The following is a 57671-nucleotide window of genomic DNA, read 5'->3' on the forward strand; positions in this document are numbered from 1 at the left end:
ATGACACTATAATCAAACCACGCACTTGGAAAATTCGGCTTCATTAAAATTACGGTCTTGGCTGAGGCATAAATTTTCCCCAGTAACAACACCCGTAAATGAGTATGACTACCCACACCCAAAATAAAATCAGGTGCAGTCTGTAATTGTGGAATCGATCCACGAAAGAGACCTGCAATGAGCGGCAATATTGCTAAATCATTGATGGAGATTTCTTCAAAACTGACGGTTTCTGTAGATTGTCTTTGCATGGCCTTAAATAAGCCGAGGGCTTGAGAGCGATGCCCTGCTTTTCCATCACTGACATAGACAATATGCATAAACGACAACCATATTAAAAACTCAAAGAAAAAAGGCGAAACCGAAGTCTCGCCTTTTGATCTTAACCGATCAACTTAGTTTACGTAAGTCAACCAGTGTGCATATTTGTCGTTACGACCTTGAACAGCATCAAAATAAGTCTTTTGAATTTCAGTAGTGATTGGACCACGTGAACCGCAACCAATTTGACGATCATCATACTCACGAATCGGTGTCACTTCAGCAGCCGTACCTGTGAAGAACGCTTCATCGGCAATGTAGAATTCATCACGCGTAATACGGCGTTCTACTACGTCATAACCCAAGTCTTTGGCAATGGTAATCACGGTTTGACGGGTAATGCCGTCTAATGCCCCACCTGCAATATCAGGGGTATGTAAAACGCCATCTTTGACTAAGAATACGTTTTCACCAGAACCTTGACATACATAGCCTTGTGGATCCATAAGCATCGCTTCATCGTAACCTGAATGCGCCACTTCTTGGTGAGCAAGAATCGACAAAGTGTAGTTACCTGATGCTTTTGCTTTACACATGGTCACGTTTGGATGGTGATGGGTAAACGATGAAGTTTTTACGCGGATGCCTTTCGCCATCGCTTCTTCACCTAAATATGCACCCCAACCCCAAGCAGCTACAGCAGCATGAATGGTGTTATTGGTTGCTGCAATACCGAGTCTTTCCGAACCAATCCAGATTAAAGGACGTAAATAGCATGATGCTAATTTATTTTCACGAACCACATCAATTTGAGCTTGTTCTAGCGTTGCTTGATCAAATGGAACTTTCATTTGATAAATTTTTGCAGAATTAAGCAAACGCTTTGTGTGGTCTTGTAAACGGAAAATCGCTGTACCTTTTGGTGTTTCGTAAGCACGTACACCTTCAAAGACACCCATACTGTAGTGCAAAGTATGCGTTAAAACGTGAACTTTCGCTTCGCGCCAGTCAACCAATTGTCCATCTTGCCAAATAAAACCATCACGATCAGCCAAATTCATGGCACACACTCCAAATTTTTTTATACACAGTCATTTTTATCCAACACTGCCGTGGCGGTTGGATCTATTAATCTTTGCCATAACTTGCAAACGATCACGCGGGTATCGTGCCAGTCCGCAGCATTTACTTGCATGGATTGGTTCGCAAGCGCTAAACGGTGGCTCTCGGCTCGTTCACTGAGATAAGCTTGAATCAATGCTGTTGCATCGTCACTGGATAAGCAACCTGCTTTTGCAGCGTCTTCAAGGATTCGTACATTGTCGGAGTAATGGGCGAGATCCGGATTCGACCCACTCCAGGCTAACACAGCATACTGTGCCATAAATTCAATATCAACGATACCACCTGCATCCTGTTTTAAATGAAAAATTCCATCTTTTTGCTGTTCCTTGGATGAGCCCAAATGGTCTTTCATTTTCTGACGCATTTTAAGCACTTCTTCGCGGACATTTTCTTCAGCTCTAGGCAAAGTTAAAATGCGGCAACGTAATTGCTCAAACTTATCTCTTAAGCTTTGTTCTCCCGCGATGGAACGCGCACGCACCAGCGCTTGATGCTCCCATAACCAAGCATTTTTCAGTTGATACTGTTCAAAAGCCTTCAAGCTGGTCACCAGCACACCCGCCTCACCAGAAGGACGCAATCGAGTATCAATTTCATAGACACGACCATCTAAAGTCTGCGTGGTCATGAGTGAAATAAATTTTTGGGCCACGCGCATGGCAAATTCAAAGCCACTGATGGATTTTGGGCCATCGGTATCGGCTTGCTCATCCATATAATGAATAAACACCAGATCCAAATCTGAACCATATCCCAGCTCAATCCCACCGACTTTGCCATACCCCACCACAGCAAAAGCGGTATGGTCAATGGCGCAGCGCTGCCCTTCAATGTCAAGCGGGAAACCATGTCGTTTAGCCACCATCTGATAGGCCATATTCAGGGTGGCATTCACCGACACTTCCGCAATATCCGTCAAGGCATCCGACACTTTCATCAATGGGCTTTCCGCCAAGACATCGCTGGCAGCCACTGCCAACACATTCGATTTTTTAAATAGGCGTAAGACCCGCATTAAATCTTCAACGTCATCCAGCTCAATGCGCAGCAATTGCTGACGTAATGAATCCTGTAAATCCTGACGGCGTGGCAGTTCAAAATCCATGGACAAGAACTCATCCAACAAGACTGGATAATGCGTCAATTCTTCACAAATCCATGGGCTGACAGTGGCCATTTTGACTAACCGCTGCAAAGCGCCTTTACTTTCAATCAGCATCACCAGATAGACCGTACGACGCATGACCGATTCAACCAAGGGCATCAAACGCAATAGCGCGGTTTGCGGCTTATCGGACTCTAAAATGGCTTCAATCAAATGCGGCCAGAACATTTTTAAACGCTGTACCGCTTTGGCTGGCAGTTTTTTTAAAGCATTGCCATGCCAAAACTCATGCACCAGATTTTTGGCATCCTCATCCAGTACCGCTTGTAAGCGCTGTTCTAATTGACCAAAACTTTCGAGCAATGGGTCTGGTTCTTTTTCTTTAATCAGATGTTCAAACTGATAAATGACTTTGGCACGCTTTTGATTCAGCACCTCAAGAAATGCCACCCAACTCGGATAACCCAAGGTATCAATCATCCGTTGGCGCAATTCGGGTTCACTCGGTAGTGATTGAGTTTGCTGATCATTTAAGGCCTGAATGGCATGTTCAATCCGGCGAAGAAATAAATAGGCATCTTCCAGCTCTAGCACCACTTGCGGATCCAATAATCCCACTTCTCCCAAATGATGCAAACTGACTAAGCATTGACGATCTTGCAACTCGAGTTTGGACCCCCCGTAAATGAGCTGAAACACCTGCACAATAAATTCGACTTCGCGAATCCCGCCAGCACCCAACTTAATATCATCTTCAATATTACGTCGCGCCACCTCGCGTTCAATCATGGCTTTCATTTCACGCATGGCTTCAAAGGCGGTGTAGTCCACATAACGGCGGAATACAAATGGACGGGTCATGGCCAGCAGCTCATCCCCTTCCTTACCGCCCGTGACAATGCGTGCCTTAATCCAAGCGTAACGCTCCCACTCTCGTCCATGCTGGCTCAAATATTTTTCTAATGCCACATGGCTGATCGCCAAGGCTGAGCCATCCCCCCATGGACGCAAGCGCATGTCGACGCGAAACACAAAACCATCCGCGGTGATGTGATCCAGCAGGTAAATCAGTTTTTGTCCCCAAAGCACGCAAAACTGCTGCACATCGATACATTTACGCCCATTGGTTTCTCCTTGCTCGTCAAAGGCAAAGATCAGGTCAATATCACTCGACAGATTTAACTCTTGCGCACCATGTTTCCCCATCGCGATGACGATCAGGTCTTGCACTTTCCCGTTATAACCGATGGGCTCACCATGTTTGGCCACCAAAGGCACGCGAGCAAAGGCTTTAGCCGCGCAAACCATAGCATCAGCAAAATCAGACAGCTCCCGGGTCAAGGTCACCACATCGGTGAGTTGATTGGCATCTTGCCAAATCCAGCGAAACATTAAGCGTGCACGTAAAATACGGCTAAGACGCAACCATGTACTTTCATCAGTAACGCTTTGCAATTCGTGTTCAACTTGTGCATAGATTTGCGCGGTACTTAAGGAGGAGTGAAACTGATCAACAGCATAATCTTGTTCTAATAATATGGGATGAATGGCTAAGATTTGTTCTGCATATTGGCTGGCACACAAGGTTTTTTGCAATTGTTCAGCGTTCATCAAAAGCTGCGCTCCTTATTCTGGTAAATGCCTGATCAGCTGATCTGTATTTTTCGAAGTTCATGCTTTTGCTATTTTCATGACAATAATCAGAGCATTGTTCAATTTTATTTAATCTGTTCAGCACAATCTCATGGCGATTTTGATCTTGCATCGATGCGATATGCTTTTCTAGCGTGACAGCATATTCCAGATAACTTTTTTATGAAAATACGGCATTGGTATGAAGTCGAGTTAAACCTGAGTGTACTCAATCAAGCGACTGGATACTACAGATTCTCTCGCGATTTCACTGAATTTTCTGAGCGAAAAGCAACTGGCCAAGCTTGAATAAACCTAACCTTAAGGAGAGACTTCTTTTTTCTTTTGTACAAAGTCTAAGGCTAAATGTGACTCTGCTTGTGGCAAACTTACTTTGAACAAAGTACCTTCACCTTCTTTCGAATAGACCTCAATTGCGCCCTGATTAATCTCGACGAAACGTTTACATAACACCAAACCGAGCCCCATGCCTTTTTCGCCATCTGTGCCTTTTAAACTCACGGTCATGCGTGGCTGGAACAATTGCTCGATTTGTTGTTGGGTCATGCCTAGCCCCGTATCTTGTATCGAAATTTCAATGTCTGTATCATGGGCGATGGCGGAGATTCTCACAACACCGGTGCCATCCATATGGGTAAATTTCAGCGCATTCGAAACCAAATTCTGAATCACGGAAGTCACCATATTAATATCGGCAAAGACCTTAATCTCTTCAGGCACCGCATCAATCAATTGAATTCTTTTCTTAATCGCTAAACCATTCAAAACATCAACTACAATTTTAGTGGCTTGTTTCAATTGAAAATTAATAGGATGGAAGACAAAGCGTCCACCCTCTGCCATCGCCCAATTGAGTAAGCTTTCCAGCAAACTATAGGTAGACTGCGTGGTGTCATGTAAATAATCAGCAATATTCTGCACACTGGTTTCATCTAAAGTTTCACGCTCTTGCGCCAACACTTCGGAAAATCCGAGCAAACCATGAAAAGGCGCTCTTAAATCATGCGCAATAATCTGGAAAAATTTAGTTTTACTGAAATTTAAAGCGGACTGCTGCTCATACATTTCTTTTAATTCAGCATAATCAATCTTGAGTTCAATATGGCTGATCAAACTGTTAAACAGTTCCCGTAACATCGGCAACTGGGCTTGGTTAAATGCTGCTGTGTGTTGATCAAACAGAATCACTTGCCCAATCATCTGTTCATCCGAGTTTTGCAAATGCAGTACGATCAGACGCGGATTCACCATAAAACCTAAAGCAGAGAGGTCTGCGACAAAGCTGGGATACAAGGGATGCTGGTCATCAATCACCTGATCTACGGCAGCGTGTATCGGCATGACCATGTTGCGTTCACAGGCTTTGAGCCCCTGTTCGGTCGCAACCCATGCATAGGGCTCATTATAAAATTGCAATAAGGCGAAATCGACGACAAGCAATTGCCGCGCAAGCTGAAGAAAGGTAGCAATTTGATTGGGAGTTGTCGAAATACCCAACAACAAAGATAATCGACATGCACTCAATTGCTCTGTTTCCGAGCCAATCTCAAGGAGTTGTCTATTCATAAGTGCCTCGGGAAAACACGACGATCAAACCCTGTGATCTATCATTTTGATTATTTATTCAGAGACTCAACAGCAGATCAAGCTTTTCAATGAGGATACAAAAAATAAAAATATGGTTACAAAAACAATATAGTCCTTAATTACAGAATTGACCAGTTTTACAGGTGATGAATAGATGGATAAATTTCATCAAAACTAGATTTTTATCTCATTTCTCTATACATTGAACGACATTGCGCAAGTTTTATCGCAAGTATATTGATTCGCCCTTCGCTACGCTTTGCGTCAATTGAACTGAAACCTGATTTTGCAGAATATTTCCCATAATGTGATGACCATGCTGAAAAGGCTACTTTCAACTCTGAATCTAGATTTGAGAAAACTCATTCTTTTTCTCGCTATGTTTAGTGTGTTTAGTCTATTTGTGGTTTCTCTCGCGGTCAGCTACTACATTCAACGTCAACAGCTGATTGAAAACTCGCTTTCTGTCAATTTTGACTATGCTTCGAAAATTGCGCATGGCACAGATTTGCAAATTAAAAGTCTCGTCAAGGAACTGGCCTATAGTGCTGAAATTCTCGGGCATTCCTTTGATGATGCTCGCGTCTTGCAAAGTGAAGTCAATCGCCTACGTTATCAATCCGATTTCTTCGACAGTGTGGTGGTGATTAATAAGGATGGACGCTTTGTATCCTTTGCACCTGAACAACTGGCTTTTAATAAACAACAAGTCAACAAAACCTATGGCATTCAGCTTTCCTTAGAGAAAAAAGCCCCTGTCATTACCCCACCATATTATTCAGTCAGAAAAAATCTGATTGTTTTTATTTCACAACCCGTATTTGACCGCAACCATCAATATCTCGGCTTTATTGGCGGTGCTGTTTACTTAAAAAACAATAATATTATTCGTGAATTGTTGAGCATTAAATATAACTATCAAAACAGCTATATGTATGTACTTGACCAGTACAACCGGATTATTTTCCATCCTGATGCTAAACGTATTGGAGAAACGGTTTCGAATAACACGGGACTGGCCTATATACAGGCCACCAAATTTGGTAAGACTCAATTGGTCAATAGCGAAGGCAAGGACAATCTGGCTGGTTTTGCTTATGTTCCATCCACCCAATGGATCGTGATTTCACAACAACCGACCGCTATATTGCTTGAACAAGCCACCAATATTGTCTATAAAATTTTGTTTGGCATGTCGATCTTTTATTTAATCATTTTCTTTATTGTTTGGCGTATTGCGTATTTAATTTCTAACCCTCTAGAACAGCTGGCGAAAATGGCGAGTATTCTGAATACTCCTGATATTGATCAAAAAATTAAGAGTATTGAACCGTGGTATTTCGAAGTATTGAAATTCCGACTTTCGTTATTACTGAGTGCCCAAAACTTTAAAAAGCGGATCAATGAACTGAATTACCACGTAAATACAGACCCACTGACTGGTTTTTATAATCGCCGTGGCATGGAAGTTTTTACCCAAGAGCTAATCAATGCGCGCACCCAGTTTTGTGTGATCGCAATTGATATTGACCACTTCAAACAGGTCAATGACACCTATGGTCACGATAAAGGCGATCTGGTATTACAAAAAGTCGCCGAGTTAATTCAGGCCAATTTCCGGGACAATGATGTATGTTGCCGTTTTGGTGGGGAAGAATTTATCGTGCTCACCCCAACGACCGACCTGACGATTGGTTATAAATTAGCAGAACGGCTCAGACTAAAACTGGAAACCACACTGATTGAAGGCATCGGTCCAGTGACCATTTCGATCGGTCTGGCGCATTGGCCTGATTCTTCCGTACACATTAAAGCGGTCATGAAGCTGGCTGATGAGAACCTTTACCAAGCCAAAGCTGAAGGACGTAATCGTATTTGTATGTAATGAGGGCTGTTCTCAGGCTCTACAGGCAGCGGTGTGACCGCATAAACACTATCTACCGACAAGGTTTATAGACTGAAGCAGAAGCCTAAACTACACAGCCGTTCAGAGTGAGCGGTGGCTGTCATCGATAACTCAGCTTAGAAACGTTCCAGTTGTTCAACTTCCATCGGCATCGCCAACAAATAGCCCTGTAATTGCTGGCAGCCTAAACGAGATAAAATCTCAGCTTGAGAGGCACATTCCACCCCTTCTGCGGTCACCACCAAGCCGAGTTTAATCGCCAGCTGGATAATACTCTCCAGAATCATTTCTTCTTTAGAGTCGACTTCTAGGTCATAAATAAACTCGCGATCAATCTTCAGTTCATCCACCGGCAAATTCTTGAGATACAGGAAGCTGGAATGACCTGTACCAAAATCATCAATCGCCAACTTGATGCCCATTTGACGTAAACGCTCAAAACTCAGAATGCTCGACTCAATGTGATGCATGGCTGTAGTTTCAGTAATTTCAATCATCAAATGACTCGGATCAATTTGATATTTTTCAAATAGGTTTTCTAGATTTGTAAATAAATGCTTATGCTCAAACTGTACGGCCGAAAGATTCACCGCCACAGGAAAAAATGGCGCATTGTTCTTTTCCCAAATTTGAATTTGGCGACAGGCCTGTTCCAGCACCCAGTAGCCCAGTTCAATAATCAGTCCGGTTTTTTCAGCACCCCGAATAAACATGTTTGGGGTGAGCAAGCCTAAGGTTGGATGTTGCCAACGAATTAAAGCTTCGACTCCACAAATTTGATGATCTTGTGTGGTGAATTTCGGCTGATAAAACAGCACAAACTGCTGCTCTTCAACGGCTTTATACAGATCATTTATCAGCTTGGTTAAGCTTTTGGTTTCTTGTTGATCCACGGAATAGTTGAAGACCGAATAGGTGTTTCGACCTTGATACTTGGAAGACAGCATCGCGGCATCCGCATTGATCAATAAATCCTGCAAATTATTACCATGCTCAGGAAACATGGCGATGCCGACACTGGCAGAAATATTAATTTCTTTGCCTGCAATCAAAAAACTATTTTGGATTTGTTCGAGTGCAACCCCTGCCATCTGTTCCGCTTGTTCAAGGCTCGCATCTTCTATCACCAATAAAAACTCATCACCACCGATGCGAAGCAGTTTTTGACGATCATTTAACTGTGCATGAATTCTGCTCGATAACTGCACCAACAATTGGTCACCGACATGGTGACCAAAGACATCATTCACCCCTTTAAAACTATCTAAATCAATAAATAGAAAGGCAATTTTCTGATCGTTATAACGATGATTGGTAAATAGAAAGTGCGCGTATTCGGCCAAATATAACCGATTCGGTAACTTGGTCAGGTTATCTCGAACAGCCTGTTTGGCCAATTCTTGATTGGCCGTATAGAGCTGTAAATTACGCTCTTCTAAGCGCTGCTCGAGAACCGCCACAAAAAATGCCGCAATAAAAATTAAAGCGGTGACCAGAAAAACGGTAAATAAAATCAAACCATAACCCGACTGATTCAGCCCAATTAAGTAACTGGGGTCTTTCACAAATTGTGTTGCCGCCATACCACTAAAATGCATACCGACAATAGAAATCGACATCATTAAAGCAATACCCAGCTTTAACCAGAACTTGTATTTAATCGCGGCTTTATATTTAAAGGTTAACCAGAACGTCAGCCCAGAGCCACAAACAGCGAAAATGATAGAAAATACCACCATCATGGCATCATACTGAATCTGATAAGATGGGAATTCTAGGGCAAACATACCTGTATAGTGCATGCCTGAAATCCCTACGCCCATCAAGACCGCCCCCATCATCAGGCGAGCAAAAGAGAGGGTTGGGCGTGTCACCAACCAAATGGCAAAAGTTGAAGCCACAAATGCAATAAAATAAGAACTTAACGTCAGACCCACATCGATATTAAAAGCTTCTGGAAATTGACCTGCAAATATCGCAATAAAGTGCATACACCAAATTGCAACAGCCATGACCAAGCCACTCACCAGTAAAATGACTTTGCGAAGCTTGTGCTGTGATTCACGGAATAATAGTTGTTCGAGTGACACGACCATTAAACATGCCAACAAAGCAAATAAAATAGAACCTACAACGAGGCTTAAATCATAATGAATATGAACCATATAAAGCTTCCGTTTAGGTCATCTTTTTTTTATCAGTACATTCAAAGTCGAGCTCTCAAACGATAAAAACGTAAAGTTTTTTCAAATCTTATAATCCCGTTAAGAATCTAATACTCTATCGTTTTGGTCAAGTGCTTATTCGTGAATTTTTCTATAAACCAATGACTAACTTGACTGATATCCATTTATTTTTTAGGAATTTTTTATAATCCAAGCATTAAAAAAGCCAGTCTCAATAAGACTGGCTTTGATCGGTTCAGGATCAGGCTAATGTTAAGACTTGGCTTTTTGCAACTTCGCGTAGTCCAACAATACATTGGCCGCTTCAACAACAAAAGTTTCCTCTTCAGGCAATGCTGGTCGCTGGGTGGCTTTCATTTTGGCACGCGACTCGGCTAAAGCATCTAAAGAGGCTTGATAACTTTCCCAGTTAGCATAAGGCTTTTGACCTGTTGCTTGTCGACGCTGATTTTCCGCCTGCAAGGTTTCCTGTTCTAAAGCGATGAGCTCTGCTTTACGTTGGTTCAAATCTAGAACAATACGTTTTTGCTCATCCGACTTTTTCGCAATCGCCTTGCGCTGCTCTAGATACTTAAATTGCGGATCAAATTTAACCCGTTGTTGTGAATATTGCTCAAGTTGCTGAACATAAGGTTGGACAGAACCTTCGCGTTTAAACGGTGCCGTTGGAATCGTGTCCCATTTCAATGCATTCTTGGCTTTGCGTTCACCAAACTCTTCATTGTAAATATCGACCAAATTAATGTCAGGAATTACACCTTTATTTTGGGTACTGCCACCCGTCACGCGGTAAAACTTACGCTGCGTTAAGGTTGCTTGCCCGTAGGCTAAACTATCCAATTGAACTTGAGCGGTACCCTTACCTGTGGTGGTACTCCCAATCACAATACCGCGCTGGTAATCTTGAATCGCTGCCGAGTAAATTTCACTGGCTGAAGCCGAGGCTAAATTGACCAAAACAGCCATTGGACCTGCATAGGTTTGTGCACCGCCATCATCATCTTCAAACACACTGACATTACCGTTACCATCACGGATCTGTACCACAGGACCCGACTTGATCACCTGCCCGAGCATTCGCGCAACCTCTTCTAAAGAACCGCCAGGGTTATTGCGCAAATCGACAATCACACCTTCAACATTTTGGCTTTGCAGTGCTTTAAATGCATTATTGGTGTCTTCTGAAACAGAACGATATTCATTGCCGGCACGGCGCGCACGGTAATTCAAATAGAAAGATGGAATTTCTATCACGCCCATGCGGTGAACTTTACCATCACGTTTGACTTCAACCACACGTGAGCGTACCCCTGCATCTTCTTCCTGAATCACATCACGCACAATCGTGACATTTCGTGCCTGACTCATAGCAGCGCCTGTCGCCAATAAGCGAACGGTAACCTTGGTTCCACGTTTACCACGAATCAAACCGACAATTTCATTACTTGGCCAACCAATGACATCAATCATTTTCTCGCCGTCTTGTGCCACACCAATAATGCGGTCACCTGATTTGACTTGTCCTGTTTTGCTGGCTGGTCCACCATCCACAATCGTTTCAATCTTGGTATAGTCTTCATTGCCACGTTCCGGACGAATCGAAACCCCAATCCCTTCTAATTGCAATGTGGTTTGTCGATTCAGCTCCATCGCATCCACAGGCGGGAAATAGTTACTATGTGGATCATAGGTCAGCATCATTGCATTCAGGGTTTTATCCAGCACATCATCACTCTTGGTACGGCTAATGCGTTCCAATTGACGTGTATAACGCTTGGTTAAGGTCTGAACAGGTGTCAGATCTTCTGGACTGGTTAAGTCCTGACCATTCGCAAGCTCTGGATTATCTTTCAGTACTTTTTGCTTGGCCTGCTCTTCTTGTTTGCTGATGGTCAAATTAATCAGCTGCGACACCAGCATTTTCTGCCAATAGCTACGTTGTTCTTGCGAATTTTTGAAATAGGCGGCTTTTTCGCGATCAACATCAATATACACATTAGGCTGATTCAAATTTTGCGGCTTTTTCAGCTCTGCCAACATAAATTCATAAAACTGCGCCAAACGCTCACGATATTGTGCATGAATCGCATAAGGGCCCGTTAGGTCGCCTGCTTTTAATGCCGCACCAAAAGTCGCCCCATATTGTTTTTTATACTGTTCAACTTCTGAGTTTAGAAAAATGGTGTGATCAGGGTCTAGACTATCCAAGTAAAAATCAAGAATACGGTTCGAGGTTTCCGCATCCAAACGCATATTCAAATAATGTTGACGATCGACTAAAGTGGCCAATTGTCGCGAAACCAACGCCTGCTCTTTGGTTGGCACGATTGCTTGAGAGACAGCAGCCGTATCATTTGCAGCAATTGCTTCATTAATTGCGTGAGTAAAGAACAATCCACCAGTCGCAATCGCAACTGCACAAGCTATTGTTTGAAGTTTCATAAATAATTTGTACTTCCTTGGTTTTCGACCAAAATTACTGCGTCGTTATTCAACTTGAATGGTGCAGATTCAACATCTTAAACAACTGAATATGTTTATGTCGTGTAGTTTTATCATAATCTGTGCTGACAAAATGTAGCAAATCATTGCAGAATTCGGGTATTGTTTTGCGGATGCTGACTCCCTCAGCCTCTTTATTTAAATAATTCAAACACGGACACCGATATGATTGGCGCATTGATGCTTGACATCGCTGGCACAGAACTTACCCAAGAAGATATTGAACTATTGCAAGCTCCGCAAGTCGGTGGTGTGATTTTATTCGCACGCAACATTCAATCCCCTCAGCAAGTCCGCGCACTGACCGACCATATGCGTCAAATTCGCCCTGAAATTTTGATTGCTGTCGATCAAGAAGGGGGGCGAGTGCAACGCCTAAAACAAGGCTTTACCCTCTTGCCAGCGATGGGACGTTTTGGCGAGCTGTATCAACAAGACCCTGCCCAAGCACTGCAACTGGCGGAACAATGTGGTTGGCTCATGGCCACTGAAGTGCTTGCAGTGGGCATCGACTTTAGCTTTGCACCCGTGCTCGACTTAAATGATATCAGTGATGTCATCGGTGACCGTAGTTTTGCAACCAATATGCAGGACATTGTGCCTTTAGCCAGCGCATTCCTCAAAGGGATGAAACGTGCAGGCATGGCTTCAACAGGGAAACATTTTCCTGGACATGGTTCAGTCAAAGCGGACTCACATGTAGCTGCTGCCATTGACTCTCGTACCTTTGATGAAATTTATGCCAAAGATATGCAAAGCTTCATCCAACTGATGCCGCAGCTCGATGCCTTAATGCCAGCACATGTCATTTATGATCAAGTTGACCCGAACCCAGCAGGCTTCTCGGAGTTCTGGATTCAAAAAGTGCTGCGTGAGCAACTGCAGTTTGATGGTGTATTATTCTCGGATGACTTGAGCATGCAAGCGGCTTGTGTCGCTGGCGGGGCCGATGCACGTATTCAAGCGGCACTCAAAGCTGGTTGTGATATGGGCTTAGTCTGTAATGACCGGGCTGCGCAATGTGTGGCACTAAGTGGAATCACAACCTTACCCCTGCCAAATCAGCAACGCTTAGAGCGTATGCGCGGCAAAATTCCAAAGCTTGCAATTGGTGAAACGCTAGACCTCGGCCCTGAATGGCAAACTGTACGAGATACGCTCGTCGCCTTTAGAAACGCCAGCTAACTATTCGACGGAAGGAGCACGACAAGGTGCTCCTTTTTCTTTATGATGTGAACACTTTCAGCGAATCTTGCTGTACTCAAAGCAAAACAAAAAAAACAGGTCAGGAAGACATGACACAGCCCCTTTCACGACATCGTCATATTTCATTTACGGCGCACTATACTGGCTACATTTGGTATCAGATGGGCATTTCAAATCCAATTTTTGCCACAAGCAAAGGTAAATTTCTGGCAAAACTCGTGCATCCTTTAGAAGCATGGGCCGAGCGCCATGTCGGTGGCAGTATGCGCAGCACCCTCAAACAACGCCATCGCATGATTGATGAACATCTTTACCAATTACTGGCGCAACACCCCAAGCTTCAGGTTCTAGAAATAGCCTGTGGACTTTCTCCACGCGGCTGGAATTTTCGGCAAAAATTCCGCAATTTGGTTTATCGAGAATTGGACTTACCTGAAATGGCACGCGTCAAAACACAGGCTTTGCAGCAACTTGATCCAAACAGCCCCGCAGTATTGAGTGCTGATATTTTTAGTGCTGAGTTTGCCCAAGTTTTTCAACAATTTGATCCAAACTCCCCGTTGATGGTCATTAGTGAAGGACTCATTAATTATTTTGATCAACCCTTATTGTCTCAGCTCTTCAAAGCCATTCATCAATATGGGCAAAGTTTTCCCGAAATTCATTATCTCAGCGATCTTTACCCCGAGCCTGTCAAAAACAAATTGGCACATATTATTTGGAGCAGTAGCAAGCTATTAAAGTTCATGTCTCGCAGTGCCTTTAGTTTTCATTTCACTCGTCCCAGTGAAGCCCAGCAGTTTTTACGACATGCAGGTTTTGAAAATGTCCACGTGCTTCAACCGCAACTTTATTTTCAAGTCGAGAATAGCCAGACCTCTTCCGAAGAACATCTCGGGGATTTGGTTTGGATGCTACATGCTTACAGTAAATCTCAGTCTTCCAGTTAAATCCTGCAAATAAAAAAAGGGAGAAATCCAGACATTTCTCCCTTTATATTATGCTGGCTGAATTTCAAAACCCTCGATCAAGCAACCTCAATTAAGCAGTCGCAGACATTAAAACGGACTGCTGACGCTGTATATAACGTAATAAGCGTTCTGCCACCTCAAAACTGCCATGTTTAAATAACGCTCGGACATAATCTTGCCCTGTTTCAAAAATCAGGCATTCAATGGCAAACGCCCCTTCCTCATCCTCAAGATGTAAAGCCAAATCACGGGGATACTGTGCAGCGACAGTAACTTGTGTAGGCATAAAATTCAGTTTGAGCCCAAAGAAGTTTAAATCTGCGATTTCGGTAGCCAAGCGTAAATCTGAGTGTCGATGGCTTAAATGCGTATGCGCATAACGCACCTGAATACGTGCTTCTCCGCGGCGCTCCATGGTTAACAGTTGTGCACGTGAAAGTGAAATAATTCCGTCAAGCTGCTGAATGGATTCTCCACGCAAATACGTAGCGAACAAGTGCATAGTTTCTTTACGACGTTGTAACTGCGGCACATGATCCGCATTGGCAATCATGGCAAATTCCATATCAGGACATTGCAAGGCAAAATTGGCATTTTCATGGGGTAAGGTAAAACTGTCATATTGTCCACAAGCGACTAAAACCTTACAGCGTGGAATCGGGACGTCGGTTAAACGCAACAGCCGATGACAGTTAATTTCATAACGCTCCTGCTCGGTTGCAGTGAAGTCCGCCATCTGCCGAAAGAACAGGCGCTTGGCTGTCGGTGACATACGCGTGACATCCAGTTTGGCATGATTGACCAAATACAAAATGACGGCTTGACCAAACTCCTCCATACGCTGTTCCTGCATCAAGAACAGAGACTCTTCCAAGAGCATGCGCCAGCTTTTCCGAGTTTTCTGCATCACCCCCATCAAAATCATGCGATCAATCAATTCAGGACGTGAGTCTGCCAAACTAGACGCCACCACAGATCCCAACGACATCCCCATCACCGAAACCCGTTTTTGGCCGACAATATCGAGCCACTGCCCCAGCATGGCAGCGAGGTCACTCAGTTCTAATGTCCCTGCTGAACGCCCTGTATCTACATTGGTAATTTGCTGATTAGCCCCCATAGAGGGTAAATCAATTAAAATCACGGGTCCCGCAGCAAACAGTTGTTCTACACAATATTTATAAGAGTTAAAATTTTGAAAAGCGCCCCCAATAATCACAATGGGCGTACAGTGCAGCGTTTCAGGTTGAGCAATCGCCATATACTCAATTTTCCAGCCATCTATCCACGTGGTTCGGGCTGCTTGTTTAAAACTGTGTTTATTGTATAAATCGAAAAAACCATGACGATTTATAGATGACGGTAATTCCGCGTCCATTTGGATAATGGAATTCATATCCCTTACCTCCAATCCTTGTTTTATTTTTATTGTGCAAGACACTTGCTTATGCAACGAATACACCGATGATTTTGGTGCAAATCCATTCTCATTTTTTGTTAAAGACATCAATGTCATTATCGCTAGCCATCATATACAAATGATGTTTTTGGGCGCAACTCATTCCATGACCGCTTATCTTTTTTTTGCCACAAAAGCGATGTGAGGCACCATGCATACGAAAGTTTCAGCAATTTTCACTGAAGATGCTTCATTGTAGGAACTCAGGCTGTTACTATCGGAACTGAAATTTCTAAGTGATCAAACCGCCATGCAAGAGTCGATTGAACAATATATGCAAACGGTAGGACAACAAGCACGCCAAGCATCGCGCGTGTTAGCCAGCGCTTCTACCCAAATGAAAAACAATGCTTTGTCAGCTATTTACACAGCATTACAAAACAATGAGTCTGCGATTTTAGCGGCCAACCAAATAGACATGGATAAAGGTCGTAACAATCAATTAGACAGTGCCTTGCTTGATCGCTTAGAACTGAACCCCACACGCTTTAAAGCCATGTTACAAGGCTTAAAAGATGTGATTAGCCTGGTCGACCCGATTGGTGAAATCACAGATTTAGCTTATCGCCCGTCTGGTATCCAAATCGGTAAAATGCGCGTGCCACTCGGTGTGGTCGGCATGATTTATGAGTCACGCCCAAATGTTACCTTAGAGGCGGCATCGCTGGCGCTCAAATCAGGCAATGCCATTATTTTACGTGGTGGCTCAGAAGCCTTAGAGTCAAACAAAGCCATTGCCGAAGCCATTCAGCATGGACTCAAGACCTCTGGACTGCCTGAAACTGCGGTACAAGTCATTAATACTGCAGACCGTGCTGCTGTCGGCCAACTGATTACCATGTCGGAATATGTGGATGTGATTGTTCCACGTGGAGGCAAAGGTTTAATTGAGCGCATTAGCAATGAAGCACGTATTCCAGTAATTAAACATCTCGATGGCAACTGTCACGTTTTTGTTGAAGCTCATGCTGACTTACACAAGGCATTACCGATTGCCTTGAATGCCAAAACCCATCGTTATGGCGTGTGTAATGCCATGGAAACCTTATTGGTTGATGAAAAGGTTGCTGAAGAGTTTTTACCGCGCATTGCTGAACTCTATGCAGAGAAAAATGTGGAATTACGCGGTTGCCGAGAAACTCAGCGGATCCTCGGCAGTGGCGTCAAGCCTGCAAGTGAAGAAGATTGGTACACCGAATATTTAGGTCCAATTTTAGCGATTAAAGTCGTGACTGGCATGGATGAGGCGATTGAACATATCAACAAATATGGTTCGCACCATACTGATGCCATCATTACTGAAAACTTCAGCTTAGCGCGCCAGTTCCTTGCGCGTGTTGATTCAAGCTCAGTCATGGTCAATGCTTCAACTCGTTTTGCTGATGGCTTCGAATATGGTCTTGGTGCCGAAATCGGTATCTCGACAGACAAGATTCATGCCCGTGGACCCGTCGGTTTAGAAGGTTTGACTTCGCAAAAATGGATCGTGTTAGGCGACGGCCAAATTCGCCAATAATTCCTCTTTATCTAAAGTATCTTTAAGTGTTCAGTTTCAACCATGAAGCTGAACACAGCGACTACACCATCCCTGCGCTAAATTTTGTAACATGATAAAAAAATTGAAAAAGATAAAAGGGAAATCGCATGTTTTACTATTTGATCATTTGTACCTTTTTACTGGCATTACTGGTTTCTTTTACAGTAATGAAAATTTTTTCCAATTCGATTAATACTATTCTGGCACGCATTATTCACGACCCGATTCATGAAGCTTGGGCAAAATACACCAAATTTGCTGGCATGGTGGTCGGAACATCTTCAGGCATTCGTATTTACGATATGGAAAAATACATCACGCCGCTCACTTATACTGATAATGACAAGAAAATTGTGATTGAACTGACTCAAGAGCGCTGGGTACTGGAAATTTACCGGACGATCATTGAAACCTTACAAGGTCTGGCTTGGATGATGCTGGTGTTTTTTATGGTGGCATTAATTGCCTATGTCATTGTACGCTGGTCAGAAATCAAGTATCAAAACTAAGCATAAAAATAACATTTAGCTCCTGCCCAAAATTCATTTCTCATGCTAGGGTTAAAGGTATACAGGAAAGAGAATTGATGCTTGAGTACTATTTCATTAATAAATGAAAACCATCAACCAATAAATTCTATTTATTATTATTTCACTGGTCGATAGTGCTTAAGTCTAATCTCCTAAAGTCTATCTAGGACAGAAAATCAACACATGATAAAACATTGCTACTGATCTGGATTGCATTGATAAGTACTGCATAAAGATCACTTTAGGGACGACTTATTTCAATTAAAATTCGGGTATATAAACGTGTCTACATCAGTATTAGTTATTAACTGCGGCTCATCTTCAATTAAATATGCACTTGTTTCAGAACGTCGTGAAGATCGAATTTTTGGTTTAGCAGAGAACTTAGGTTCTGCTGAAGCGCGCATTAAAGGCGTCACTGTCGGTGGCGCACCACTAGAACTGTCTATTCCACATGCGGATCACGAAAAAGCATTAGAAACCATCTTAGAACGTCTTTCTCACTACAATCCTCAAGCGATTGGTCACCGCGTTGTCCATGGTGGGACATTGACCAAAGCTGAATTACTTACACCAGAAATTATTGAACGTATTCGTGAAGCAACGCCACTGGCACCGCTTCACAACCCTGCACACCTTGTGGGCATTGACGCAACCATGCGCTTATTCCCAGAATTGCCACAAGTTGCAGTATTCGATACAGCATTCCATCAAACTATGCCTGCACACGCTTACCGCTATGCAGTGCCAAAATTCTTATATACAGAACACAACGTGCGTCGCTACGGTTTCCACGGCACCAGCCACGCCTATGTTTCGGAGCGAGGTTCAGAGTTAGCGGGTAGCCTAAAACAAGGCGGCTGGCTCACAGCGCACTTGGGTAATGGTAGCTCAACCTGTGCCATCTGGAATGGTCAAAGTGTCGACACCTCAATGGGCTTAACCCCACTCGAAGGGATTGTGATGGGCACGCGGAGTGGTGATGTAGACCCGAGTTTACATAGCTTCCTTGCTGCAAATCTCGGTTGGGATGTCTACAAAATTGACAAAATGCTGAACAAAGAAAGCGGCTTGCTCGGCTTGTCGGACAACCTTTCTAATGACATGCGCACCTTGATTGAAGCATCTGAACAAGGCAATGAAGATGCAACACTGGCGATTGAAGTATTCTGCTATCGTCTAGCGAAATCATTAGCAGCGCTCAGCTGTGGCTTACCACGCTTAGATGGCTTGTTCTTCACTGGTGGTATTGGTGAGAACTCGGCTTACATTCGTGAAAAAACCATGGCGTACTTACCGCACTTTGGTTTTAACCTAAACAAAGAACAAAATAACACCCTCAAACGTGGTACTGAAGGCCGCATTGATACTGGTACAGGTCCACAAATTTGGGTGATTCCGACTGACGAAGAAGGCCGCATTGCCAAAGAAACGGCAAGTGTGGTTGAAAATGAGGTTAATCAGACAACCTCAAAAAAGCCTGAATCTAATGCCGTGATTGCTTAAGCAATCACGCATTTTCGGCGTTCCCCTTTTTTCCAAATTAAAAAATTAACGACTATGAAAACGATTCTTTTAGTCCCTACCGGAGAAGGCGTTGGTCTGACTTCGGCATGTTTAGGTTTAATTTATGCGCTCGAATGCCAAGGTGTGAAAGCGGGTTTTCTTAAGCCTTTTTCGCAAGAATGCAAAGTTGAAGCTGACCGTACCAGTGCGCTATTTCACCACCTTACCAAAAGTGACACAGTTGAACCCATTCCTTATGCCAAGCTTACCCAGCAATTAAACAATGGTGAAAGTGACGAATTACTTGAAGAAGCGGTTCGTTTACATCGTCAAATTGCGAAAAAACACGACATCATCATTGTAGAAGGCTTATTACCGAATGCCCGTGATGCATTTGCTTCTGAACTCAATTCAGCTCTCGCCAAAGCTTTAGATGCCAAAGTCATTATTGTCAGCAATGCTGACATTAACAATGCTCAAGCAACCGCGGACAAAGTGGAAGCCCAGTTACGTCATTTTGGCGGTGCCACCTGTGAACGTACTGCTGGCGTATTATTAATGCGTACCAAAGGCTTACCTGAAGGTTCGGCACAAATTCCACTGACGTTTGATCCTAGCCTACGCCTGATTAGCGATAGCAACAATTTTGTGGCAAATATCCAAAAAACCCATGCGCATATTGGCTCTGCTCAGTTACCTGTGATTGGATTAGTCCCATTTAGCAATACGCTCAGCGTACCGCGCATGACCGATTTAGCAGCCAATTTACAAGCCGAATGGATTAACCAAGGCGAAGCTTCACAGCGTCGTGTTCTGCACAGTAGCCTGATTGCCGCGAATATTGAACATGAACTGGACAAATTTGTGGCGGGCGAGCTGATTATCAGTGCTTCAGACCGTATTGATGTATTACTGGCAAGTAGTTTGGCCAGCAGCAATGGCACACCTTTAGCGGGTCTTCTCTTGACTGAGCATCATGCCCCAAACAGCCAGATTCTAGATTTCTGTCAAGCCGCGATTAAGCAAGGTTTGCCAATTTTACATACACCACTCAGTACCTTTGAAACAGCACAAAGCTTAATGAATTTAAGCAATGAAATTCCTGTAGATGATACTGAGCGTGCAGAGCAAGTCACGCGTTTTGTATCCAGCCACATCAATGAAGAATGGTTGGCACAATTGATCAAAGGCACGCATAAACCGCGCCTTTCTCCTTCTGCTTTCCGTCATGAGCTGGTACAAAAGTCGATCCATGCCAAGAAACGGATTGTCTTACCGGAAGGTGATGAACCACGTACCATTCAAGCCGCTGCCATTTGCCAATCTCGTGGTATTGCAAATTGTATTCTGTTAGCAAAACCAGAAGCTGTGGTCGAAGTTGCTAAAGCACGCAATATCGAGTTGCCATTTGACCTTGAAGTTATTGATCCTGATCTGATTCGTGAAAACTATGTCGCGCAGATGGTTGAATTACGCAAAGGTAAAATTAACGAACTACAAGCACGCGAACAGCTACAAGATACTGTAGTGTTAGGCACGATGATGCTAGCACTGGATCAAGTAGATGGCTTGGTGTCTGGTGCAGTACATACCACTGCCAATACCGTTCGTCCTGCATTCCAGCTGATTAAAACTGCGCCAGAATATTCACTGGTATCTTCAGTGTTCTTTATGCTGTTGCCAGATGAAGTTTATGTGTACGGTGACTGTGCAATTAACCCAGATCCAGATGCGGAACAATTGGCTGAAATTGCGATTCAGTCGGCAGACTCAGCTAAAGCCTTCGGCATTGACCCGCGTATTGCCATGATTTCCTACTCAACAGGAACTTCTGGTGCAGGTGCAGATGTGGAAAAAGTAGCGCAAGCAACTGCGATTGCGAAACAACGTCGCCCTGACCTGTTGATTGATGGTCCGTTACAGTACGATGCAGCATCGGTTGAAAGTGTGGGGCGCTCAAAAGCGCCAGACTCGCAAGTTGCAGGTCGTGCGAATGTCTTTATTTTCCCAGATTTAAATACAGGCAACACCACCTATAAAGCCGTACAGCGTTCTGCCAATGTCGTCAGCGTTGGACCTATGCTGCAAGGTTTAAACAAACCTGTGAATGACTTGTCTCGTGGTGCCTTGGTGGATGATATTGTATTCACGATCGCATTAACTGCTATTCAAGCCGAACAGCAAGTTGAAGCTAAAGCCAGCAAAGCATCCTAAAAACTCGCGTTTTCCAAGCCACTCTCTCGAGAGTGGTTTTTTTTTGCTTGCTGAATCTAATTGTTATGCTCATGGCTATATATTATTCAGCTCTATCCTGCTTCACAGTCATGGCATTTAGATGTGAGATCTATGCCATCTTCTAGCTACTTGCATAAAGAAAATTGCATTACCCGCCAGAATTAAATCACCCCAATCACCGCATTAATATGCCATTGATAGTCTTCTCGTCCAGTAGAGACCAGTAAGGCAATCAATGGAAAAAGTAAGGTGCTATACGCGGCCTTGCCAGAACCCATTCGACCAATCAAATAAAAATATGCGCTAAACCCCTTCGCAAATGCAGAAAGGTGTAAAAAATTGATCACGCTGAGATTCTTGAAGATTTGAAGATTTGAAGATTTGAAGATTTGAAGATTTGAAGATTTGAAGATTTGAAGATTTGAAGATTTGAAGATTTGAAGATTTGAAGATTTGAAGATTTGAAGATAGATTAAAACAAAAAAAAGAAGATAAAGCTTAAGCTTGATCTTCTTTTTGACCATACATCCAAGTCGCAGCAATAAAGAAACTAAAACCAACAACCATAAGAACTGCAGATGCCATAACGATGCTCTCTCTGTTTGGGATGCGGTTATTATGTGAAAGTTTTATTACAACTTTATGACAGCCCTGTAATTTTCTAAAACAGCCCACACCTAATCAACATAAAATCATATAATTCATGTATTTATTCCAGTTTTATCTGGTGAAAAATACCCCAATCAAGCAGTATAGCTTGGATCAGTTCAGTTTAAGGGTGAAATATTTCTCACTGAATAACCGATTTTATCCATTAAACTTTAGCCCAAAAATGCAGCAAAACACCCACAACAGCAACGTTATACCTTATAATTTAGCCCGCTAGCTAACAGCCCGCTCAAGAGATATTTGATATGACAACTATTATCAAGCAAGATGACTTGATCACTTCGGTCAAGGACGCGCTTCAATTCATTTCGTACTATCACCCACAAGACTTTATCCAAGCGATGAGCCGTGCGTACGACCGTGAAGAAAACAAAGCTGCGAAAGACGCCATTGCACAAATCTTGATTAACTCTCGTATGTGTGCAGAAGGTCATCGTCCAATCTGCCAAGATACTGGTATTGTTAACGTATTTGTTGAAGTGGGCATGGATGTTAAATTCGATTTAACCATGAGCCTAGACGATGCTATTAACGAAGGTGTACGCCAAGGTTACCTCGAAAACTCAAACGTACTTCGTGCATCAGTTCTAGCTGACCCTGCATTTGGCCGTAAAAATACCAAAGACAACACTCCTGCAGTGATTTACCACAAACTGGTTCCAGGTAACAAAGTAGACATTACTGTTGCTGCAAAAGGTGGTGGTTCAGAAAACAAATCTAAATTGGCGATGTTAAACCCATCTGATTCTATCGTGGATTGGGTACTCAAAACTGTTCCTACGATGGGTGCAGGCTGGTGTCCGCCTGGTATGCTCGGTATTGGTATTGGTGGTACTGCTGAAAAAGCCATGATGCTTGCAAAAGAATCGCTCATGGAAGAACTCAACATGGACGAATTGCTTCGTCGTGGTCCACAAAACAAACTTGAAGAACTTCGTATCGAAATCTTCGAAAAAGTTAATGCTCTTGGTATTGGCGCACAAGGTTTAGGTGGTTTAACCACCGTTCTTGATATCAAGATCAAAGACTACCCTTGCCACGCTGCGGGCAAACCAGTCGGCATGATTCCAAACTGTGCAGCAACTCGTCATGCACACTTCCAGTTAGATGGTTCAGGTGTTGCACACATTCAAGCACCGAAACTTGAAGACTATCCTTCTGTGACTTGGGATTCCTCAACTTCTAAACGTGTTGATTTAGACAACATCACTCAAGAAGAAATGAACGCTTGGCAACCAGGTGATACACTTCTTCTTAATGGTACAATCTATACTGGTCGTGACGCTGCACACAAACGTATGGTTGACATGTTGAATAACGGTGAAGAGCTTCCTGTTGACCTTAAAGGTAAATTTATTTACTACGTCGGCCCTGTAGATCCAGTTGGTGATGAAGTGGTTGGTCCTGCTGGCCCGACAACTGCTACACGTATGGACAAGTTCACTCGCCAAGTTTTAGAAGCGACGGGCATGTTCGGTATGATTGGTAAAGCAGACCGTGGTCCTGCGGCTGTTGAAGCCATTAAAGACAACAAAGCCACTTACTTAATGGCCGTTGGTGGCGCAGCTTACCTTGTGTCTAAAGCCATTCGCGAAGCTGAAGTGGTTGCATTTGCTGACTTAGGTATGGAAGCGATCTACAAGTTTGTTGTCAAAGATATGCCTGTATCGGTTGCGGTAGACGTCAATGGTACTTCTGTACACGCGACCGCACCTAAAATCTGGCAAGCTAAAATTGGTAAAATTCCTGTAGTAGATGCTGCAGCAGGCTAAGCCCTAAATTTTGCTTTTTTCAATACCCTTAACATGCTAAGGTCATGTTAAGGGTATTTTTTTATCCAAAATTCTTATTTCAATAATGATAGACAATACACAAGACTATGAAAAAATTACAGCAGACATTTACCACGCTCATACTTTGCACACTCAGCTTCACGACTTTTGCCAAACCTGCGAGCGAAGCATCCGTTGAAAAAGCACTGAAACTCAGTGATATTCGAGGCACTTTGGCACAATCTCAACAAGAAATGCGCCCTGTCTACCAACAGCAGGCAGAAGAAACAATTAAACAAATCTTTAATACAGCAAACTTAAATCCAGAACAACAAAAAGCGGCCAATCAAATCGCGGACATTACTGCATCTTTCAGTAACAAGCTAATTTCTGATCCCAAGTTTATGCAAATGCTGAAAGATGTTTACCAGAAAACTTTTACTGAAGAAGAAGTGCTTGCCAATATTCAATTCCTAGAAACACCACTCGGGCAATCGATTAACAAGAAAAGTAGCAAAATGATGAGTGAGGTCATGCGCAATAGCATGGATTTGTCTACCCAAATGATGCAAGACCCAGCCACCCAACGTGAGATCAACCATCAGATTGAGAAAACCTTAGCACCACTTTTTGAGCAAGCACAAAAGAACCCATAGATCACTTACCAAGTCCGAATATCCCAAAGTTTAAACGGCTGCGTTAATTGCACATCAGAACCAGCATCATATTTTTCTGCTTTGATTTTTTGCGCTTTATGCCGCAGCTCCCCTGTTTGCTGATCTTGCGCAACAAAGTTATAACTGGAGGATTTCAACTGGGTAAAGGCGATTTCATGTTGTCCCACTTGGTTGGGAACAAGAATCAGAGGACCGGAAACTTCCTGACGCGTATTCAGATTTTCCTCATCGTATTTCACATAATAACTTTTGCCTGCTTCCACACTAAAATCGAGATATTTCGGCTTTTGAAAATGTTGAATCCCCAAAGGTCGACTACTGGATAAACGATACGTTCCCGCAGGTAGCTCTAGCCAGTAATAATGATTATTTAGCAGACTAGGGATACGATATTTATTAATAAACAGACTCGATGCCACAATCTCCTGCCGGTTCCATTTACTATCGGGTCGATACAGATACACCACGGCCGCCTGATCATGTTGGGGTTGCACAGGATGATAATACTGTCCCAACTTCTGATTGACCCAACCACCGACCGAAGTCATGCCGAAACGGTATTGCTCAACTAACCCCGGTGCTTGACTTGTATTTACGGCATCAAGGGTTGAACTTAATTCAGGCTGCTCTAAAACCACCTGTTTATGACATCCAAATAAAAATAAACTGCTACATAACATCAGACAAAGCGAACGCATGTTGGTCCCTCACCGCGTATTTCTTGTATTTATTGGTGTGAATTTAAAATTTATTACAATTTTAGGCATCCTCGCCTTTGCCCAAGATTACCATTGCGCTTTTTGCTTGCAAATAAAAAAACGTGCGGAAATCTTAAATTTCCGCACGTTTCAGACGAATAACCATTTAAGCTGATTTTGAATTAATCACCTTTAAATCAACTTTAGCAGTATCTTCAGTCGCAGCTTTTGGTTGACGCTCCGGCTTTAACTCAGGCTTAGCCGTACCGTTAATTACTGCTTCACTCACCACAACTGTCCCGACATCTGTGCGACTTGGTAAGTCATACATAATTTCAAGCAAGGCATTTTCCAGAATCGAACGCAGACCACGCGCACCCGTATTACGCTCAAGGGCTTTCTTCGCCACAGCACGTAATGCAGACTCTTCAAACACCAAATCCACATGTTCCATATCAAACAAATGTTGGTACTGACGAGTTAAAGCATTTTTGGGTTCAGTCAGAATTTGCATGAGTGCTTCTTCATCCAACTCATCCAAAGTCGCAATTACAGGCAAACGACCAATAAATTCAGGGATTAAACCGAATTTCACCAAATCTGTCGCTTCAACTTGACGGAACAAATCTGAAAGCTGTTTGCCTTCATCTTTCTTCTTCACATCTGCCGTAAAGCCAATACCACCCTTCTCTTGACGCTGTTGTACAATTTTCTCTAGACCTGAGAATGCACCGCCACAGATAAACAAGATATTCGAGGTATCAATCTGGATAAATTCTTGCTGCGGATGCTTACGACCACCTTGAGGTGGAATCGATGCCACAGTCCCTTCAATCATTTTCAGCAAGGCTTGCTGTACACCTTCACCCGAAACATCTCGAGTAATCGATGGATTTTCCGATTTACGGGTAATTTTATCGATCTCATCGATATAGATAATGCCCTTTTGCGCCTTTTCTACATCGTAATCCGCTTTTTGTAATAACTTCTGCACGATGTTTTCAACATCTTCACCCACATAACCTGCTTCGGTCAGTGTCGTCGCATCCGCCATGGCAAAAGGCACATCTAATAAACGTGCTAGCGTCTGAGCCAGTAAAGTTTTACCCGAGCCTGTTGGTCCGACCAACAGAATATTACTTTTCGCAATCTCAACCGCGTCGTCGTGCTTATGTCCACCATGGGTCACTTTAAGACGCTTATAGTGGTTATAAACTGCAACTGAAAGGGTTTTCTTCGCCACATCTTGACCAATCACATACTGATCGAGTGCCGCACGAATTTCTTGAGGTTTCGGCAAAGGCTTAGCCGCCCAGTCACCAGATTCGACCTGTTGACTGGTTTGTACTAAGTCTAGGCATACGTCCACACATTCATTACAGATGTACGCGTCCTCACCTGCAATCAGTTTCCCGACTTCAGACTGCGTTTTACCGCAAAATGAACAATGCTTTTGTCCTTGAGGATGTTCGGACATATTTACTCCAATACTAAAATCTTAAAACTTATGGACGTTTGCTAAGCACTTCATCCACAAGACCGTATTCTTTCGCTGCCTGTGCAGTCATAAAGTTGTCACGGTCTGTATCTCTTGCCACAGTTTCATAGTCTTGACCACTATGCTCTGCCATTAAGCGGTTTAAACGCTCTTTAATGAATAAAATCTCACGCGCATGGATTTCAATATCCGATGCTTGACCACGGAAACCACCAAGCGGTTGGTGAATCATAACACGTGCATTTTCTAAACAATAACGTTTACCTTTCGCACCTGCGTTGAGTAAGAATGCACCCATCGATGCAGCCTGACCCATACAGTAAGTCACAACATCTGGCTTAATAAACTGCATGGTATCGTAGATTGCCATACCCGCAGTTACTGAACCACCTGGCGAGTTAATGTATAAATGAATATCTTTATCTGGGTTCTCTGCTTCTAAAAACAACATCTGCGCCACAATTAAATTGGCCATGTTGTCTTCCACTTCACCCGTTAAGAAAATAACGCGTTCACGCAAAAGGCGCGAAAAAATATCAAATGAACGTTCACCACGAGACGATTGCTCAACTACAACAGGGACTAACGCGTTTTCAATAGTTGGAACATACATACGTTTATTTATTCCTAAATTTTTTGTGACTTAACCCATATCCACAATATGAGGGATAATGACCGAAATTGCAAAATATTCCCCATTAAATAACAGATATTTTTTGCATAAGCTTTGTGAATTTAGGACAAGTCGATACACTGCTGAGATAAAAAAAGGCGCTTAAAGCGCCTTTTTCCACTACAGCTAATTAGCCTTGTTGACGAGCTTGTTGCTCTTTCAACAATTCTTCATAGCTCACAGTTTTATCAGTTACTTTCGCAGCTGCTAAAATGTGATCAACAACTTGATCTTCTAAAACAACAGCTTCAATTTGTGAACGTTGTTGCTTGTCATTTTTGAAGTATTCAATAACTTCAGTTGGATCTTCGTAAGAAGAAGCCATGTCTTCGATGTAAGCTTCAACACGTGCTTGGTCAACTTCAAGTTTAGCATCCGCCAATACTTTGCTTACCAATACGCCAAGTTTTACAGATTTCTCAGCTTGCTCTTTGAACAATTCATCTGGAAGCATACTGCTGTCAAATGCTTTAGCACCTTGAGCACCAAACTGTTGCGTGAACTGCTGGATCATTTGTTGACGTTGACGATCAATTTCTTGAGCAACCATTGCTGCTGGAAGTTCAACTTCGTTTGCAGCAACTAAAGCATCAAAAGTTGCGCCTTTCACTTGGTTACGAAGACCGTTTTTCACTTCGCGTTCCATGTTTTTACGTACGTCAGCTTTTAACTTCTCAACGCCTTCTTCTTCAGTTAAACCAAAGATTTGTAGGAATTCAGCGTCAACTTCTGGAAGTTTTTGCTTTTCAACAAGCTTCACAGTGATTTTGAATTGCGCTGCTTTACCAGCAAGGTTCTCTGCTTGGTAGTCTTCAGGGAAAGTTACGTCAATAACTTTCTCTTCACCTTTCTTCATACCAACGATACCGTCTTCGAAGCCAGGGATCATACGACCAGAACCTAATACAAGTTTAAAGTCTTCAGCTGCGCCACCTTCAAACTTCTCACCATCAACAGTACCTTCGAAATCGAAAGTTACTTGCATGTCTTTTTTCGCCATGCCTTTGGTTTCAGCCCAAGTTGCACGTTGCTTTTGCAGGTTTTCGATCATTTGATCAACGTCTTTGTCTTCAACTGAAGACGCTTTACGTTCAACTTCTAAACCTTCAAATTTAACGTCAACTTCTGGATAAACTTCAACAGTCGCTTCGTATACAAGCGCATCGTCTTTGTTTTCCACTTTATCAATGTTTGGCATGCCAACAGCATTGATTTTTTCTTGTTGAATTGCTTCGAATACTGTGTCACGGATTACGTCATTTACCACTTCTTGGTAAATACCCGCGCCATATTCACGGCGAACTACGTTTAATGGCACTTTACCTGGACGGAAGCCGTTAATCTTTACAGTTTTAGCAGTGCGTTTTAAACGTGCTTCAAATTGCTCGTTCACACGGCTCGTCGGTACAGATACATTTAAACGACGGGCAACGCCCGAAACCGCTTCAGAAGTTACTTGCATGGCTTCCTCGAAATTTAGTAATAACAGTTTATAAAAAAGTGCCACATTATATGACAACATTTAAAGATATACAAAACTGGATGTTTAAACTACAGGATTTTATCTTATTTTCTTTAAGTCTTTTGTTTCTTTTTCTAAATTTCCGATCATTTCTCCTTTTTTAAACGGCAATTATTGCAAATGATAAACTTTATCATTATCATACACACAAACATAATATTTATTTTTATTTTCAGATATTTATCTCGTCCAACTTTGGAATTCTATTTATGAGTAAGTTCAACCTTCGCCCCCTTACCCTTGCGATACTCAGTTTATCGAGCAGTGCTGCTTTTGCGGAAAGTCGTACAGAAAACTCCTCCTCTACGCATCAACTCTCCACCATTGTGGTTTCCGCAGCGGGGTTTGAACAAGATATTAAAAATGCGCCTGCCAGCATCAGTGTGGTAACTAAAGAAGATATTGAACGAAAAAATGCGAGCAATATTGCAGATCTGTTAGCCGATGTGCCTGGAATTGACATCCGCTCAGGTGTCGGTAAAACCGCAGGATTAAACATCAAAATGCGCGGTTTAGGCAATGATTACAGTCTAATTTTAATTGATGGGCGACGCCAAACCACATCTTCTGATGTAACGCCAAATGGCTTTGGAGAAACTTCCAATAGCTTTCTCCCTCCTCTTTCGGCGATTGAACGTATTGAAGTGATTCGTGGTCCAATGGCTACTCGCTACGGTTCCGAAGCAATGGGAGGTGTCATCAACATTATTACCAAAAAAATCAGTAATGAATGGCATGGTAATGTTACTGTAAGTGGCAATGTGATGGAGCATAAAGCTGAAGCCGACTCATGGAAAACGAGCTTTTTACTCAATGGTCCCATCATTGAAAACCGTCTTGGTCTACAGCTTCGAGGGAGCTATTTAGATCGTCAAAGTTCTGAACGTATCGTTACTGGCTCAACCTCACGTGACCCTCGACCGAGTGAAGCGGATAACTATGATGTTGGCGGTAAACTCAATCTGAGTTTGAATGACCAGAATTCGCTTTGGGCTGATGCCTTTCATTCAAAACAAATCTATAGCAATGCAGGAAACCGTTTAGGTACCCAAGATACTCCTGCTCGAGCACGCGGCTATAAAGATGAATTAGAGTTTAACCGTGAGCAGTATTCTCTTGGTCATGATGGTAATTATGACTTTGGTACTTGGAACACCTATATCAGCCAAACCAAGACAGAAACCATTGGGCGTACAATTCCAACCAATACTTTCCCCAATAATGCGTATGCAGGTCGTGATCGTACATTAGAAAATACAGATTTAGTTGCAGACAGCCACATCATTACCACACTCAAAAACCATAAATTGACTTTAGGTGCAGAATACAAAAAAGCTGAAAGTGTGGATGATATTGCGGGCTTAGGTGCGACGTTCGAGAAGGATTCCTACTCATTCTATGCTGAAGATGAGTGGAATCTATTGGATAATTTACATTTTACCTTTGGCGGACGCTATGAAGACCATTCAGGTTTTGGCGGGCATTTTAGTCCGCGTGCCTATCTGGTCTGGAATACCACAGATGCTTTGACTATTAAAGGTGGTGTGAGTACAGGCTACAAAGCTCCTTCTGCCAAAGCCTTACACAATGGCATTATTAACTTTAGCGGCCAAGGTACAACGCCTGTACTGGGCAATCCAGATTTAAAGCCAGAAACCTCAGTCAATTATGAACTGGGTTTAAATTACCAACCGACAGACCGACTCGATTTTAATACCACCGCTTTCTTTAATATTGTCGAAGATAAAATTGTATCGAAAGAATTTGATTGCAATATTAGTGATTGTTCTGGCTTAGGCAGCGGTGTGACCTCTTATTCCAAGAGCTTTAATGCAGACGAGGCAGAAATTTATGGACTCGAAACTTCACTAAAATATCAAATCATTCCCGAGTGGGACATTAAAGCCGCTTATACCTTTACCGAATCTGAAATTACCAAAGGTGAAAACAAAGGTTATGCACTCGAGTCTACGGCTAAACATCTATTCAATCTGACGTCGACATGGCATATCAACGATGCTTTTGATCTGTGGTTACAACATGAATATCAGTCTGGTCGTCCACGCTACTTAACAAGCCAAACTGGCGATGCGCTGAATATTCAGCAGCAAACTGGTAATGAATTCTCTGGTTATAACTTATTTAACTTAGGTACCAGTTATCAACTCAGCGATCAGGTACGTATTAATGCCGCTGTAAACAATTTATTAGACAAAGACTTTACCGAATACATGGACTACTACGACTTAAATGGTGATGTACAACAAGCCTATAAGTACCTTTCCATCGGTTCTGGAATGTCTGGAACGTATATTTCTGGGCGTAACTACTGGCTATCTATCTCTTACGACTTTTAATATTTAAAATCCCAATAAAAAACCCTGTTTTGGCAGGGTTTTTCTATATTTATATAAAATCATGTACTTACATACAAACTGTTACACAATCTCATTAATTTTTACATTTTCATTACGCCTATTAATCGACAATTCCAATCATTTACAATTGGTAAAATAAATAAGAATTATTATTATTCGCATACGAATTTTTACTACTCTTTGTGAGTTCAGAAATGTCTTTTATTAAAACGCGTAAAAAATTAGTGTCGACGGCAATTGCCTCTTCTTTATCTGTTATCGCAACAACTGCAATCGCTCAGGATGACGCGACACAACTTCCAACAATTCATACTGAAGCAACTCAAGAAGAATCTTTAAAAGTTGATCAATCTGCAAATACAAAATTTGTCGCACCACTAAAAGATACGCCTAAATCCGTTTCTGTGCTTTCGCAAAAATTACTCAAAGAAACCAATTCAAATACCTTATTAGAAGCCTTGCGAAATGAACCTGGTATTACCTTAGGAGCTGGAGAAGGTGGTGCACCTTATACCGATATTCCATACATCCGCGGTTACAATGGTCAAAGTGCAATTTATGTAGATGGTGTCCGCAATTCCTCAACCCAAAATCGCGATATGTTTGCCATTGAACAAGTAGAAATTACAAAGGGTTCTAGTTCTGCTATTTCAGGAGGAAGTGGTGTTGGTGGCAGCATTAATCTAATTCCTAAAGTAGCTCATGCTGGCGATGAATATCAAGGAACAGTCGCAGGCGGAACAGATAACTATAAACACATTGTATTAGATGCTAACAAAGACTTTGGTAATGGCGTGGCTAGTCGTGTCATCGTCATGGGGCATGAAAATGAAAAAGCCGGACAAAATGATGGTGCCGAATATGCTCGTGTGGGTATCGCGCCAAGTATTGCATTTGGCTTAGGTAGCCCAAATCGCGCAACGCTCAGCTACTATTTCTTAAAAAGTAATGATGAACCAGATTCTGGTATCCCATTTGATGTAAATAATGGTGGAAAACCAGTTAATGTAAAACAAGGATCTTATTATGGTTGGAAAGATCGTGACTTTGATAAGCGTGAAAATCATATTGGTTCATTAAAACTTGAGCATGATTTAAACGACGATTTAACTGTAACTAATATTTCGACATATAGCTTATCTAAAGCAGATTATATTTATACCAATCCAGATGATTCCAAAGGCAACATCTATGATGGAAAAGTATATCGTCGTGCAACACAATCAATCCGCGATACTGAAGCATTTACAGATCAATTATCATTAGCTGGTAAATTTAATACTGCAAGCTTGGAACATAGTTTCAACATCGGTGCAGAATACAATCGTGAGAAAACAAATCGCGGTAATTATAATATGACCTACCCTGGATATACGGGTTCAACAACCGCTGGATTTAATTCTGATTGTTCTCAAGAAAATGGTTGGTGTACAGATTTAAATAATCCAAATGCAAATGATGCGTGGTTAGGCACAACAACAGCAAACAAAAAGCAAACCACATTAACCAATGAAACAGTCTCACTATATGCATTAGATAGCATCGAATTAAATAAATACTGGTTAGTCAATCTTGGAGCGCGTTGGGATCAATTTAATACCGAGTTAAAATACAATAAAGATGTAAAAACTAGTAGTAGCACTACAGTAGCGGGTACAACGTATTCAAATGATACAGACTACTTCTCTTATCAGGCTGGTATAGTATTCCGCCCGACTGAAAATGGCAGCATTTATGCAAGCTATGCGACTTCAGCCAACCCTGTGGGTATTGATCCAGATATTGATGGACTAAGCGAATCTACAAAGAACTTAGAGCCAGAAAAAGCACGCACCTATGAAATCGGTACAAAATGGAGTCTTTGGGACAACCGTGCCAATGCAACTGCTGCGATCTTCCGTACAGAGAAACAAGATACGCGTATTACTGATAGCACAGGCGCATCTACAAATGCTGGTTCAAGTAAAGTAGATGGTGTTGAAATTGGCTTAACAGGTCATATCACTGATCAATGGGAAATGGCTATTGGCTATAGCTACTTAGATAGCGAACTTGAAGAAGGTGGTATCGTCAGAAATGAGCAAGTTCAATCAGGTGGCCCAATCCCATTCGTTGCTAAAAACAGTGCAAACCTGTGGACAACGTATCAAGTATTACCGCAACTCACTGTAGGTGCAGGCGTCCAATACCGCGATAAAGTTTACACATATCATGATCAAAGTCGTGTTTTACCTACATTCACCATTTACAATGCCATGGCAAAATACAATGTCAATAACAACATTGATTTACAGTTAAATATCAACAATATCTCTGACAAACGTTACTTTACTAGTGCACATGCACGTCATTATGCAAACGAAGGCGAAGGTCGCAATGCGGTATTAGCCATCAACTTTAAGTACTAAGACTTAATTCCATAAATTAATTATGGAATTAACTTAAGTTAAGATAAAATAGCCTCTGCCCAGAGGCTATTTTTATAACCATTTATTAAGAAGGATATAGGCTGTGATTCATCACATTCCAAATGTTTTATCCAAAGAACAAGTCGCTGAATTCCGCCAATTAATGGCAACAGCCAATTGGGTGGGTGGGAAAGTCACAGCTGGCACCCTTTCTGCTTCAGTCAAACAAAATCAACAATTATCCGAAAATGATCCGCTCACCCATCATCTGAGTGAATTGGTAATTCAAGCCATTTGGAAAAATCCAATTTTTCAAGCCGCTGCATTGCCGCATCAAATCATTCCCCCGCTGTTTAACCGTTATGACGAACATGAAAGTTTTGGTTTTCATGTTGATAACTCGATTCGCCTGATTCGCGGGACCTCACAACAAATGCGCACGGATTTATCCTGTACTTTATTTTTAAGTGAGCCCGAAGAATATGATGGTGGCGATTTGGTGATTGAAGACACCTATGGTTATCATGAAGTGAAGTTACCTGCAGGCGATGTTGTGCTCTATCCCGCAACCAGCTTACATGAAGTAAGTAGCATTACTCGAGGTACACGTTTTGCTTCTTTCTTTTGGGTACAAAGCTTAATTCGTGAGGACCAGAAACGACATCTCCTGTTCAATCTCGATGAAAGCATTCGTCAATTACGTAAAGATCATGATGATGCTTATCCAGAAGTGATGAAATTGACCAATATCTATCACAACTTAATTCGAATGTGGTCAGAATTATAAGTATTGATCTCAGTTTCTTATCTAATTTTTCAAAAATTACAATTTTCTTGGGAAATTTTTTCTTATATTAAAATAATAACGCAAAATTAGAAAAACATTTCCCTTGCAACCTCATTAGAATAAATGATGAACCTTTGCACGATATCCAATTTTCGCCTAGACTCCATTGAGCTATATGCGAATGATTGCATAAGTGAAATCTCTGTCTTGATCTTGATGGTTACATGATGAAAACGAATGATATTTTTGCTTTTCCGACTCACGCTCAACCTAGAATGAATCTCCTGATGCTGCGCCACGCGCGCGTATAAAAATTTTGCTATTTTTAAGCAATCCCCCCTAAATATCCCTTTAATTTTGTTGAAATAGACACCATATATTAGTAGTACGTTGCATTTTAATAATACCGAGCAACGGACACTACACAAGGAGTTCCTCATGATGTTGGCTGATCCAAGTAAAAAATACCGTCGCATGTACCAGCGTGTAGACTTGCCTGACCGTCAATGGCCAAACAAAGAAATTACCCAAGCGCCGATTTGGATGAGTACCGACCTTCGTGACGGTAACCAAGCAATTTTTGAACCGATGGACATGGAACAAAAATTTAAAATGTTCCAAATGTTGGTCAAAATTGGCTTTAAACATATTGAAATTGGCTTCCCTTCTGCATCGCAAATTGACTTTGACTTTACGCGCAAGTTGATTGAAGAAGGTCACATTCCTGATGACGTCTATATTGAAGTTTTGGTTCAAGCACGTGATCACTTAATTCAACGTACCTTTGAATCTTTACAAGGGGCTAAACGTGCCATTGTGCACATCTACAACTCAAACTCTCCGACCTTCCGTCAAAAAGTATTGAATGTGGATATTGCAGGTGCAAAACAATTAGCGATTAACGCAGCAGAAAAAGTCAAAGAATATGCAGCACAACAACCAGAAACTGAGTGGGTCTTCCAATACAGCCCAGAATGTTTCTCTGCAACTGAATTAGAAGTTGCAAAAGACGTCTGTGACGCTGTGACTGAAATCTGGGATGCTCGCCCAGAACAGAAAGTCATTTTGAACTTGCCTGCAACCGTAGAAGTGTCTACACCAAATGTTTATGCCGATCAAATTGAATGGATGCACCGTAACATTGCTCGTCGTGACGGCGTGATTATTTCTGTGCACTGTCACAATGACCGTGGTTGTGGTATCGCTGCTTCTGAATTGGCGATTATGGCGGGTGCTGACCGTGTAGAAGGCTGTGTGTTTGGGAATGGTGAACGCACAGGTAACGTTGATGTTGCAGCAATTGCCTTAAACATGTACACCCAAGGTGTGGCACCAAACTTAGACTTCTCCAACATTAATGAAGTGATTGCCACTGTAGAAGAATGCACTGGCTTACCTGTGCACCCACGTCATCCATATGCAGGTGACTTGGTCTTTACTGCGTTCTCTGGCTCACACCAAGATGCAATTAAAAAAGGCTTTGAATACCAGAAAAATGAAGAAATCTGGGACATGCCATACTTACCAATCGATCCAAAAGACTTGGGTCGTGACTACGATGCGGTCATTCGCGTCAACTCACAATCAGGTAAAGGTGGTATTTCGTACTTATTAGAATCGAACTACAATGTGGTGTTGCCGCGTCGTTTGCAAATTGAATTCTCTCAAGTGGTGCAGCAAGTAGCGGATGAAGAAGGTGTTGAAGTTTCAGCACAACAAATCTGGAACTTGTTTAAAAATACCTACGTTGAAACCAAAGATGCACATTATTCAGCGAAAAATTACCGTTTGTCGGATGAAAATGGCAACCAAGTGATTGAGTTAGATATCGAACTTAATGGTGAAACTCAACATTTACGTGGTGAAGGCAACGGTCCGATTTCTGCAATGTTGAATGCACTTCAATTACCGATTGATGTCTTGAACTATGAAGAACGCAGCATTGGCTCTGGTGCACATGCGAAAGCCTTAGCCTTGATTGAGATTCAGGTGAAAGGTACTGGTAAGTCAGCCTTTGGTGCTGGCATCCATGACAACATTGTCACTGCATCGATTGAAGCAATCCTTGCTTGTACCAATCGCTTAATTGAACAAGGCGTGCTTAGCACTGAACAAGTGATTGCTGCCGCAGTTTAAGCATAAAAAAACTTTAGAAAGGATACCCTCAAGTGGTATCCTTTTGTTTATTGATCGAAAAAATTTAAGGCGAAGTATTTCTGTGTCTTTTCCAGCTGACTCAGTGGGCCTCGTAACCCCACAAAAGTTCCAATTCGAAGAGCCGTTAGAACTTGAATGTGGTCGTGTTTTACCACGTTTTGAAATGATGGTTGAAACCTACGGCACACTCAACGCAGATCACTCGAATGCCATTCTCATTTGTCACGCCTTGTCCGGACATCACCATGCTGCGGGTTATCATCATGCAGATGATAAAAAAGCAGGCTGGTGGGATGCGTGTATTGGTCCTGGTAAAGCGATTGATACTTCTAAATTCTTTGTGGTTGCCTTAAATAATATTGGCGGCTGTAGTGGCTCTACGGGTCCAATCTCACCCAATCCAGAAAATGACAATCGTCCCTATGGCCCCGACTTTCCTTTAGTCACCGTGCGAGACTGGGTCAAAACCCAAGCCATGCTGTCTGATCGCTTAGGTATTCAAACTTGGTACGCGATTATTGGCGGCTCTTTGGGTGGCATGCAGGCGTTACAATGGTCGGTCGATTATCCTGAGCGTTTACAAAAATGCGTGATTATTGCCAGCGCACCAAAACTCTCCGCACAGAACATTGCCTTTAACGAAGTGGCGCGTCAGTCGATTTTGTCGGATCCTGACTTTCATCAAGGTCGTTATTTAGAACATGACAGCTATCCGAAACGCGGCTTAATTTTGGCGCGTATGGTGGGTCACATTACCTACCTGTCTGAAGAAGCCATGAAACAAAAATTTGGACGTGACTTAAAGTCTGGCAAATTTATGTACGGTTTTGATGTCGAATTCCAAGTCGAAAGCTATTTACGTTACCAAGGCGAACAGTTCAGCCGTAATTTTGATGCCAATACTTATCTGATAATGACCAAGGCGCTGGATTACTTTGACCCTTCCCGTGAATACGAACATTCATTGACCCAAGCGATGTCTCAGACCCAATGTAAGTTTCTGGTGGTGTCATTTACCACCGACTGGCGCTTTACTCCTGAACGTTCACAAGAAATTGTAGATGCTTTAATTACCAATCATAAACCGGTCAGCTATTTAGATATTAGCGCAGAACAAGGTCATGATTCGTTCTTGTTCCCGATTCCGCTGTATGTCAAATCATTACGTGCATTTTTAGGTGGTGAAGAACACCTCAAATCTACCCCTAAGGAGGCTGTGTAATGCGTATCGATCATCAACTGGCAGAAGCATGGATTAAACCAGATTCTAAAGTGCTTGACTTGGGCTGTGGTGATGGCGAATTGCTGGCACACATGAGCAAACAGCACAACATTCGTGCATATGGCTTAGAAATTGATCAGGAAAAGATTGCAATTGCCATCAGTCGAGGGTTAAATATTATTCAGCAGGACTTAAATTTAGGTTTAAGTCGTTTTGCCGACCAGTCTTTCGACTATGTGGTCATGGCACAAGCTTTGCAAGCAGTAGATGCGCCTGACGTATTATTACGTGATATGGTGCGCGTGGGGAAACAAGCCATTATTACCTTTCCAAACTTTGCGCATTGGAAGACACGTTCTTTCTTAGCTTTAAAGGGAATGATGCCTGTTTCAGAAGCATTACCGTATATGTGGTATAATACTCCAAATATCCACTTATGTACTTTTCGTGATTTTGAAGCACTTTGTGCAGAAAACAACATCCGAATAATTAATCGACTTGCCGTAAATGGGGATCAGCAAGGTAGTTTACTGAGTAAACATATCCCGAATCTGTTTGGTGAAGTCGCAATTTATCGAGTGAGCGCACTATGAAAAAATTATTACTAAGCACACTAGTTTTTGGACTTTTTAGCATTCAGTCTCATGCTGAGTATGTTTCGCCATCTGCTTCCATTGCTAGTCAAGCTGCCCAATATTCTACCATGGACATTGGTAACCTAGTGAAAGCGGCAAAAGCAGGACAACCTGCGGCACAGTTTTACTTAGGCACCAAATACCAAACTGGTAAAGACATTAAGCAAGATGACCGTCAGGCATTTGCTTGGTTTAAAGCTGCTGCTGATCAGGGCTTATCCCCTGCTCAGTTAAATGTTGGTCGTATGTATGCCGATGGTGTCGGTGTGGCCAAGAATGAAACTTTGGCTCGCCAATACTTTGAAAAAGCAGCCAGCCATGGCGACAACCGTGCCAGCTTTAACCTTGCCATGATGGAAGAGCAAAAGAAAAACTACATTGGTGCTTACCAGTGGTACGAACTTTCTACCCGTGATGGCATGCTCGACAACAAAGTGATTTCGATGTCTGAAGGCAAGAAAACCGCTTTGGCGGCCAACTTGACTCAAGACCAGATTCGTTTGGCACGTGACCGTGCGGACAAATGGATTCAGGCGCAGTAATTTGTATTGCATTTTAAAAGCACCTTCGGGTGCTTTTTTATTGCCCTGTGGTTTAGGCTGGTAAGTTTTGCAAACACGAAGTCTCAGATTAATTTTCGTGCGCTCTCAATCTCATTCAAAAAATCGCCTGCTTGATGGCGGCTAAAATCGACTACACTAAGCCAATTCCAACATAAGGGTAATTTTCATGTCTGCACAAGATTGGCTATCTCAAGGCACATTGGTACTTGCCAGTAATAACAAAGGTAAAATTGCTGAATTTGAGAAACTCTTTGCCGAGCTTCAACTCCCAGTCCACGTTGTGCCACAAGGGCAACTGAACATTGAAGATGCGGTTGAGGATGGCTTGAGCTTTGTTGAAAATGCCATCATTAAAGCCCGCCATGCCAGCCGTATTTCAGGCAAACCTGCAATTGCCGATGATTCGGGCATTTGCGTGCCGGTTTTAGGCGGTGCACCAGGCATCTATTCTGCGCGTTTTTCAGGTGAACATGGCGATGATGCGGCCAACAATCAGAAACTCTTGGCCGAACTCCAACCATTGCGTAAAGATGGTGAGGCGATTGAGGCCATGTTCGTTTGCGTACTGGCATTGGTGCAACATGCCGATGATCCGCTACCACAAATTTTCCAAGGCATTTGGACAGGTGAAGTACTCGAAGCTGCACGGGGTGAAAACGGTTTTGGTTATGATCCACTGTTCTGGCTACCGGAACTTGGACTGAGTAGTGCCGAGCTTTCAAAGGCAGAAAAAAATAAGATCAGTCATCGCGGTCAAGCCATGCAATTATTTAAGCACAGTTTAGAAAAATAACGTCCCCATCTGTTTATGTTTCAAGTCCTCTCTCCGCTCAGGAGAGAGCTGCACCTCAAGAAAACAGATGCAGTAAAGCTCCATACAGACTCACCACCACGCAACTTACAATTGTCCCTGAAGCAATATACTTTGCTGAGGTTCCAGTACCCTGATAATGGGTTTCCAAAGCCACAATATTGGCAGCCGGCGGCAAACAAAACAGTAAAAACATCACACCGATATAGCGTTCGATATGTGGGATAGGGACCAAATAATAGGTCAAACCGCAAAGTACGATGCCACAGAGTAATTTTAGTGCCGCCATTTTGCTACTTTGCCACAAGTCAGTTGCGTACACTTTGGTATGTCTTAACCACATGCCCAGCACACACATGCCTGAAAAGCTCATGCCAAATTTGGCTGCGCTATACAGCCCATCGAGCCCCTGATGGTCCGACCAGTGCTGCATCCCCATCGCACGAAAAAGTACAGCCAAACTCAAGGCTATCATTGGCGGAGAGCGCATAATTTTTTTCAAAAGCAAAGAGAGTGGCTGCGGAGTCGCACTAACCGCAGTGACTGCCCACACATTGCCAAAGATTGATCCGCCAATATACAGTGCCACCATCGCTGCACTGATTTGTGAACCAAACAAAGCGATTGCAAATGGAAAGCCCAACCAGGCCATGTTGACGTAACTAAAGCACAATGCTTTCAGCTTATTCTTGGAAAAAGCGTAGAAAAAATAGAAGAGTACTACAGCAACCATAAAGCTGAACAGCATCAGGCTCAAACTGCCAGCCTGATAAAACACCATGTTGTAAATAATCACTATCGGGATAAAACAACGTGCGAGCAGACTCGATAGTCCAGTCTTGAGCTGAGGCGCAAACCTACTGGTTGCGAGAATGAATCCTGTTATAAATGCCAGCACCGGTAGCAGCAAATTCACCTGAATTTCCTTGAAATTTCACAAAATCATCATAGCACTGGAATTTGCATGTTTGCCTGTATTTTGCCGTGCTGTCTTAAAACTGCAACCTGAGCGTCACACCGCTGTCATACCAAGCTGTTGTGATATGGCTTAAATTAAAAAGAGGAAAAAACAATGGCAGGCTTATCAATTTGGCACGTACTGATTTTTGCTATCGTGGTGATTTTGTTGTTTGGCACATCAAAACTCAAAAATCTCGGGAAAGATGTCGGTGGTGCAATCAAAGATTTTAAAAAATCAGTGAAAGAGGATGAAACAACATCAACACTGAGTGAACCACGTACTCTCGAACATCAAACTACGGCTGAAGTTAAATCTTCAACACGTTCTTAATTTGTAGGTATTCAGCATATGCTCAATATTGGAATGACGGAGTTACTGACCTTCGGCATCATTGCATTATTGGTGCTCGGACCAGATAAGCTTCCTGAAGCTGCACGTTTTGCAGGTAAATGGTATGGCAAACTGAAACGTATGATCAGCAATGTCCAAAATGATATTGACCGAGAATTACGGATGTCTGAACTACGCGAACAAATGCAAAATGAAATGAAACGTATTCAAGAACTTGAGCTAAAAATGCAAGCTCAAATGCAGGAATTACAACAACAAAGTCATAGCGTGATCGAACAACAACAGCAAAACAACGTTACTGAAAATAAAAATTTAATTTTAAATTATATTCCGCTTACGGAGCACAAATGCTCCATGATTCATCGTCATCCGTTTCATTGTCCTGCATCAAAAACAGATAAAAGCATGACACCGACTACAGATACTCTTGTTCAATTACCCGAATTAAAGGTGGCGGTATGAACATGCCCATAGAATCTCAGAATCTACCCAACCCATTACAACACCCCCAAGCCCCTTTAGAAGAAATGCCAATTACCAAGCATTTGGTGGCTTTAAGGCAGCATTTGTTCAAAGTTGTCGGCTTATTAATCGCACTGTTTTTTTGCCTATTGCCCTTTGCAAATCACACCTACCAGTTAATGTCTGAACCCTTACGTGCGCAGTTACCCGTGTCATCGTCGATGATTGCAACTGATGTAACAGCCACCTTCATGGCGCCTTTTAAGCTGAATTTTTTTGTGGCACTGATGCTTGCCATGCCGTTCATCATTTATCAGGTTTGGGCTTTTATTAAGCCGGCCCTATATGAAAAAGAAAAATCGCTTGCCCTGCCACTTTTGGTCGGCAGTATTGCTTTGTTTTATGCAGGGATTGCCTTTGCTTACTATGTAGCTTTGCCTTCCATCTTACATTTCTTTATGAGTGTCACACCCGAAACTGTGGCGCCCATGACCGACATTAATAGCTATCTCACTTTCTGTTTAAAGCTGTTTTTGGTATTTGGCCTAACCTTTGAAATTCCAGTGATCACCCTGCTGCTCATTTTAATTGGTTTGGTTTCAACACAGCAATTGGTCGAGAAGCGCCGCTTTATTGTGGTCGGTTGTTTCTTTGTCTCGATGTTTGTTACCCCACCCGATGCCTTATCCATGATTATGTTGGCAGTGCCGATGTGGTTACTATTTGAGCTCGGTCTATTTTTTGGCAAGCTGATTGAAAAGCAACGACGTATGACCTAAACACTACGGGTTTAACTCAGCAGACTTCGGTCTGCTTTTTTTTCATCAAAGTGACTTGATTTCTTCACCAGATTTTCACTGTTTGGTAAAAGCTTTGTCATATTTATTCCATAAGTTAATGAGGACTTTATAACTTATTGATGAATTGGGAAAAATCATGACCGAGCTGACGCCATATCATGAAGATCAGGAACTAGATAACAACACCTCTAACAATGTGCATTTCCGTGACATTTTAGAACAACGTATGACTCGTCGTAGCTTGATTGGGAAAACCGCAAGCGGTGCAGTCGCGCTAGCTTTGGCATCCTCATTAACCGCGTGTAGCGACGATGATGATAATTCAACCCCGCCAAGCACTCCTGTAGATCCAGATCAAAAACCAACCGAATTAACCTTCTCTGTGGTTGATAAAAACCTGAATGACATTGTGACTGTACCCGAAGGCTATCAAGCAACAGTCTTATATGCACTAGGTGACTCAATCAACCCAAGCTATGCTGATTGGGACGACAACAATGTTCCTTCTGGTCCAAGCTTCCAGTTCCGCTCTGGTGACTGCCATGATGGCATGCACTACTTTGGATTAAACAACAGTACTGGTAAATTCGATGACACGGTGTCTACCGAAGGTTTACTGGTCATGAACCATGAATACATTAACCAAACCTTCTTACACCCTCAAGGTGCCACCAAAGTAGATGGTCGTCGCCCTGAAGATGAAGTGATTCGTGAAACCAATGCCCATGGTGTTTCAGTCGTTCATATTAAGAAAGACAGTGCTACACAAAAAGTTGAGATTGTAAAAAGCTCACTGTTTAACCGTCGTATTACCGCTTCAACCGTGATGGATTTTGCCGGTGCCGCAGCTGAGTCAAATTTAGTCAAAACTAACTTTTCTCCAGCTGGCAAGCAAACCCGTGGTACACATAACAACTGTGGTAATGGTTACACGCCTTGGGGCACTTACCTCACCACAGAAGAAAACTTTATTGGCTATTTTGCTCGTAGCTCAACAGATGATGCTAACCGCACTGCTTCAGAAATCATTGCCCTTAAGCGCTATGGTCTAAAAGCAGGATCTAGCTCACGTTATGGCTGGGAAACTGTACAAGGTCAACTTGAATCTCAAGACCTGTATGATCGCTGGAATGCTGATGCCGTCGCAGACCAAGCTATTTCAGACTATCGTAATGGTCCAAATACCTTTGGTTGGATGGTTGAAATCGACCCATTTGACCGTGGTCATAATCCAGTAAAACGTACCTCTTTAGGTCGTTTTGCCCATGAAGACAGTGCTTGTCGTGCAGTAGAAGGTGAACCTTTAGCCTTCTATATGGGCGATGACTCACGTGGTGAATACATCTATAAATTTGTCTCTTCTGCCAACTGGGACAGCAAAGATGTGAACGGTGGTTATACTGCTGGCGACAAATACATGAATAACGGTACGTTATACGTGGCGAAATTTAATAGCGACGGTTCTGGTCAATGGCTAGAGCTGAGCTATGGTAAAAATGGTTTAGATGCATCCAATAGTATCTATCCATTTAGCTCACAAGCGGATGTGGTGACTTTTGCCCGCCTTGCAGCCGATGCCTTGGGTGCAACCAAAATGGACCGTCCGGAATGGGCAACAGTTAACCCTGTGAATGGTGAAGTTTATGTGACTTTGACCAATAACTCGAAACGTGGCTCAGACTATCCAACCGATGCAGCCAACCCACGTAACTATACCGACCCTGAAGGTGGCAAAGGTAACGTCAACGGTCATATTATCCGCTTTAAAGAAGCAGACAATAAAACCACGGCGACCAGCTTTACATGGGACATCTACCTATTCGGTTCTGAAGCCTCAATGGATTCAAACATTAATTTATCGGGTTTGACTGACAATAATGATTTGTCATCTCCAGATGGCATGTGGTTCGACCCACGTGGGGTACTGTGGATTCAAACGGATGATGGTGCCTATACTGATGTAACCAACTGCATGATGTTGGCAGCACTACCGGGTCAAATTGGAGATGGCGGAGCGACTACAGCGATCAGCGGTCAAGCGACCATTGCTGGTGCTCAAGTAACGGATAAAACCTTACGTCGCTTCTTGGTTGGACCGAAAGAATGTGAGATCACGGGGATTGCCATGACCCCAGATTACAAAGCGATCTTCATTAATGTGCAGCATCCAGGTGAAGACTCAGACAGTTATGATGCTGCAACCAGCCACTGGCCAGCAACCCAAACTGATCCAAGCAACAGCACCGCACGTCCACGTTCTGCAACGGTCGTAATTACCCGTAAAGATGGCGGTGTGATCGCAGGTGTTTAATCCATAATCAAAAAATGCCGACCTAGTGTCGGCATTTTTTATGTGTCATTTTGAACAATTCAAAGGGGTTTGCAACTGAATGATCTGCCCTTGCGTTTCACCTTGCTGTGATTTTTCCAGCCATTGCCAACCTTGGTGGCTCATTCTGAGGAAATTAGAGCAACGTGTGCCATAGACTGGACTCTGAATAAAAGTCGAAGACAATAACGCTTCCATTTCAGCACTAATGCCCGTATTTGGCAGTAACTCAGGAATGATTTTTCGCTCATCCTCCAAAATATCCCAAACTGCATATTGCAACTCTGCTTCGCTACTGTGCCCGCCTTGCAACATTGGCAACAGCTCTTGGGTAAAGCGTTTCCGTAGATGTCGGGTCTTTTCCCAATGCTCCGTCATCAAGCCATTGGAAACCACATACACTCCTTTGGCCAACACTTGGGGCGCTTCACCGCGATTACTCATATAAACAGCTTGTTCACGATCTCCAACAAACAGATTGAAACCCGCATATTCACATTGATGTTGCTCAAGCTGTTGGGCAAAACGAATCGGAGGCAAGTCCGACTGCAAAAAGGATTGCACCAAATGTCCACGTGACGTCACGTAGCTTTTCTGATCGCGTCCATCCCGAAAATTGGTCACAATTGCCCAACGTCCCGAAGGGGTAATTCCCATCCACGTCCCACCCGACTGCAAATCTTGGCCGGCAATAATGCCCTGATCGGGCCATTCAAATAAGGCTTGTGTGGGACGATGATAGAATTCATCACGATTAGAAATCAGGCATAACGGCGTTTGCGCTAAAATATGCCATGCGATTGCCACAATACACATAAATTTTGCTCTATATCTTTACACATTGAATGTACAACATTTTTCATTGTATTCCGCTAAAATCTGTGCAAAACATAATGACAAGGAACAGGAATGCTGACCTATCCAAATATCGACCCCATTGCCATTTCATTGGGTCCTTTACAAGTCCATTGGTATGGACTGATGTATTTATTGGCCTTCTTGTTTGCATGGGGGCTTGCGACCTATCGTGCCAAACTCAGAACAGGCTGGACCTCAGAAATGGTTTCCGATCTGATTTTTTATGGCGCACTCGGTGTCGTCATTGGCGGGCGTGTTGGTTATGTCTTCTTTTATGGCTTTGAACAATTTCTGGCAAATCCTCTCTGGTTATTCCAAGTCTGGACTGGAGGAATGAGCTTCCATGGTGGCTTCTTAGGCGTCATGATCGCGATGTTACTCTGGTGCAAGAAATACCAGATGACATGGTTCCAGACTTTAGACTTTATTGCCCCTTGTGTGCCGACAGGCTTGATGTTTGGTCGTATAGGTAATTTTATTGGTGGTGAATTGTATGGTCGCCCAGTTACTGACCCGAACTTTGCCTTTGGCATGATCTTCCCTACCGACCCACTCCAGCTGGTGCGTCACCCTTCACAGCTGTATCAAGCGCTGTGTGAAGGACTGATCCTCTTTATTGTGCTGTGGTGGTTCAGCTCTAAACCGCGTCCGCGTATGGCGGTTTCAGCACTGTTCTTAATTGGTTATGGGGTTGCCCGTTTTGTGGTGGAATTTTTCCGCGAACCAGACAATGGACAACTCTTCATTGCGTGGATGAGTAAGGGACAATTCCTCACCATCCCGATGATCCTGATTGGCTTCTGGATGATGTGGTATGCCTATCAGAAGAAAATTTATGATTGGGGTCCACTCAAAAAATAATTCATCTCCTGCATCTCGCCCGCTAGAGCACGATTCGTGCGTCGTGCTCTAGCATATGCTAAAGTTTAAGCTGTCTTTCTGATCTTCTCCTAAACCCTATGCTCGAATTCTGGTTTGATCCCAAAATCGCGGTATTCAAGAAACTGGTTCTTTTCATTCTGGTTGCTGTGGTCACCGCAGGCATGTATTGGATGCAACCCTTAAAGCCTGATGCCATTTTAATGTTTGTCGGTACTGGCGTCGTGTTCTTAATCTGCCGTTATTGCAAAATTCATTTCGCAGCTCAAAACCCGACTGGACTCCTCTATCGCTTACTGACGTGGATTCCACTTGCCCTGTTATTGGCATTAATCTTTATGCACATGCAGGCGGGTGAAATTTTACTGCCTGGGGCTCAAGGCATCGGCTTTATGACCTTATCGATTTGCCTGTTTTCCCCCTTGGCTCTACTTAATCGCCAAGCTTCAGATCAGGCACCCTGATGCTCGGCTTTTGGTATTCAGAATCATGTAGCCGTGAAATTAAACTCGTCAGCAGTATCGCGGTCTGTATCGGCATTTATCTCTGTTCTAGCATTGCTGCGTTGCCTCCCGTTTGGGTCGGATTAAGCCTGCTATTGGGTATGCTCAGCGATGTGCTTTATCGGCAATATCTGAAGCTCGACCCCACGCATGCTTACCGCAAAGCCCTGCATCACGGGATTTATGCGATGCAACTGTTCGCACTTTTTAGTCTGGTCTATCTGTTACCAGAACAGCATAAATGGGCGCTGTGGTTACAAGCCCTCGGTTTTAATGCAGTTGGCTTATTTTTGGTATCGATTTATCACAATCGTGCTAAACGACAAGACTAGCGGAGATTCAGTTAGCCTGGCCTTTTACCCGCTGATCGACCCTAAAAAAAGACCGTGTAATGCTCGGCAATACACGGTCTTTTTTATGCTTAAACACAGCAATGTTTCAGTGATCTAAGCGGTAATAACTATAACGAACATTGGCATTTTTATAGACGGCATAACCTGTCTGTTTAAAATCCGATACCCAACCTGAACCCGAATAGCCTGCGATATGCCCATAGGTGTGACCTTGCGTACGGTCAATAATATAAATATCACCTTTTTTGGGTTGATCAAACGACGGACTGATACGACGATAGCCCAGTCGTTCTAGCGTACTGCCCCAATCCGCAGCAGCCACAGGGTGACCCTGTACATTTGCACCCGCAGACTGAAGTGCCAGACGAATACTCTTGGCACATTTCTGTGTGCTGGTACGACGGGTAATGCCCTGTAGTTTTTGCGTGAATTTATCAATATCTATACGCTGTGCATTACTCGATGTATAAGTACGACTGCGTTCTTTATTTGCTGGTGGGGAATCAGGTTTTTGTTGTGCATTGGAACGAACAATGATTTGAGTTGCGGCAGGAGCATGGACATCACTCATACCCGTATTAACATCATAAATCATCCTGAAACCTCAAACTTCTTGCATCTAACATCAAAATCACTGAGCGCTGATAGTAGCCCGTGAAACTTAATTTTTCATACAGAAAATGTAAAAAAATATAAACATGTAACAGACCAAGCGATAAGCCCCTCTTTTTCTGAGAGTTCCATTTGTGCCTGATTGGTTTCTTTTGAATAAAAAACAAACACACCAAAAGTTACTGCTGCAATCAAATGCGGTTAATCCGGCTCGATTCAATACTTTTTACCTCACTTTGTAGAGCAGTAATCATGCTGACTGGGCCGAGAATGTTGGGTGCGTTATACCTCGCAATTCAGTATAATCATCCCCAGATTTTATAATTTAAATTGGGAAGATCAGGCGATTCCATTAGCGCCCTGCTCTCCCAAATTGTTTATTTGAGAGTTTTATGAAAACGTATTTAGACCTCCTACAACACATCCTCGATCACGGTGGTGATAAAGGCGACCGTACCGGTACAGGTACGCGCTCAGTATTTGGTCATCAAATGCGTTTTGACCTCAATCAGGGTTTCCCTTTACTCACCACCAAAAAAGTGCATTTCCGCTCGATTGTGATTGAACTTTTGTGGTTCCTGAAAGGCGATACCAATGTTCAATATTTGCAAGACCATAAAGTCAGTATTTGGGATGAATGGGCAACCGCAGAACAAACGGCGCGTTTTGGTCGTCCAGAAGGTGAGCTGGGGCCTGTGTATGGTCATCAATGGCGTAACTTCGGTGCAACCCAACTTGAAAATGGTTTATATGCCCAAGATGGTTTTGACCAGATTACTTGGCTCGTGAATGAGATTAAGACCAATCCCAATTCACGTCGTCTGATTGTGTCAGGCTGGAACCCTCAAGAAGCTGGTCAGGTCGCGTTACCGCCTTGCCATACCTTGTTCCAGTTCTTCGTACAAGACGGCAAATTATCTTGTCAGCTCTATCAACGTAGTGCCGATGTGTTCCTTGGCGTACCCTTTAACATTGCCAGCTACGCCCTCCTGACGCACATGATCGCGCAGGTCTGTGGCTTAGGGGTCGGTGATTTTGTCTGGACAGGCGGTGATACTCACCTCTATGCCAACCATTTTGAACAAGCCAAATTACAACTGAGCCGAAAACCTTTAGGGTTGTGTCAGTTAAAACTCAATCCAGACATTCAAGATATCTTCGATTTCAAATTTGAAGATATCGAAATTGTCGGCTATGAGTCACATCCAGCAATTAAAGCCCCTGTCGCAGTTTAAGCTACGGGTATGATGTGCCTTAGCCTTCAGGCACATCTTTTCTTCAAAATTATCGAACAGGTGATGGGTAAATGGCATTTCAAAATTTAGAAGTTGTACATGTCGTAGCAATGGATCAGCAACGTTGTATCGGTAAAGGCAATGACTTACCTTGGCATATCCCTGCCGATCTCAAACACTTTAAAGCCATTACCCAAGGCGGTGTGGTGGTAATGGGGCGCAAGACCTTAGAATCGATGGGACGCACCTTACCCAAGCGGGTCAACTGGGTGATTACTCGCGATCCTAACTGGTCATTCGAAGGCACTAAAATCGCCTACAGTATAGAAGAAGCTTTAACCCAAGCCGTTGCCGATGTCCAAGCTTCGGAAAAACCTGAAAGCATCTTTATTATTGGTGGTGGTGAAATCTTCAAGCAAACCCTAGATATTACAGATCGACTGGAATTGACTCATGTTGAACTGGATGTACAGGGAGATGCCTACTATCCCGCCATTCCTGCTGAATTTAAAAAAGTGTCTTCCAGCAAACAACTGGATGAAAACACGGGAATTGCCTTTGAGTTTGCCACCTATACCAAATAAAAAACCACATGAGTGACTGAATATGCAGCAACCAGGATCCGACACCTTGCTGATAAAATCTGTAAAATGGTTGATCCACTGTATATTCAGTCTGTTCGTGCTGCTTTCTTCGCTCTGGCTCTGTCTCGCACTCTGGGTACAGCAACCCATACATCCGATTGTGAGTTACGGCCTTATTGTGGCGTGGGCATGTTTTTCCCTCAGCATTTTGGGGATTTATTTTAGCCAACACCTCATCAGTCGGAATAAAGATATTCTGCTCTATATTTTGGGGTTTGTTTGCGCACTCGGCTGGTACTTCAGCTTAGATGCCCGTCAAGATCGTGACTGGAATCCTGAGGTTTCGCGCTTGCTGAGCTATGAAATACAAGGCAATCAGGTGACCTTGCATAATGTGCGTGATTTTCACTGGCATGCCGATGGTCGCTATGATGCCGTTTGGCAAAACCGTGTACTGAATCTCAATCAAATTACGGGGGTCAATATTATTACCTCGTATTGGACTGGCCCACAAATTGCCCACACCTTAGTCAGTTTTGATTTTGCCGATCAAGCACCGCTGACCTTTTCCATTGAAATTCGTAAAGAAAAAGATGAAGAATTTTCTGCAATTGGCGGCTTTTTCCGCAAATATGAATTAAATCTGGTCGCGGCCAACGAAACCGATATTATTTATACCCGCAGCAATATTCGCCATGAACAGGTGTATTTCTTTCCAATCAAAATGTCGCAAAAGCAGAGCCAAGCTTTGTTTCTGGAATATTTAAATAAAGCCCATGAACTGGCTCAGAAACCCAAGTGGTATAACACCCTAAGCAGTAACTGCACGACCTTGGTCTTTGACATGATTCAGGAAGTCAGCCAAAAGCCTTTACCGCTCGATTACCGACTGCTGGCTTCCGGTTATTTGCCGAATTATCTTTACGATCTGCACGCGATCTCTCACCGTTACAGCTTGCAGGAATGGTATCAACGTGCCCACGTGAATCCACGGGTACAATCCCTCGCATCGCTTCAAGACTATTCCAGCACGATTCGCCAAGGGCTACCGAAAGATTAAGCATAAAAGTCTGTGCCAATTTGTCTGAATAAATACGATTTTCAACTAGAAATTTAATTTCACATTGTTTATAACTAAAAAATAACCTTAAAAAAACTGGAATTACAACATGTTAAAAAAATCGCTTAGTGTCGCGCTACTCGGCTCAGCACTGCTTTTTACAGGCTGCCAATCCATGTCTGCTTCCTCCACAACTGAAGTGAATAACCTAGCGCAATTACAAAACCGCACGTGGATTGTGACGCAAATTGGCGCGCAAATGATTAAAACAGCTCCAACAGCCCGTAATATTCCAAGCTTACAATTCGATGAAGCCAGCAAACGAGTCTCTGGTGCAGATGGTTGCAACCGCATCATGGGTACCTATCAAGCTACTGGTGAAACTTTAGTCCTGTCGCAAATGGCATCCACCCAAATGGCATGCATAGACAGCACTATTCCAAATCAGTTTAATAGTGCCCTCGCCAATGTCACCAATTACCAAGTGTATGGCAAAACCCTCAAACTTTTAGACCGTCATGGCAACTTGTTGATTCAACTGGGCAGCGCCAAGCAGCCACGTTAAGGATTTAAGCCATATAAAGGTCTGTATTACAGACCTTTTTCATATATACAACGGAACGCACATGGTGATGCCATAAAGTTCTCGTATTCTGTAGATCAATTCGTTATATAGGAAATTTTCATGCAACAGGCATTATTCGGTGGGGGCTGCTTCTGGTGTGTCGAAGCCGTGTTTCTGCAATTAAAAGGCGTCACGCAAGTGGTGAGTGGTTATGCTGGTGGACTGACCGAAAACCCAAGCTACGAAGATATTTGCCGTGGGGATACCGAACACGCAGAAGTGATTTTAGTGGATTTTGATGAAAACCAAATTCAATACTCGCAACTGCTCGAAGTCTTCTTCGCCACACATGATCCGACTACGCTCAACCGCCAAGGTAATGATATTGGCACACAGTACCGCTCAGTGATCTATTATTTTAATGCCGAGCAACAGCAGCTTGCGGCACAAATGATTGAGGAACTGCAAGCCCAAGGGCTTAATATTGTGACTGAACTGAGTCCTGCACCGACCTTCTACCCTGCCGAAGAATATCATCAGAATTTCTTTGCACGCAATCCATCCCAAGGCTATTGTAATTTTGCCATTCCACCCAAGCTGTTAAAGCTCCACAGTAAATTCCAGACACTGCTAAAAAGTGACTAATATGACCATAAAAAATGCGACCATATCGGTCGCATTTTTTCACAGCAGTAATAATTAGTTTTCACTCACAAAAGCAATATCACTGAGTCCGGCTTCACTCGCACGTGACATTACTTGTGCAACGGTATCATAGCGAGATTCTTTATCTGCTCGTAATTGCACCGTTGGTTTCTGCTGTTGCTGACCCGCATCGTTAAAACGTGTTTGCAGTTCATCTAAGCTGATGATTTGGTCATTCCACGCCACTTCCCCGTTGGCATTAATACTGACGGTAATGGCTTCAGGCGGTGGATCGACAATATCCGCTGTGGTTTTTGGTAAGGTTAATGGAATTGATGGGTTGGCAACGGTCGCAGTCACCAAAAAGATGATCATCAATACCAACATAATATCGATGAGCGGAATGAGGTTCATCTCATTCATGCCCGAATCGTTGTCTTCACCCAATTGAAAAGCCATTAAGCTTGACCTCCAACTAAACCTTCTTGTGTTGCTTTGACGTCAACTTTTTTGCTCGCAGATTCTTGCTGCAACATGGTATCAATCAACAAGCCATGAGCTTGATCTTGTAGTTCATTTGATAAAGTACGGTTGGCACGCACACAAATGTTGTATGCCAATACTGCTGGAATGGCCACAGCCAAACCTAGACCGGTCATAATCAGGGCTTCACCCACTGGGGTAGCCACTTGTGCCAAACCGGCTTGACCACTTTTACCTACAGCTACCAAGGCATGGAAAATACCCCAAACGGTACCGAATAAACCCACAAAGGGTGCAATAGACGCAATCGTACCTAAAACTGATACGCCTTTTTCAGCATTGGCTTTTTCCACTGAAATTTGACGAAGCAACGCTTGTTCAGCCACGGCTTTACGCTGTTCAAAACTGAGCGGCATTAATTTCGCTTTCAATTGTGTCAATGCTGCTGAAAGTTGAGCATGTGCTTGCTGTTTAAGTTGACGTGTGCCCATCAGACGTAAAATAAAAATCGTCCATGTTGCGATAGACATTGCCAATAATACGAAATACAGGGTTTTACTCACTGCATCCGCATGTTGCCAATAAACTGAAAAGTTCATACTCGAACTCCTAAAAATAGTTAGCCGTTAGGATTCAATTCCAATTCAAATGGTTGCTCTGCTCGGATTGGATAAGCAACACCATTTTCTTTGTAAGGTTTGAATTTTGCACTGCGCACTGCGCGTAAAATCTTTTCATCTAAAGCTGGAAGACCGGTCGATTTGGTCACACGAGCATTAGTAATTTTACCTTTCTCATCTGCTTCAATCAGTACCACAATGGTACGTGTTTCACCTTTCAAGTCACTATTGCCGTAGCTTGGTCTTGGTGAACGACTCCATTGTACCCCTGAGCCACCAATCGAAACTCGCTTGGTGGTAGGTGTTGGTGCAGGTTTTTCAACAACAGGTTGCGGAGCTGGTTCTGGCTTACTTACCACTTTTTCTACCACGGGTGTGCTCACCACGGCAGGTTTCTGCGGTTGCACTGTCGGCTGAGTCACCGGTTTAACCGTTTCTGCTTTTTTGACTTGTTGAACTTTTTCCACCTTCTTCGGAGGTTGTGGCTGTGGTTTTTCCACCACTTTGACCTCTTTCACTTCTTTCGGCTTAGGCTGCTCTTGTTTCGGTTCAGCTTTCGGCTTTGGAGGTAAAGGCTTAGGTTGTTCTTGAATTTTGACAAATCGTACTTTTAATGGCTCTTTTTCCACTTTAGGGAGTTCAGGTGCTTTCATCTGGCTCACCGCCCACAATACCCCAACATGCCCAATGGCAACTGCAATTAAGGCTGAGATGATTTTCTTTTTCATCGGATTTGGAGCTTGCATAGAAGGAGTAGAAATTTGACCCATTAGAATCTGCGACCTAAAAGAAGCGACTGCTCACGACAGTGTAATCGTGGATTTAACAATCAAGCTCATCGGTTAGTACAATTAAAGTATCGCAATAATAAATGAGAAGTGTTTTCATTTGCAACTATTAATTTCACTGTTTTGATGAGTTTTTTGAATCAAAATAAAAAAAGGACCTGTAAAAAACAGATCCTTTTTGCAAATGCTAATAATCGTTATTGAAAAACAACGGTTTTATTACCATCGACAATAATACGGTCTTCTAAATGCCACTTCACTGCACGTGCCAATACATTACGCTCGACGTCTTGACCCAATTCACGTAATTGATCAACGGTAAAGTCATGATTCACACGCTCGACATCTTGCTCAATGATCGGGCCTTGGTCTAAATCAGCCGTTACGTAATGTGCCGTCGCACCAATCAACTTCACCCCTTTCTCATAAGCTTGTTTGTATGGATTTGCACCCACAAAAGCCGGCAAGAACGAATGGTGAATATTGATAATTTTCATTTCCCAATGCTTCACAAATTCTTCATCCAGAATTTGCATATAGCGCGCGAGCACAAGCAAATCATTGCCTTGCATCAATTCATCAATCTTGGCATAGGCTTCGCGTTTGTTTTCTTTATTGACTGGTACCACTTCGAATGGAATACCGAAGTTTTCAACCGCTTCACGTAAATCAGGATGATTGGAAACCACTTTGGTAATTTCACATGGCAAGCCGCCACGCGCATGACGCCATAACAGCTCAAGTAAGGCGTGGTCGACTTTAGACACCAAAATACCGACTTTTTTCACGTCACTCACGAACGCAAAACGCCATTGCATGGCATAACGCTCTGCCACATTCACTGCAAAGGTCTGAATCAAACTTTCTTTACGTGACTGTAGGTGGTCTAATTCAAACTCAACACGCATGAAATAACGCCCGCCCGTAGCTTCCGTCGCGTATTGATCAAGTGCGGTAATATTTGCTCCCTGATGATACAAAAAGCTCGATACAGCCTGCACGATCCCTGGCTTATCTTCACAAGTAATCAGTAAGCGTGCCGTGTTAGCAGTGGTCATGTTCATGTTGGTTCTTGTTACACCTAATTTAAATAAGCCGAGTATTCTAGCGCGTTTTAAACGCTTTCTAAATAGCTGGTTTCAGTTCAATTGTTTTTCGCAAGCGAGAGGCTGGCAAATAACTCTGAAGGACCAAAACTTTCCAGTAATCGCTCATAAGTTTCACGGCTTTCGCCACGTAAATAGGCCCCTTCAAGAAACACCATTTGGCGCAGCGCTTGCCAAACCCATTTTTCTTCCAAATGGTTGGAATCACTGATATGACCAGACATATATAAAAAGTTGGTCCAGTTGGTCAGCACAATCCACAAGTTAATCACCAAGGCTTCAATTTCAGAAGCCGTCATTTGCATAAGCCCTGCATCCACAAAAGCCTGATAAATCTTTTGACCTTGTTGCATCACCTGCCCTGCAAAACGCGGATACATTTTGCGGAAATCTTCATTATTTTCCACCAAGTGATATACATCACGATGTAAAAAACGATACGCCCACAATTGGTTGCTGAGCACTTGGAAATAACTGATTTTGTCATTTACATCCAAAGCACGGTCGTCAGGCAAAGCGAGCATTTCCAGCGTTTCTTTCTGATACTGCTCCATCAATTCTTTAATAATTTCGTTTTTATTACGAAAGTGGTAATACAAATTGCCCGGGCTCATGCCCAATTCAGCGGCAATATGATTAGTCGTGACCGAGCGTTCACCACGTTCATTAAACAACTGCAAACTCAATTGCAAAATGCGTTCTTTGGTTTTCACCGTTTTGGAGTGAGACATCCTAAAGTAACCATATATTCAATGGGTTAGAAAACTAACACAGAAAGTGACTTGACTATTTAGAGCTATTACTCTAAAAATTAATTATCCGCTTTAATGTAACTGGTAGTGCGTCATGAACAGTCAAACAAAAACAACAGCAATGACACCCAATGCTTTTGATCTCCAATACTTACACGACGTACTTGAACAGCAAAAACATGCTTACCAACGTTATCCTTTACCTACAGCAAAGGAACGTATTGATCGTTTAGCACGGCTTAAGCGTATCTTGGTTAAGTACCAAGATCAATTCGCTGAAGCAATTGATCTCGATTATGGTAACCGTTCTATTGCCGAAACCAAAATCGGGGAATTACTCACTTGCCTAGAACAGATTAAATATTATAGCAAGCATTTAGCCAAATGGATGAAGCCCTCCAAGCGACATGTCGGAATCATCCATCAGCCTGCGAAAGCCTGGGTACAATACCAGCCTTTGGGTGTCATCGGGATTATTGCACCGTGGAACTATCCACTACTCCTCTCTGTGGGCCCACTGATCTGCGCCTTAGCCGCAGGCAACCATGCCATGATCAAGATCTCAAGTTCTTCCTGTAATTTTGGTCGTGTGCTTGAAATGGCTCTGTCCGAAATCTTTCCACAAGAATTGGTTGCAGTCATTAATGGCGGTGGGGTCATTTCCGATGCTTTCAGCCATTTGGCTTTCGACAAAATTATTTTTACAGGCTCCACCAATGTCGGAAAAACCGTCATGGCAGCCGCCTCAGAACATCTTGTGCCGGTAATTCTCGAGCTAGGGGGGAAATCCCCTGTCTTGGTACACTCATCAATTGATCTGGACGATGTGGCACAGCGCGTTGCGGTCGGTAAACTCTGGAATGCCGGTCAAACCTGCGTGGCTCCAGATTTTATGTTCTTACCGAAAGGCAAGACTCAAGAATTTGTGGAGAAGTTTCAGTCCTATGTCACCGAGATGTACCCACATCTTAAAGATAATCAGGATTACACCTCGATGATTAACGACAAACAGTACCGTCGGATTCAGGGCTATTTGCAAGATGCTGAGGTGCATGGGGCAAAAATTATCGAGATCAATCCTCAACAAGAAAATTTGACGACTGTTCGTAAAATTGCGCCAACCATTGTCGCAGGCGTGACACCCGACATGCAGATTATGCAGAACGAGATTTTCGGACCAGTACTGCCCATCATGGAATATGATCAAATTGACGATGTGATCGACTTTATTAATAGCCGTCCACGTCCACTTGCTTTATACTACTTCGACTTTGATCAGGCGCGTGCGGATTATGTCGCACAGCGTACCCATTCAGGGCATTTTGGACAAAACACGGTATTAACCCATGTTGCGCAAGACGACTTACCTTTTGGTGGCGTTGGTGCATCAGGAATGGGGAAATATCATGGTCCAGAAGGTTTCTTCAGTTTGTCGCATGAACGGTCTATGATGTCGAATCCAAAGCTGTATAGCTTTAAATACATT

49 protein-coding genes and 1 pseudogene (2 of these 50 cut by a window edge) are annotated in these 57671 nt (G+C 43.0%); 30 read left to right on the plus strand and 20 right to left on the minus strand.

Going from position 1 to position 57671, the window contains the following annotated elements:
• From AC6CHI_RS08270 to AC6CHI_RS08285, 4 genes are all read right to left on the minus strand, one after another.
• Positions 1-320: the start of a mitochondrial fission ELM1 family protein gene (locus tag AC6CHI_RS08270; RefSeq protein ID WP_498120650.1), read on the minus strand. 571 nt of this gene lie to the left of the window's left edge; only the first 320 of its 891 coding nucleotides appear in the window; its start codon is at positions 318-320; the stop codon falls past the left edge of the window.
• A 75-nt stretch (positions 321-395) separates the two neighbouring features.
• A complete protein-coding gene (locus tag AC6CHI_RS08275; protein WP_498120652.1) occupies positions 396-1322 on the minus strand; it encodes a branched-chain amino acid transaminase in 927 nt (308 codons plus the stop codon).
• Positions 1323-1342: 20 nt separating this feature from the next.
• The gene (gene glnE / locus AC6CHI_RS08280) at positions 1343-4102 is read right to left on the minus strand and encodes a bifunctional [glutamate--ammonia ligase]-adenylyl-L-tyrosine phosphorylase/[glutamate--ammonia-ligase] adenylyltransferase (RefSeq protein ID WP_498120654.1); all 2760 of its coding nucleotides are present in this window, start codon (positions 4100-4102) and stop codon (positions 1343-1345) included.
• A 342-nt stretch (positions 4103-4444) separates the two neighbouring features.
• Positions 4445-5710, minus strand: coding sequence for a sensor histidine kinase (locus tag AC6CHI_RS08285; RefSeq protein ID WP_498120656.1), 1266 nt, complete (start codon positions 5708-5710; stop codon positions 4445-4447).
• Positions 5711-6041: 331 nt separating this feature from the next.
• Between AC6CHI_RS08285 and AC6CHI_RS08290 the strand changes: the two genes are divergently transcribed.
• The gene (locus AC6CHI_RS08290) at positions 6042-7616 is read left to right on the plus strand and encodes a sensor domain-containing diguanylate cyclase (protein ID WP_498120925.1); all 1575 of its coding nucleotides are present in this window, start codon (positions 6042-6044) and stop codon (positions 7614-7616) included.
• A 137-nt stretch (positions 7617-7753) separates the two neighbouring features.
• Here AC6CHI_RS08290 and AC6CHI_RS08295 read toward each other — a convergent pair whose 3' ends face one another.
• Both AC6CHI_RS08295 and AC6CHI_RS08300 read right to left on the minus strand, forming a co-directional pair.
• Positions 7754-9802: a bifunctional diguanylate cyclase/phosphodiesterase gene (locus tag AC6CHI_RS08295; RefSeq protein ID WP_498120657.1), complete on the minus strand. Its 2049-nt coding sequence runs from the start codon at positions 9800-9802 to the stop codon at positions 7754-7756.
• Between the two features lie 273 nt (positions 9803-10075).
• Positions 10076-12265 (minus strand): carboxy terminal-processing peptidase, encoded by a 2190-nt coding sequence (locus AC6CHI_RS08300; RefSeq protein WP_498120658.1) that lies wholly within the window; start codon positions 12263-12265, stop codon positions 10076-10078.
• 225 nt (positions 12266-12490) lie between these two features.
• On the opposite strand from AC6CHI_RS08300, the gene nagZ reads away from it, so the two are divergent.
• Both nagZ and AC6CHI_RS08310 read left to right on the plus strand, forming a co-directional pair.
• Positions 12491-13510: a beta-N-acetylhexosaminidase gene (gene nagZ, locus AC6CHI_RS08305; protein ID WP_498120659.1), complete on the plus strand. Its 1020-nt coding sequence runs from the start codon at positions 12491-12493 to the stop codon at positions 13508-13510.
• A 110-nt stretch (positions 13511-13620) separates the two neighbouring features.
• On the plus strand, positions 13621-14481 hold the full coding sequence (locus AC6CHI_RS08310) for a class I SAM-dependent methyltransferase (protein WP_498120661.1): 861 nt from the start codon (positions 13621-13623) through the stop codon (positions 14479-14481).
• A gap of 91 nt (positions 14482-14572) precedes the next feature.
• Here AC6CHI_RS08310 and AC6CHI_RS08315 read toward each other — a convergent pair whose 3' ends face one another.
• Positions 14573-15898 (minus strand): alpha/beta fold hydrolase, encoded by a 1326-nt coding sequence (locus AC6CHI_RS08315; RefSeq protein ID WP_498120662.1) that lies wholly within the window; start codon positions 15896-15898, stop codon positions 14573-14575.
• Positions 15899-16211: 313 nt separating this feature from the next.
• Here AC6CHI_RS08315 and AC6CHI_RS08320 point away from each other — a divergent pair, with 313 nt between their 5' ends.
• From AC6CHI_RS08320 to pta, 4 genes are all read left to right on the plus strand, one after another.
• Positions 16212-17477 carry a glutamate-5-semialdehyde dehydrogenase gene (locus tag AC6CHI_RS08320; protein ID WP_458893388.1) on the plus strand — a complete coding sequence of 422 codons (1266 nt, stop codon included), beginning with the start codon at positions 16212-16214 and terminating at the stop codon, positions 17475-17477.
• A 128-nt stretch (positions 17478-17605) separates the two neighbouring features.
• Positions 17606-18007, plus strand: coding sequence for a hypothetical protein (locus AC6CHI_RS08325; RefSeq protein WP_131263943.1), 402 nt, complete (start codon positions 17606-17608; stop codon positions 18005-18007).
• 303 nt (positions 18008-18310) lie between these two features.
• Positions 18311-19534 carry an acetate/propionate family kinase gene (locus tag AC6CHI_RS08330; RefSeq protein ID WP_498120664.1) on the plus strand — a complete coding sequence of 408 codons (1224 nt, stop codon included), beginning with the start codon at positions 18311-18313 and terminating at the stop codon, positions 19532-19534.
• A 54-nt stretch (positions 19535-19588) separates the two neighbouring features.
• Positions 19589-21748 (plus strand): phosphate acetyltransferase, encoded by a 2160-nt coding sequence (gene pta / locus AC6CHI_RS08335; protein WP_498120666.1) that lies wholly within the window; start codon positions 19589-19591, stop codon positions 21746-21748.
• Positions 21749-21865: 117 nt separating this feature from the next.
• Here the strand turns inward: pta and AC6CHI_RS08340 are convergent.
• Positions 21866-22080: pseudogene (locus AC6CHI_RS08340) on the minus strand (DMT family transporter); the annotation flags it as partial.
• Positions 22081-22683: 603 nt separating this feature from the next.
• Here AC6CHI_RS08340 and AC6CHI_RS08345 point away from each other — a divergent pair.
• Both AC6CHI_RS08345 and AC6CHI_RS08350 read left to right on the plus strand, forming a co-directional pair.
• Positions 22684-24210 carry a fumarate hydratase gene (locus tag AC6CHI_RS08345; protein ID WP_498120668.1) on the plus strand — a complete coding sequence of 509 codons (1527 nt, stop codon included), beginning with the start codon at positions 22684-22686 and terminating at the stop codon, positions 24208-24210.
• Positions 24211-24317: 107 nt separating this feature from the next.
• Positions 24318-24866: a DUF2059 domain-containing protein gene (locus AC6CHI_RS08350; protein WP_498120670.1), complete on the plus strand. Its 549-nt coding sequence runs from the start codon at positions 24318-24320 to the stop codon at positions 24864-24866.
• Between the two features lie 5 nt (positions 24867-24871).
• On the opposite strand, the gene AC6CHI_RS08355 is transcribed toward AC6CHI_RS08350, so the two are convergent.
• From AC6CHI_RS08355 to tig, 4 genes are all read right to left on the minus strand, one after another.
• Positions 24872-25585 carry a DUF2846 domain-containing protein gene (locus tag AC6CHI_RS08355; RefSeq protein WP_498120671.1) on the minus strand — a complete coding sequence of 238 codons (714 nt, stop codon included), beginning with the start codon at positions 25583-25585 and terminating at the stop codon, positions 24872-24874.
• A gap of 166 nt (positions 25586-25751) precedes the next feature.
• Positions 25752-27062 carry an ATP-dependent protease ATP-binding subunit ClpX gene (gene clpX / locus AC6CHI_RS08360; RefSeq protein WP_458892678.1) on the minus strand — a complete coding sequence of 437 codons (1311 nt, stop codon included), beginning with the start codon at positions 27060-27062 and terminating at the stop codon, positions 25752-25754.
• Between the two features lie 28 nt (positions 27063-27090).
• Positions 27091-27696, minus strand: a complete 606-nt coding sequence (gene clpP, locus AC6CHI_RS08365; protein WP_016168229.1) for an ATP-dependent Clp endopeptidase proteolytic subunit ClpP — start codon at positions 27694-27696, stop codon at positions 27091-27093.
• A 190-nt stretch (positions 27697-27886) separates the two neighbouring features.
• Positions 27887-29218: a trigger factor gene (gene tig / locus AC6CHI_RS08370; protein WP_498120673.1), complete on the minus strand. Its 1332-nt coding sequence runs from the start codon at positions 29216-29218 to the stop codon at positions 27887-27889.
• 269 nt (positions 29219-29487) lie between these two features.
• Between tig and AC6CHI_RS08375 the strand changes: the two genes are divergently transcribed.
• The 8 genes from AC6CHI_RS08375 (at position 29488) to rdgB (ending at position 40221) form a co-directional block, all read left to right on the plus strand.
• Complete coding sequence (locus AC6CHI_RS08375) at positions 29488-31635, plus strand: TonB-dependent receptor domain-containing protein (RefSeq protein WP_498120675.1); 2148 nt, start codon at positions 29488-29490, stop codon at positions 31633-31635.
• 215 nt (positions 31636-31850) lie between these two features.
• Positions 31851-34064 (plus strand): TonB-dependent receptor, encoded by a 2214-nt coding sequence (locus tag AC6CHI_RS08380; RefSeq protein WP_498120677.1) that lies wholly within the window; start codon positions 31851-31853, stop codon positions 34062-34064.
• Positions 34065-34167: 103 nt separating this feature from the next.
• Complete coding sequence (locus AC6CHI_RS08385) at positions 34168-34851, plus strand: Fe2+-dependent dioxygenase (protein WP_458892674.1); 684 nt, start codon at positions 34168-34170, stop codon at positions 34849-34851.
• Between the two features lie 438 nt (positions 34852-35289).
• Positions 35290-36987, plus strand: a complete 1698-nt coding sequence (leuA, locus tag AC6CHI_RS08390) for a 2-isopropylmalate synthase (RefSeq protein WP_498120679.1) — start codon at positions 35290-35292, stop codon at positions 36985-36987.
• A gap of 82 nt (positions 36988-37069) precedes the next feature.
• On the plus strand, positions 37070-38230 hold the full coding sequence (gene metX, locus AC6CHI_RS08395; RefSeq protein ID WP_498120681.1) for a homoserine O-succinyltransferase MetX: 1161 nt from the start codon (positions 37070-37072) through the stop codon (positions 38228-38230).
• Complete coding sequence (gene metW / locus AC6CHI_RS08400) at positions 38230-38823, plus strand: methionine biosynthesis protein MetW (RefSeq protein WP_016168236.1); 594 nt, start codon at positions 38230-38232, stop codon at positions 38821-38823. The genes metX and metW overlap by 1 nt, the downstream gene beginning before the upstream one ends.
• Entirely contained in the window at positions 38820-39407 is a 588-nt protein-coding gene (locus AC6CHI_RS08405; protein WP_458892671.1) for a tetratricopeptide repeat protein, read from the plus strand. Before metW ends, AC6CHI_RS08405 begins: the two co-directional genes overlap by 4 nt.
• Before the next feature lie 187 nt (positions 39408-39594).
• Positions 39595-40221, plus strand: a complete 627-nt coding sequence (gene rdgB, locus AC6CHI_RS08410) for an RdgB/HAM1 family non-canonical purine NTP pyrophosphatase (RefSeq protein WP_498120683.1) — start codon at positions 39595-39597, stop codon at positions 40219-40221.
• Between the two features lie 55 nt (positions 40222-40276).
• On the opposite strand, the gene AC6CHI_RS08415 is transcribed toward rdgB, so the two are convergent.
• Positions 40277-41155 (minus strand): AEC family transporter, encoded by an 879-nt coding sequence (locus AC6CHI_RS08415; RefSeq protein ID WP_498120684.1) that lies wholly within the window; start codon positions 41153-41155, stop codon positions 40277-40279.
• A 156-nt stretch (positions 41156-41311) separates the two neighbouring features.
• Between AC6CHI_RS08415 and tatA the strand changes: the two genes are divergently transcribed.
• The 4 genes from tatA (at position 41312) to AC6CHI_RS08435 (ending at position 45124) form a co-directional block, all read left to right on the plus strand.
• Entirely contained in the window at positions 41312-41530 is a 219-nt protein-coding gene (tatA, locus tag AC6CHI_RS08420; protein WP_498120685.1) for a Sec-independent protein translocase subunit TatA, read from the plus strand.
• 18 nt (positions 41531-41548) lie between these two features.
• Positions 41549-42013 carry a Sec-independent protein translocase protein TatB gene (tatB, locus tag AC6CHI_RS08425; protein WP_498120686.1) on the plus strand — a complete coding sequence of 155 codons (465 nt, stop codon included), beginning with the start codon at positions 41549-41551 and terminating at the stop codon, positions 42011-42013.
• Positions 42010-42792: a twin-arginine translocase subunit TatC gene (gene tatC, locus AC6CHI_RS08430; protein WP_498120688.1), complete on the plus strand. Its 783-nt coding sequence runs from the start codon at positions 42010-42012 to the stop codon at positions 42790-42792. The genes tatB and tatC overlap by 4 nt, the downstream gene beginning before the upstream one ends.
• A 157-nt stretch (positions 42793-42949) precedes the next feature.
• Positions 42950-45124 (plus strand): PhoX family protein, encoded by a 2175-nt coding sequence (locus AC6CHI_RS08435; RefSeq protein ID WP_498120689.1) that lies wholly within the window; start codon positions 42950-42952, stop codon positions 45122-45124.
• A 45-nt stretch (positions 45125-45169) separates the two neighbouring features.
• Here the strand turns inward: AC6CHI_RS08435 and AC6CHI_RS08440 are convergent, their stop codons facing one another.
• Complete coding sequence (locus AC6CHI_RS08440) at positions 45170-45958, minus strand: NRDE family protein (RefSeq protein WP_498120690.1); 789 nt, start codon at positions 45956-45958, stop codon at positions 45170-45172.
• Positions 45959-46051: 93 nt separating this feature from the next.
• On the opposite strand from AC6CHI_RS08440, the gene lgt reads away from it, so the two are divergent.
• The 3 genes from lgt (at position 46052) to AC6CHI_RS08455 (ending at position 47714) form a co-directional block, all read left to right on the plus strand.
• Positions 46052-46861 (plus strand): prolipoprotein diacylglyceryl transferase, encoded by an 810-nt coding sequence (gene lgt / locus AC6CHI_RS08445; protein WP_458892663.1) that lies wholly within the window; start codon positions 46052-46054, stop codon positions 46859-46861.
• A 98-nt stretch (positions 46862-46959) separates the two neighbouring features.
• Positions 46960-47343, plus strand: a complete 384-nt coding sequence (locus AC6CHI_RS08450; protein ID WP_498120691.1) for a hypothetical protein — start codon at positions 46960-46962, stop codon at positions 47341-47343.
• Positions 47343-47714 carry a hypothetical protein gene (locus AC6CHI_RS08455; RefSeq protein WP_498120692.1) on the plus strand — a complete coding sequence of 124 codons (372 nt, stop codon included), beginning with the start codon at positions 47343-47345 and terminating at the stop codon, positions 47712-47714. Before AC6CHI_RS08450 ends, AC6CHI_RS08455 begins: the two co-directional genes overlap by 1 nt.
• A gap of 106 nt (positions 47715-47820) precedes the next feature.
• On the opposite strand, the gene AC6CHI_RS08460 is transcribed toward AC6CHI_RS08455, so the two are convergent.
• Positions 47821-48330 (minus strand): peptidoglycan amidohydrolase family protein, encoded by a 510-nt coding sequence (locus AC6CHI_RS08460; protein WP_458892660.1) that lies wholly within the window; start codon positions 48328-48330, stop codon positions 47821-47823.
• Positions 48331-48739: 409 nt separating this feature from the next.
• Here AC6CHI_RS08460 and thyA point away from each other — a divergent pair, with 409 nt between their 5' ends.
• The 5 genes from thyA (at position 48740) to msrA (ending at position 52436) form a co-directional block, all read left to right on the plus strand.
• On the plus strand, positions 48740-49582 hold the full coding sequence (thyA, locus tag AC6CHI_RS08465) for a thymidylate synthase (protein ID WP_498120694.1): 843 nt from the start codon (positions 48740-48742) through the stop codon (positions 49580-49582).
• Positions 49583-49653: 71 nt separating this feature from the next.
• Complete coding sequence (locus AC6CHI_RS08470; RefSeq protein ID WP_498120696.1) at positions 49654-50166, plus strand: dihydrofolate reductase; 513 nt, start codon at positions 49654-49656, stop codon at positions 50164-50166.
• A gap of 22 nt (positions 50167-50188) precedes the next feature.
• Positions 50189-51226 (plus strand): Lnb N-terminal periplasmic domain-containing protein, encoded by a 1038-nt coding sequence (locus tag AC6CHI_RS08475; protein ID WP_498120698.1) that lies wholly within the window; start codon positions 50189-50191, stop codon positions 51224-51226.
• 109 nt (positions 51227-51335) lie between these two features.
• On the plus strand, positions 51336-51791 hold the full coding sequence (locus AC6CHI_RS08480) for an META domain-containing protein (protein ID WP_498120699.1): 456 nt from the start codon (positions 51336-51338) through the stop codon (positions 51789-51791).
• A gap of 120 nt (positions 51792-51911) precedes the next feature.
• Positions 51912-52436, plus strand: a complete 525-nt coding sequence (msrA, locus tag AC6CHI_RS08485) for a peptide-methionine (S)-S-oxide reductase MsrA (protein ID WP_458892655.1) — start codon at positions 51912-51914, stop codon at positions 52434-52436.
• 54 nt (positions 52437-52490) lie between these two features.
• Here msrA and AC6CHI_RS08490 read toward each other — a convergent pair whose 3' ends face one another.
• From AC6CHI_RS08490 to AC6CHI_RS08510, 5 genes are all read right to left on the minus strand, one after another.
• Positions 52491-52895 (minus strand): ExbD/TolR family protein, encoded by a 405-nt coding sequence (locus AC6CHI_RS08490; protein WP_458892654.1) that lies wholly within the window; start codon positions 52893-52895, stop codon positions 52491-52493.
• On the minus strand, positions 52895-53518 hold the full coding sequence (locus AC6CHI_RS08495) for a MotA/TolQ/ExbB proton channel family protein (RefSeq protein WP_458892653.1): 624 nt from the start codon (positions 53516-53518) through the stop codon (positions 52895-52897). Before AC6CHI_RS08495 ends, AC6CHI_RS08490 begins: the two co-directional genes overlap by 1 nt.
• 20 nt (positions 53519-53538) lie before the next feature.
• Positions 53539-54309 (minus strand): TonB family protein, encoded by a 771-nt coding sequence (locus tag AC6CHI_RS08500; protein WP_498120701.1) that lies wholly within the window; start codon positions 54307-54309, stop codon positions 53539-53541.
• Positions 54310-54524: 215 nt separating this feature from the next.
• A complete protein-coding gene (gene purU, locus AC6CHI_RS08505; protein WP_100240560.1) occupies positions 54525-55391 on the minus strand; it encodes a formyltetrahydrofolate deformylase in 867 nt (288 codons plus the stop codon).
• Between the two features lie 80 nt (positions 55392-55471).
• The gene (locus tag AC6CHI_RS08510) at positions 55472-56164 is read right to left on the minus strand and encodes a TetR/AcrR family transcriptional regulator (protein WP_458892650.1); all 693 of its coding nucleotides are present in this window, start codon (positions 56162-56164) and stop codon (positions 55472-55474) included.
• A 115-nt stretch (positions 56165-56279) separates the two neighbouring features.
• Here AC6CHI_RS08510 and AC6CHI_RS08515 point away from each other — a divergent pair, with 115 nt between their 5' ends.
• Positions 56280-57671 carry the 5' portion of a coniferyl aldehyde dehydrogenase gene (locus tag AC6CHI_RS08515; RefSeq protein WP_498120702.1) on the plus strand. The gene runs 57 nt beyond the window's last position, so the window shows 1392 of its 1449 coding nt (coding positions 1-1392); its start codon is at positions 56280-56282; the stop codon falls past the right edge of the window.

Source organism: Acinetobacter sp. GQ146 (assembly GCF_059758585.1).

Bases quoted from the DNA above. Each gene is read 5' to 3' on its own strand.
- pta (WP_498120666.1), top strand. From the start codon at position 19,589: ATGAAAACGATTCTTTTAGTCCCTACCGGAGAAGGCGTTGGTCTGACT.
- AC6CHI_RS08490 (WP_458892654.1), bottom strand. From the start codon at position 52,895: ATGGCTTTTCAATTGGGTGAAGACAACGATTCGGGCATGAATGAGATG.
- AC6CHI_RS08315 (WP_498120662.1), bottom strand. From the start codon at position 15,898: ATGAATTCCATTATCCAAATGGACGCGGAATTACCGTCATCTATAAAT.
- AC6CHI_RS08455 (WP_498120692.1), top strand. From the start codon at position 47,343: ATGCTCGGCTTTTGGTATTCAGAATCATGTAGCCGTGAAATTAAACTC.
- AC6CHI_RS08275 (WP_498120652.1), bottom strand. From the start codon at position 1,322: ATGAATTTGGCTGATCGTGATGGTTTTATTTGGCAAGATGGACAATTG.
- AC6CHI_RS08355 (WP_498120671.1), bottom strand. From the start codon at position 25,585: ATGCGTTCGCTTTGTCTGATGTTATGTAGCAGTTTATTTTTATTTGGA.
- thyA (WP_498120694.1), top strand. From the start codon at position 48,740: ATGAAAACGTATTTAGACCTCCTACAACACATCCTCGATCACGGTGGT.
- AC6CHI_RS08470 (WP_498120696.1), top strand. From the start codon at position 49,654: ATGGCATTTCAAAATTTAGAAGTTGTACATGTCGTAGCAATGGATCAG.
- AC6CHI_RS08500 (WP_498120701.1), bottom strand. From the start codon at position 54,309: ATGGGTCAAATTTCTACTCCTTCTATGCAAGCTCCAAATCCGATGAAA.
- nagZ (WP_498120659.1), top strand. From the start codon at position 12,491: ATGATTGGCGCATTGATGCTTGACATCGCTGGCACAGAACTTACCCAA.
- tig (WP_498120673.1), bottom strand. From the start codon at position 29,218: ATGCAAGTAACTTCTGAAGCGGTTTCGGGCGTTGCCCGTCGTTTAAAT.
- glnE (WP_498120654.1), bottom strand. From the start codon at position 4,102: ATGAACGCTGAACAATTGCAAAAAACCTTGTGTGCCAGCCAATATGCA.
- clpP (WP_016168229.1), bottom strand. From the start codon at position 27,696: ATGTATGTTCCAACTATTGAAAACGCGTTAGTCCCTGTTGTAGTTGAG.
- AC6CHI_RS08450 (WP_498120691.1), top strand. From the start codon at position 46,960: ATGCTCGAATTCTGGTTTGATCCCAAAATCGCGGTATTCAAGAAACTG.
- msrA (WP_458892655.1), top strand. From the start codon at position 51,912: ATGCAACAGGCATTATTCGGTGGGGGCTGCTTCTGGTGTGTCGAAGCC.
- AC6CHI_RS08300 (WP_498120658.1), bottom strand. From the start codon at position 12,265: ATGAAACTTCAAACAATAGCTTGTGCAGTTGCGATTGCGACTGGTGGA.
- AC6CHI_RS08440 (WP_498120690.1), bottom strand. From the start codon at position 45,958: ATGTGTATTGTGGCAATCGCATGGCATATTTTAGCGCAAACGCCGTTA.
- AC6CHI_RS08285 (WP_498120656.1), bottom strand. From the start codon at position 5,710: ATGAATAGACAACTCCTTGAGATTGGCTCGGAAACAGAGCAATTGAGT.
- tatB (WP_498120686.1), top strand. From the start codon at position 41,549: ATGCTCAATATTGGAATGACGGAGTTACTGACCTTCGGCATCATTGCA.
- AC6CHI_RS08405 (WP_458892671.1), top strand. From the start codon at position 38,820: ATGAAAAAATTATTACTAAGCACACTAGTTTTTGGACTTTTTAGCATT.
- AC6CHI_RS08295 (WP_498120657.1), bottom strand. From the start codon at position 9,802: ATGGTTCATATTCATTATGATTTAAGCCTCGTTGTAGGTTCTATTTTA.
- leuA (WP_498120679.1), top strand. From the start codon at position 35,290: ATGATGTTGGCTGATCCAAGTAAAAAATACCGTCGCATGTACCAGCGT.
- AC6CHI_RS08310 (WP_498120661.1), top strand. From the start codon at position 13,621: ATGACACAGCCCCTTTCACGACATCGTCATATTTCATTTACGGCGCAC.
- AC6CHI_RS08380 (WP_498120677.1), top strand. From the start codon at position 31,851: ATGTCTTTTATTAAAACGCGTAAAAAATTAGTGTCGACGGCAATTGCC.
- AC6CHI_RS08475 (WP_498120698.1), top strand. From the start codon at position 50,189: ATGCAGCAACCAGGATCCGACACCTTGCTGATAAAATCTGTAAAATGG.
- tatA (WP_498120685.1), top strand. From the start codon at position 41,312: ATGGCAGGCTTATCAATTTGGCACGTACTGATTTTTGCTATCGTGGTG.
- AC6CHI_RS08290 (WP_498120925.1), top strand. From the start codon at position 6,042: ATGACCATGCTGAAAAGGCTACTTTCAACTCTGAATCTAGATTTGAGA.
- AC6CHI_RS08350 (WP_498120670.1), top strand. From the start codon at position 24,318: ATGAAAAAATTACAGCAGACATTTACCACGCTCATACTTTGCACACTC.
- lgt (WP_458892663.1), top strand. From the start codon at position 46,052: ATGCTGACCTATCCAAATATCGACCCCATTGCCATTTCATTGGGTCCT.
- AC6CHI_RS08320 (WP_458893388.1), top strand. From the start codon at position 16,212: ATGCAAGAGTCGATTGAACAATATATGCAAACGGTAGGACAACAAGCA.
- purU (WP_100240560.1), bottom strand. From the start codon at position 55,391: ATGAACATGACCACTGCTAACACGGCACGCTTACTGATTACTTGTGAA.
- AC6CHI_RS08495 (WP_458892653.1), bottom strand. From the start codon at position 53,518: ATGAACTTTTCAGTTTATTGGCAACATGCGGATGCAGTGAGTAAAACC.
- AC6CHI_RS08510 (WP_458892650.1), bottom strand. From the start codon at position 56,164: ATGTCTCACTCCAAAACGGTGAAAACCAAAGAACGCATTTTGCAATTG.
- AC6CHI_RS08435 (WP_498120689.1), top strand. From the start codon at position 42,950: ATGACCGAGCTGACGCCATATCATGAAGATCAGGAACTAGATAACAAC.
- AC6CHI_RS08480 (WP_498120699.1), top strand. From the start codon at position 51,336: ATGTTAAAAAAATCGCTTAGTGTCGCGCTACTCGGCTCAGCACTGCTT.
- AC6CHI_RS08345 (WP_498120668.1), top strand. From the start codon at position 22,684: ATGACAACTATTATCAAGCAAGATGACTTGATCACTTCGGTCAAGGAC.
- metW (WP_016168236.1), top strand. From the start codon at position 38,230: ATGCGTATCGATCATCAACTGGCAGAAGCATGGATTAAACCAGATTCT.
- AC6CHI_RS08325 (WP_131263943.1), top strand. From the start codon at position 17,606: ATGTTTTACTATTTGATCATTTGTACCTTTTTACTGGCATTACTGGTT.
- AC6CHI_RS08375 (WP_498120675.1), top strand. From the start codon at position 29,488: ATGAGTAAGTTCAACCTTCGCCCCCTTACCCTTGCGATACTCAGTTTA.
- rdgB (WP_498120683.1), top strand. From the start codon at position 39,595: ATGTCTGCACAAGATTGGCTATCTCAAGGCACATTGGTACTTGCCAGT.
- AC6CHI_RS08460 (WP_458892660.1), bottom strand. From the start codon at position 48,330: ATGATTTATGATGTTAATACGGGTATGAGTGATGTCCATGCTCCTGCC.
- clpX (WP_458892678.1), bottom strand. From the start codon at position 27,062: ATGTCCGAACATCCTCAAGGACAAAAGCATTGTTCATTTTGCGGTAAA.
- tatC (WP_498120688.1), top strand. From the start codon at position 42,010: ATGAACATGCCCATAGAATCTCAGAATCTACCCAACCCATTACAACAC.